Origin of the sequence: Paenibacillus sp. FSL P2-0173 (assembly GCF_038008045.1) — a bacterium.
Taxonomy (GTDB): domain Bacteria; phylum Bacillota; class Bacilli; order Paenibacillales; family Paenibacillaceae; genus Paenibacillus; species Paenibacillus polymyxa_B.
In genome coordinates, this window is sequence record NZ_JBBOYK010000006.1 from 1 (window position 1) to 57,671 (window position 57,671).

Below are 57,671 nucleotides of genomic sequence, written 5' to 3' on the forward strand. Positions count from 1 at the left end.
TTGGTTTATAAAAAGAGCGATAAGCTCATTTTGAAACTGACGAGATAAAATATCTCTTGTTTGCTTCCATTTTATACAGCCCGATGGCATGTACCAAAATTTCAGCGTTGGATTTTGTAAACAAAATCCGTACTCACTCGTTGTTCAGTTTTCAAAGATCAAATCAACAGCCGTTTAACTGGCTGGGTATATAATTTATCACGTGTATACCTATCAGGCAAGTTGTAATATTTCCCAGTTTGCTAATTTGTATTTCTACCCGTTGTAGTTTTTATTAAAACACTCCAACACACGGTAATTTACCTGGAGCAACCAATGCTCTCTTATCTCCTACTTAAACTGCAAAGTTGATCAGGTATAAACGTCATAAATCAGAAAAGCAGGTGCTCTTTATGTATTGGAGAGCCGCTGCTTTCGCTTTTTTAGATAAAATACTGAAATGTTCGCTTAGCTTAAAGCTGTAGCAAAATCCTGTATCAAAAGTTCAGCAGGCTCATGCCCTACAGCCAGGCGGATAAGCGATTCAGGCATGTGTTGTTTTTTTAGACTCTGCTTATTGAAGCCGTAGTTTGGTGAGATCACCTGGCTCTCCATAGACCCCCAAGATACACCGATCCGGATCAGTCGCAGTTTATTGATCACTCTACATATATCCTCATAAGTCGAATCCTTTAGTTCAAAACTGAATAATCCAGCATACCCTTTGAGCTGTCTACATGCCAGCTTATGTTGTGGATGAGAAGGAAGTCCGGGATGATTCACTTTGGAAATGGACGGATGATCTGATAGAAAACGAGCAACCAACAGAGCATTCCTTTGATGGGCTTCCATACGGAGCGGGAGTGTTCTTAGACCCCGAATGAGTAGCCAGGCTTCAAAAGGAGCTAACGAGCCGCCAATCAACTCATACTCTTCAGCATACATACGGTTTATTATCTCTTTAGAAGCGATCACTGCCCCTGCAATTAAATCATTATGACCACCCAAGTACTTGGATGCGGAGTGAACAACGATATCTACGCCCCATTCCAATGGTTTTTGGAAAAGGGGTGTAGCCCATGAATTATCTATGATTGTACGTATACCCTTTGCTTTGGAAAGCGAAGTTACCTCCTGAATATTTACCATATCGAATGTGAATGAGGTAGGAGACTCCATAAGAATAGCACGGGTCTGCGATTTGATGGCATCAGCAACTGCTTCCGTAGAAGTCGAATGTACTATTGTATAGTCTATATGGAACCTCTTTAAATATTGGGCTAGGCTGACGGAGGTTTCATATATGTGTCCGACCAGAATCAGATGGTCCCCTGCGGATAAGCTACACATTAGAGAGGCACTGATAGCAGCCATTCCGGAAGCAAAGCACTTGCAATCCGCCCCACCTTCCAGCGCAGCAATCATTTGCTCTGCAATCTGAACGGTAGGATTGGTTCCCCTCGAATAGACATAATGCTCCTTTTCATTATTAGCCGCTTCAGCATAATCTTCGTAAGTATCAAAGAAAAATGGAGCAGTCTCATAAATAGGAGGAGCAGCAGCCTTAGCAAAATACCCTAGTTCGTCCTCAAATCGGAGACAGATAAGCTGATCATCCGAGAAACTCAAACCTGATCACCACTTTCTAAAAAATTTCAAACCTATAAGAGGTAGTCTCCTCAATCCGGGACTCAAATATTCTATACGTCAAACTCTTCTAGACCCTATGCTGGTTGATTTGCGAAATTCGGATAATTATGAGGCTTCCAAATGTCTTTCACTAAATATCCAATTCATAAAAATAGCGTATATTTTTGGGGTGCAGGGCAAAGATATGCTTTATCAATAAAGAGGGGGTTCACTTGTGTTGACACGTTGGATTAGAAATGTTCTGAAACCTGGAAAAAGGTACACACAGGATATCGAAAAATCTAAACAGCAGGCCTCTTCAGAACCCATAAATCCATCATTAGCACATACTCTATCAATACTTAAATTAAAACTCGGACAAAGCTCTGATTTTATCATTCGTGATTTTTCCGAAAGTCCTGTCCATGCTGGACATCTCGCCGTTTGTTATATCGAGGGGCTGATTGACCAAAACTTGCTTTCCGATTTAATGGAGGGCTTAATTACAGAGCCGGTCTTCGCAGCTTCTTTTAAGCTTGAAGAAAATACCGCAGTTTCGCTAATAAAGAGAACAATCCCGTCAGGAAATATTCAAATGATACACTCGCAAAATGAAATTTATCAATCCATCCTCTCCGGTAATGCTGTCATTGCTATCGATGGAAGTACATATGCCCTGACAGTTTCCATCGCCGGCGGAGTAAGACGAGCTATTCAGGAACCCAGTACTCAAACCGTAGTTCGGGGTCCTAAAGAAGGATTTACGGAGGATGTCTCAACCAACATCACACTGATTAGAAGAAAATTGCGGACACCTGACCTTAAGTTTGAAAGTCATATTATTGGGCGATATACACAAACTAAAGTTATATTAGCTTACATTGAAGGTGTCGCTAATCCAGAAGTCGTGCATGAAATTACTAAACGGCTTCAATCCATTGATACAGACAGTATACTTGAAAGTGGCTACATAGAAGAATTCATACAGGATGAACCACTTAGTCTCTTTCCCACCATGCTGAACTCAGAGCGTCCGGATACAGTCGCAGGAAGCCTTTTAGACGGACAAGTAGCTGTTCTGATTGATGGGACGCCATTTGCTCTGATTGCACCTGTAACCTTCTTTAATTTCTTTCAGACGGCTGAAGACTACTACCAGAGATATGACATTTCATCTTTTTTAAGGGCTCTTCGTGTGGTATCTTTTTTAATCACTTTGTTGCTCCCTTCTCTATTTATAGCCCTGACGACTTTTCAACAGGAAATGATCCCTACCACGCTGTTAATTACACTGATGGCTCAACGGGAAGGAACTCCTTTTCCCGCATTATTGGAAGCATTAATGATGGAATTGATGTTTGAAGTAATTCGTGAAGCCGGTGTGCGAATGCCTAGGGTCATCGGGCCAGCCGTTTCCATCGTAGGAGCTCTAGTTATCGGGCAGGCAGCGGTGCAAGCCGGACTGGTCTCAGGTGCAATGGTAATCGTTGTTGCCTTCACAGCTATATCGAACTTTGTGATCCCATATGTCACCTTGGCTTCAGCAGTCCGATTGTTGCGGTTTGCTCTTATGCTAATAGCGGGGGCTCTGGGCTTATTCGGTATTCTGATAGCACTTATCCCCCTTTTAGTTCATCTTGTATCACTCAAATCATTTGGAGTTGATTATTTTATGCCCTACAGCCCCTCCTTTAAGTCCAATATGAAGGATCTTGTCATTAGAGTACCGTGGTGGGCTATGAAAACAAGACCAAATGGAAAATCAGCTTCCAACAAAACCAGACAGGCAACTCACCAATACCCTGCCATTTCAGATGAAATTAGAAATGATGACAAGTCTGATACCGAAAAATAGGAGAGATCAATGGTGAGCCAATTTAGAGTTAGTTACGTTCTGTGTATTGCAGGATTATTACTTACAGGGTGCGTGGATCGAACAGAATTGAATGAATTAGGCATCACAACAGCAACTGGAATTGATGGACATCAAGGCGACTGGATCAATACTTATCAAATCATCATTCCATCAGCTATGACGACTGGCTCAGGTGGTTCTTCCACGGGGGCATCGCAAAGCGCTGTACATACTTTTTCTACACATGGAAAAACACTAAGAGAGACCGTTACGAAGAGTAGTCTGGAATACCCACGTAAATTGTATTTTGCTCAAAATAATGTAATCGTTATTGGAAAAAAAGCAGCAGAACAAGGCATTGAAGAAATTATTGATATTTACCTCCGTAACCTTGATTCACGGGAAACTGTAAAAGTATTTATTGCCAACGGAGAGGCTCGTGATTATTTAAAAAAGCTTGTACCACCAGAGAAAATTCCCGGTCAAGCTTTAGAAAATATTATAGAAAAAAACAGAAGATATGGATCGATTTATCCATCCGTATCTATGTATGAATTTATTTCGAAAATTAGCTCCGATAGTGGTGCAGCCGGAGTTCCAGAAATATCTCTTGAGGGCTCCGAGCCGGAGAAACTAGATTCTGTTGATGTGTTCAAGGAAACATCCGCTAAAAGTAAACTTAAGTTGTCGGGCCTAAGCATTTTCCGGAAAGACAAAAGAGTCGGACACCTAAATGAAAAGGAAAGTATAGGGGTTTCATGGTTAAACAACCAGATTAAAAACACCACTATAAACTATGTGGATGGGAATGCTACGGCTGCTTTCCTCATCCGGAAGGCCAAGGTTAAGATTACGCCAATAAAGAACTTAAATCATTTTTACCTAAACGTTGACGTTAAAACTACCGGAGATCTTTTGTCAGCCTCTTCGCAAAGAGAAATGAAAAATATGCAAAGTATAGACCAATTGCAGAAGCAAGCAGCAGAAATTATCGAGTTGCAAATCCGGGAAGGCTGGAAAGCCTTACAGCAAAATAATATCGACCTTATTGGTATTGGGAATAAAATTCATCAGAAGAACCCAAAAGACTGGAAAAAAATAAAGGAAACGTGGCCTAAGGAGTTAGCAAACATGGATATAAAAATAAATGTAAAAATGAAACTTGCACGTCCAGGATTATTTGGAGAGTCTTTTAACGAGCTATTGAAATGAATGGAATAAACAGGCAGAGGTGAATTGAAGCAATGCGTCAAAATTCAATCCGAGTATCAGAGCTGATCATTTGTATGTCTTTGTTTGAAGTTGGAAGTACAACTTTGTTTTTAATGGGAGCTGAAGCAAAGCAAGATGCTTGGTTAGTCATGTTGATAGGCGCCTTAGCAGGACTACTTCTGTTAATGCTCCATCTTGCTATCCATCATCAAGACCCTGAATTAGATTTGTTCATGTTGTTTCGCCGTTACATAGGAAAATATGTGGGTACAACGATTAACCTGCTTTTTGTGATGTACTTCACATATGAAGCTTCTCGGAGCTTACGCGATTTAGGCGAGGTGACAGTCCTGGCTTTGCTACGCCAAACCCCCTTGTGGCTCATCATGTTGATCACAATCATGGTTGTATCCAATACGATTCGTTACGGATACAAAGTATTGTTCCTATTTTCCTTATTCCTTTTCCCTTTTTTTGTACTTGGATATACTATAATTACTATACTAATTCCGGCAACCGGTCTCTTTCACTTTGAAAATTCTCTTCCGATTCTAGAGGAAGGATGGAAACCCATTTTTAAAGCCGCTATTCCTGAGCTTATCTCCTTTCCATTCGGACAGATTGTATTATTTCTTGTATTTTATCCGCTTGTACATAAAGACCGGAATCTCACAAAAACTGTGATCTTTGCCTATAGTATTACCGCCCTTTCTCTGATATTTATCAATCAATTGAATATTTTTGTTCTCGGACCTAAGATCGCCGTAGATAGTACACTTCCTCTGTTGGAAGCCGTTCAGTTGATTGAATTGGCGGATGTGTTCGAACGAATGGATGCCCTTTTCACCTTGCTTCTTTTTCTTGGATTGATCATCAAAATGTCCTTATTTTTTAATGGCGCCGTGATAGGACTTGAAAAAATAACTGGAGTCGGATTTAAAAAGTGGATTTCCCCCCTTGCAGCACTTATTTATGGGCTTTCTTCTTTGTCCCCTAACTTTACTCATCACATGGTAATCGGTCGAAAAATTGTAATTAATACTTGGTTCCCTATTTTTCAGATTGTACTCCCTTTGTTTCTGTTTACAGTTATTATTATTAAAAGAAGAAAAAAGACAAATAAACAGTCCTCTTCATGAGAAGATGGTAGTTCAATACCCCAAAGTTCTGCCTCTATCTCAGTAGCTACACCATACACGGTAAGAAGCGCAGAACTGTAGTAGCCTATCATTCAAATTTTATGATGCTTTTTCTCTTTCATCGGCACGATGTGAAGTGTTCCATCCTCGCTAAACTCTGCGTAGGCGATTTCGTCGATACTATCATATCCCTGCTCGCGCACCTTTACTTTAATCTCTTCAATATCGATTGACTTCCCACGCATAGATTCGTTCAGGAGCTTTCCTTTATCAATGACTGTAACAGAAAAAAGGTCAGACTGTGCATCTATTCCCATATCCTGAGCGGCGGGTGGCTCGTATTCGGGTTTGCGCATGACTGACAATGAACCATTCGTTTCTAACGTGGCGTACCAGACCTCACGAAGAGAAAAAATATTTTGCTGGCGTAGCATGGAGAGCAGCTGGGTAAATTCTATATCATATTTTTCAAGCATCTCTTGATTGACCTGGCCCTTATCCACGAGTAGCACTGTTCGACCTTCTGCCATATATCCAAATTTCACAAAACGGGTCGTCGCCTTTTCAAAAAAGTAGGCCAGCGCGCACCATAGTGCCAAAGCAAATAAAAGCTGCCCAATGGTCACCTTATCGTCATATAACGTATTTCCCACAATTTCGCTTAACACCAATGATGTTAGGAAATCGAGTGGTGTTAACTGACTGAGTGTTTTTCGACCTGTAATAAAAGTAATGATCCACAAGCCAAAAAAGCTGATGATCAATTTGACACCAATCGTAACAAATACCTCCATAAATAGGCCTCCCGGAAGAAGTTGTTTTCCTTATGTGTTATTTACACCTGTCTACCTCAGCATAAACAGAGGGTTATTCCTAAAATGTCCGATTAAAAAAGCCCGCTACCAACTAGAGGCAGCGAACTTTAATTATGGCTAGTATATAATCTTAATCTTTCAGATGTTTATCAAAAAACTTCTTAACAACGTCCAATATATGTGGCTGGGTAAAGGCAATATGCCAGCCCCCATAATTTTGTACATAGTAACATCATTGCCCGCTAGCATGGACTCTGGAGACATGATTATCTACTTTTCACAAGAAGCTGAATCGCTTCTTTAACCAGCTTATCCGTGTCTCCTCCTGCCTCTTGCTCTTCCAATATACATCGTTGCAGATTCTCTGCTACAATTTGGGCAATCGCTTTATCTGATGCGTTACGTACGGCAGATAACTGGCTAACGACGTCTTTGCACGATTTACCTTCATCCATTAAACGAAGTACCCCACGTACCTGTCCCTCAATCCTCCTCAGGCGCGTTTTCAGTTCATCACTGTAATTGTAATCCATAAGTAATGCACTCCTTTTTTGACTTACCATATACACGTATAGGTATATTATAAACCAAAAAAATAAATAGGATACCCTAAATAAATAGATTCACCTTCCCCTGCGAAGCATCCCCCAAGTAGGCGGCTACTCCAGCATATTCCAAACCGTCGATTAGCTCTTCTTGCTGCAGTCCTAACAAATCCATGGTCATGGTACAGGCGACGAGCTTGATCCCCTGCTCTCGTGCCAACTCTATAAGCTGCGGCAAGGAAAGCGCATTGTGCTTTTTCATGACATGCTTGATCATCTGTGGACCGAGTCCGGCAAAATTCATTTTGGATAGTGCAAGCTTTTTGGGTCCACGAGGCATGATCCAGCCAAAGGCTTTTTCGAGCATTCCCTTATTGGTGCTCACGATTTCATCCTTGCGCAGCGTATTTAGCCCCCAAAAAGTAAAGAAAATAGTTACTTCATGATCATATGCTGCCGCTCCATTCGCAATAATGAATGCAGCAATCGCCTTATCCAGCTCCCCGCTGAATAATACAATCGTTGTTTTGGACTGAACATGTTCTTGATTATTTGTATAAATTCCTGCTGTCGTACTCATATGGATTCGCTTCCCTTAGTTTCTCCAGCCCATTCGGATATGCCTGAAAGCACAGATTTGACTTTTTTAGCGCCTTTGGAAACTAAGAACTGACAAGCCATTTCACTGCGTGCTCCAGCTTGGCAAATCACTGCGATCTCTTCTTCCAAGTTCAGCTCAGAAAGTCTGTTCTCCAGTTCGCCAAGAGGGATGTGCTTAGATCCAGGGATATGTTTAAGCGCAAATTCAGCGGGTTCACGAACATCAAGCAAAATGAAGTTCTCTTTTCCAGAACATTTTGCTTGTAGCTCTTCATGGCTTATCGTAGAAGAAAATATTTGCTCCTTCTTCACTTCAGCCGGATTTGCTTTGCGTAAATAATGTCGCATTACATCTCCTTCTTGGAGGGTGCCCAAATATTGATGTCCGGTGTTTTTAGCCCAGCTCTGAAAATCGGCTAATGAACCTTTGTCAGTCGCCTGAACCTCTATAATCTTTCCGGGAACGAGCTCATTCATAGCCTTTTTTGTTTTTACAATAGGCATAGGACAAGCTAGCCCTTTGCAATCAAGAATATGATCTGCTTGGATATTGTTAGTTGATGACATTCTATAACCTCCGTCTTTTTTTTGAGGGGACTTAGTTTAGTTAAACCTCTTTATACATATACCCCTATGGGTATTAGAATAACGAGACTCGCTTCTCTTGTCAACTTATTTGGCCGTTTTTTCTCAGAAGCAAATGAAATCATGTCTTGAACAAAATAAAATTAAAAGCAAAAAAAGCCGCGCAAAAACGCGACTCTAATGCATAAACCAAAATTAATCGTCTTTTTTCATCAGTTCTGGTAGATCCAGCGACATCGAAATATTACACAGCATACCTCTGGAGAGAAAAAGCATCGTTCTTTCCATTGCTTGTTCAATACCTGCCCGTCGGAAAGCATCATAAACCGTCGTATGAATTTCACGGAATCCTTGCTGCATCACGCTTACAACCTCATCCTCGCGGATCGTCTGCGCCTGCATTTGCAAAAGTGTTTCATTGCGGTATTCCATCATAATTTGCGAATAGGCTGCAATTAGCTCTTGCTCGAGCTGTTCAGATGAGGCCGAATGAATAACTCTGTGAAAAGAGTCTATGATACGTGCAAATGAAACCTTCAAGGCTTCAACAAGCAACGCTTCCTTGGTAGCGAAAAAACGAAAGACATAGGGCTGAGAAATATTGGCCCGTTCCGCAACTTTGGCTGTTGTAGCTCGGTAGTAGCCCATCTCTGCAAACACTTCAATGGCAGCAGATATGATTTCCTTTTGGCGATTTATAGATGTTGACGTAGCTTTAGCCATATTTTTTTCATCCTTTAATTTAGCACAGTTTTCTGATTAGTGATTAATCAATTACAAATCAGTATAAACGACATAACCTAAAAATGCAATGAGTTTGAACAAAGTCGCCTCCGCAATTCTGACGGAAACGACTCTGTTATATACATCCAATTATGGCGTCTTAGAGTTAAAATATAATCGGATATAATTGACCTTTTGCGTTTTGGTTTGATAGGAAAATACTAAATAATAACTAAGTCCTGATGTGTTATTGATCGTATAATTAGCTTCTGCTGTGTCAGGTATGTCTCTAGAGGTGTCAACGGTTTCCGTAGGTTGGCCCAATTCGTCAACAACTTGTTTGATAAGCAACTTCTTATAGTCTGGATCGGAAGATGTGATTTCTGTAACTTTATCGCTTCCATCCAGCACGATGTCTGTATGATACTTAGCGTAGCTTCTCATAGGACCTGTAGAACCTGACTCAGATTTCCCCCACAGCTCAAATAACAGATCGCTGCTAGTTCCCAAGCCAAGACCTTTAGGCAAATTCGGTAAGGTCCCCTGCTTGGCTGCGCTGAATAAAGCGGCTGCGGAGCTGTGTTTACTGTGAGATGAAGCTGTACTACTGGCAGGTTCTTGATGGGTAGAGGTTGTGCCTTGCCCATTAGTATTGGGATCCGTGTTTTGATCTGTAGAACTAGCAGGCGGTGTGACTGTTTCTGCTTTAGTAGGAGCAGTTGATTTTGCTTCCCCGCTATTGCTGCATCCTGTCATCACAGCAAAACCTATAGCCAAGAAAGCACTAGTGGTGATTAGCTTGCAAGCCAATTTTTTACGATCATAAGATTGATGTGTATGCTTCATTATAAGATCACTCTTTCCTTGTTCATGGGTACAAAGCAAGTGTAACCGAACCTCGTTTCCAGAATACCTCTACTTGTATCCAACTTGTAAACAAGGACATTGATGATTTTCTAACATACCCTATTTACGACCGTAAGCTCCCAGCTGTTGTTTAGAAAAGGAGTAAGGAGAGTCACTCTTCTTCAACCATATATTTCCTTTAATGATGAAGATGTATACAGCAAAAACAAAGTAGATCGTACCCGCAATCCAGTCTATTGCCGTTGGGATGTCTCGCTGTACTATTTCATGAATATACCAGATTCCGACTGGAACATGCAGGAGAAGTGCCGTAAACAAGCCAGGATTATATAAGGTTTTTGCTTTAATATTGACAACGATACCGTGCCAAACGACCTGAAAGAATCCCATAAAAATTGGTGCGAGTCCAAGCCAGACTACTTGCGGGAACCATACGGGGAGCAGATAAAACACGTAGGCAATTGCTACATTGATAATCATCGCTGATTGAGTGTTTAAGGGGTAATGATCCGGTGTATCACTTTTAAACATAACATTGTTAAATAAACCAGCAAAATATCCAGGCCAGCGGTACTCCTCAAATTGATGAAATAATATAGCTACAAAACTCAACCATAACATGCCTGTTATATCCGAAAGGATAGCTGGATTCATAAGTAAAACAATACATACAACCACACCGATTATAGCCCCTGCATCTTGCCAATATTTTCTTAAAAAATTCATATTAGTCACCCCTATGATTTATTTTGATCAAAATATCTTTCGAACAGCAGATTTAATTGTTCCTCTATTGAAGGTATTTCCACAACTGCCCCTGATTCAAGAATCGGACTCATCAGTGCAGGCAGAAAAATAGCTCCAAATATTTGCAGCATCATCGCTAACAAGCGCTCCGGCTGTTGCTCACCTGTCAGCTCCTTGATCGTGCTCTGAACCTTTGGAAATCCCATGATGTTTAAAAACCTTCCGTATTCCTGTTGAGATGTAAAGGGCGTGCTGCCCATGGCAATAATTCGCGAAAGAAGCTCTGGATATTGACGAATGACCTGTAGATAGTTAAGTAAAAATTGTTTCAGTCTATCTTGGGGGGGCATCGCTGTATTGTCCAAAATAGAAAAGGTGTGCTGAAAGCCATTTAATATCACTTCAATAGCTTCACTGAGCAGATTTTCCTTGGAGCCAAAATAATAATTAACTAAAGAAATATTAGTAGCAGATAGGTCGGCAATTTTTCTGATTGTAACCGCTTCAAAACCTTCCTTTTGAATAAATTCCAGCGTAGCGTCTAAGATTTTTTCTTTGGTTTGTTGTTTTTTGTCTGGGTGATTCATGTTTTTCCTCCTCCTGTTTCGTCCAATCATAACGGATGAATGAAATGGGACGATTTTATGTAAATGACTTTTCAAACAATAATTAAAACGTTGTTTAAATTACTGTTTGAACTCAGTTTAGCACTTTATATTTCACAAAACAAGGAGCAATTTGAGATTTAGGGAATAGAAAAACCCGCATAACGAATGAGATCGTTTGCGGGTCGATTGAATGGAGATTGAGAAAAGGCCTAAATGGCCCAATTTCCTTTGCGGAACACGGCTTCTTTACTTCCGTCTTGCAGTTCGCCGTCAATATCCAGCTCAGCTGAGCCGATCATGAAGTCAACATGAGTCAGGCTGACATTGGCACCGTTCTGGAGCAGCTCCTCCCGGTTCATTTGTGTCCCATTTTCCATATTAAATGGATACGCACTGCCTAGAGCCAAGTGGCAGGAGGCATTTTCGTCGATACCTGTATTGTAAAAAATGCGATTGAGATTGGAAATCGGTGAATCGTGCGGCACCAGTGCAACTTCTCCCAAATAGCTGGCCCCTTCATCCGTAGTGAGCAAATGAGTCAAATGCTGCTCGCCGGATTCTGCTGTATATTCAGTGACTTTACCGTCCTTAAAGGTAAACGTTATGCGATCCACCAGTTGTCCATTTAAATTGAGTGGCATGGTACTTGTGACATGACCATTTACACCTGTACGCTTAGGCATCGTGAACACTTCTTCTGTCGGCATATTCGCGACAAAATAATCTCCGTGCTCGTTCTCACCACCACCGCTGCGCCAAATATGACCGTCAGCCAGTTCAATTCTCAAATCTGTTCCTGGTGCACGATAATGGAGGCTTTTATACTTTTTATGATTCAGCTTGTCTTGTACCTGTTCAAGGTTTTTCAAATGTTTCTGCCAATTCTGAATAGGATCAGAGCCATCTACACGGTTCATTTGGAAGATTGTATCCCACATGACACGTATACGATCCTCTTCTGCTACATCTGCAAATACTTTATCGGCCCAAGCCTTCGTCGGCGCTTTAATCAAACACCAGCTAATTTTATGATTTCGGGTATATTTGGAAAAACCTTCTCTCGCCGTAGCTGCCGCCTTAGTCGCACGAGATACCTTTTGTGGATCAATGCCTTGATATAAATCCGGGTTCGGCACTTTAATCGTTAGTGTGGCTCCACCCTCTTCGGCAAATTTCTCCATCATTTCTGCCTTCCAAGTAGGGTAGTAATCAAAGCTGGCTTCGTCACCATGTTCAAAACGACTACGTGTAATGGAATCATCCTCGAACTCTACCTGTACATATTTAGCGCCTGCTTCATAGGCTTTGCTGACAATCAGGCGTGTAAACTCAACAGTTTCCAGTGGTGCAGTTACCAAAAACACCTGTCCGGGCTGAATGTTAACCCCTACTCTTACGACCAGTTCTGCGTATTGCTCCAACAATGATTCAAACGTACTCATTTTTCCACGCTCCTGTTCCGTTTTGATTATATTGAATGATTTCATCACTACAGTACGGATTGCTTCTCCAGTTCACGCAGCTCCACTCTTCGTATTTTGCCCGAGCTAGTTTTAGGAAGCTCTTGAATAAACTCTATTTTTCGTGGATATTTATAAGGCGCCGTCCATGTTTTCACATGATGTTGCAGTTCCTTCACTAACGCCGGTGATCCTTCTACCCCAGCTTTGAGTACGACAAAAGCCTTTACAACATGTCCACGGATTTCGTCAGGGCTGGCTACGGCAGCACATTCCTGCACGGAGTCATGCTTCATAAGCGCTTCCTCTACTTCAAAAGGACCAATGGTATAGCCAGAACTGATAATGATATCATCCCCACGTCCTTCGAACCAGAAATATCCATCCTCATCTTTGCGAGCCCGGTCTCCCGTAACAAAATAATCTCCGTGGACACTAGCTAATTTGCGTTCTGGATCATGGTAATACGTATGGAATAATGCCGGCAGATCAGCGCGTACCGCAATATCGCCCACTTGCCCCGGAGCCAGCGGAATGCCCTCCTCGTCTACGACCTCAACGAGTCCCGGTGCAATAGATTTGCCCATCGAGCCTGTGCGCAGAGGTGCATCCTTTAAATTACCAATAATTAATGTGCTCTCTGTTTGACCGTAGCCGTCACGAATCGTAATGTTGAACTGCTCCTGAAACTTATTAATGACCTCCTGATTGAGAGGCTCTCCCGCAGAAACTGCGCTGCGCAATTGGGATAGATCATATTGATCCAAACCATCCGTTTTCGCCATAATCCGGTATTCTGTCGGCGTACAGCACAACACTTGGATTCCGTACTGCTGCATGAACTGCAAATACCGACCTGGACGAAACGGACCATTATATACGAATCCGGTCGCTCCATTTCCTAGTACGGATAAAAACGGACTCCAAATCCACTTTTGCCATCCCGGTGCAGCTGTAGCCCATACTATATCTGAAGCTTGAATATCCAACCATGGTGATGTTATCCGCAGATGAGCATATCCCCAGCCATGGCTATGTACAACACCTTTAGGATTTCCTGTGGTGCCGGAAGTATAGGCCAGAATGGCCATGTCGTCACGGTGCGTCTTCACAGCTTCAAAAGTATCTTCCTGTCCATCCATCAGCTCATTCAGCACGAGCCAGCCAGATACATCTGCCGTGTCGTCCCCGGAGACCACGATGCGATAATCCAGAGCAGGCAAATCATCATTTATTTTGTCCACTTCGCTTGTTACTCCGGTCCAGGCAATGACTGCGCGCGCTTCTGAATGGCGAAGACGAAATGCAATATCCTTGGCACGTAGCATTTCTGAAGATGGAATGACAGCAAGCCCCAGCTTCAAGCAGGCCAGATAAATTACATACGCAATAATACGCCGTGGTACTACGACCAGAACTCTGTCACCTTTGTTAAATCCCAGATTTGCGAGTCCTCCAGCCAGTCGATTAGCCTTTTTCAACAGCTCTCCGTAGGTGATTTCTTCGTATTCTCCTGTCTCACTCAGCCACTTGAGTGCGGTTTTACCAGCATCATGGTGTTCCATTTCCGAAGTCATATTGTAATATTCAGGCGCAAGCCATTGTTGTTGATCTGTCAAATTATACCTTCCCCTTTATACATAAGATGAGATCCACTTTCTTACTGTAGTATAACACGTCTTAGTACCAGGTTCTAATACCAGAATCATTTTTTTGGAAAAAAATAAATTTGGTAAAGCGAACGACAAAAAGAAAGAGCCTAATTACAGGCTCTTTTTCTTCACTACTATCGTGATTTACAACTGGAGTTCTACCACTGTAGAAGTCGCTTCCTGACCGTTTACGAGCAGTGCAATCCGGTGCGCTCCCGCATAATGGCGACGAGTGGTCAGGTCTGCAAAACGGTGTGTCCGTGTACCTGTAAGATGGGTTCCTCCAGGGACCGTTTTGTCAGATAGCAAAAACAGTTTACGTGAGACTTGTCCTCTCGCCTTCACAAAGTCGATGCCGTACTCGATGCGGACTCGTACCGGGTCACCTTCACGAAGCTGAAGCGCGTAGCTCAACTCACAGCTATCACCGAGCCTTAGCAAGGCAGGGTCTGTGCTGAAAGAGGCTTCAGTGACTAACGGCGCCCCGTCTGTTTCATCCGCATAGCCGAACATTGCCATCACTTCGGGGATGGATTTGCGAATCAGGGTCCGACAGCCATGACGCACAATCCAGTCGGTGTCAGGATGTGTTCCTTTCCACCGTTGAGCCGTAGCAATGACCACATCAGGATGATCCTTGGCAATATCGTTCAGGTTGTTAGCTACACTTTTACGTACATACAGCGATGGATCGGCCTTCAGTAATTCCAATACGGCCAAAACTGGAACAGGATCGCGTTTAAACACAGGCAACGCCTGTCCCCAGGGTAGCCGTGGACGACAGCCTTCGCTGGCAAGTCGGCGGACGTGTTCACTTTGTTGTCCGGCCCAGGTCGTCATCTGCCGCATCATCCGTTCCGGTTCACGCAGAAGGAAGGGTCTCACGGCGAACTCCGCAGAGGACTTAGAGGTGAATCGCTCCAGTGCCTTCATGGACAGTTCCCAATGCTCTTCTCCCTGCCCATACACCTCCACAAAATCGGGGAAAAACAAGTATGGAAAACCACTGCAATGCTCGTCTATAGCAAAAAGAATATCCAGAGCTTCTTCATATTTACTGGGCAAAAATGCCCCTAATGTTAACGAAATACGTCGTATTCGTTCTTTTAGCTCCAGTTCATCCCATTTTTCATCCATCACTTGATGGATGAATCCGTTGGTATCGAACGGCCTGTACGCAGACTGTACTTTTTCACCGAATAGTTGAAGAAAATTCTCCGTGTACATATTTTTTAAGGGCTCGGCCATTATATATCTCCTTTTGTATGAGGTTGAGAGAATTGTAGCAAGGCATACTAAAAATGCCAAGTCCTATGGTTAGGACCTGACATTTTTACATTAATACAAGAAATCGATTTACTTATAATTCGTGTTGGGCAAACCAATTGGTAATACGTTGCAATCGTTCCACGCGAAGCTGCGGGTGCCCTTTTCGTGAAAGCTCGTGACTTGAAGCTGGGAAACGGACAAATTGTGTAGGTTTCCCCAAGCGACGTAATGCTGTAAACAGCTGCTCTCCCTGCTCTATAGGACATCGCAGATCCTGCTCCCCGTGCAATATGAGCAGCGGTGTATTGATTTGCTGCACATAAGCCAGCGGAGATTGCTTCCATAAGAGCTCGCAATCGTCCCACGGATTCCCGCCGACTTCATCTTCAGTAAACGAGTACCCTATGTCACTCACTCCATACATGGACAGCCAGTTAGATATGGAGCGCTGGGTCACAGCTGCGCGGAAACGATCGGTATGGCCGACAATCCAGTTTGTCATAAAGCCACCATAGCTGCCTCCTGTTACACCCAGCCTTTCCGGATGAATGAATGGAAATTGACGTATAGCCTCGTCCACTGCGCTCAGCAGATCGGTGTAATCGCGTCCGCCGTAATCTCCAAGGACGACATTGGTGAAAGACTGTCCATACCCTCGGCTTCCTCCCGGATTCGTGTAGATGACTGTATACCCCTGAGCGGCCAGCAACTGAAATTCATGAAAAAAAGAATTGGAATACATGGCATGAGGACCACCGTGAATCTCCAAAATAGCAGGATAGGATACCCCCTCCTTAAACCCAGCAGGCTTCATCACCCATCCCTGCACCCGTCGTCCATCCTCAACCTCAGTCCAGAAGCTCTCAGGCACACTGATCTCAATCTCATCAAACAGAGAGTCATTCACTCGTGTCAGCCGTTCCTCAGTTCCTGAATGGATCGCAACCCGGAACAAATCGCCTGGTAAAGAAACATCGGTGGAAGCCGCAATGATATGCCGCTCATCCGAAGTAAGCTCGAATTGGTAAATTTCCCGTTCTCCTTGCGTTAAAATTTTAAAAGTTCCATCAAGCGTAAACTGATATACGTGTACATTTCCTTCAAGGGTTACCAGCGTATACAGGGATTGACCGTCGGCACTGAAGCGTGGTGGTCCTATATGAAGATGTGAACGCATGTCGCTCATACCCGCATTACCGAGGTGAGCGTCAAGCGTCTCACTAACGCATACTGCCGTCCCCCCCCTGGAAGGAACCGTGTACAGTCGGGTCTGAGTAGCGCCTTTGGCATGTCGATCATGACCGTAAAAGGCAATCGTTGAACCGTCAGGAGAATAAGCAGCACTCTCGATGTGCAGTTCAGAATGGGTCAGCTTAAGCGGTGCTGCTGCATCACCATTTGAAGTTGCAGGAGCTATCGTAAACAAATCATTCTGCTTACGTAAATCCGTATCCTCTTTCGAATGCTCTGCTATTCTGGCGACGAATAAAATACGTTGACCATCCGGTGACCACACAGGCTCCGCCACATCATAAGCGCCGGAAGTCAGTTGAACTGTGTGCCCCGAAGTCACATCAGTTACATACAAGTGATCACGAGTATCATCCCACAGTCCATATCCGTCGGATTTAGCTTTCGTTCGATTAACGACTCGTCCCTTAAGTTGTGCCTCCTGAGTTCCTCCATCGGATGTAGGGCTTGACGGGTTCTCGGCCGTTTTAGCTACAAACGATATGCAAGTCCCATCAGGAGACCAGGCTAATGAACGAACATTGTTCTCTACGTGTGTAAGCTGTCGTGCCTCCCCTCCGCGTTCTGGAATAATCCACACCTGGCGCTTGCCGTCTGTTGTACGGAGAAAAGCTAGTTGTGATCCATCTGGTGACCAGACAGGCGTTTCATCTTTCGGTCCGTATGTAAAGGGTAATGCGCTAGCGCCTTCGGACGATAATAGCCAAATTCCTGAGTTATAATCTGTCCACTCTTTATTAATATACTGTTCTACGTAAGCGATTTCACCACTAATAGGATGAATAGCTGGATCGCTAACCCAGTGAAGTCGATATAAATCCTCGGCTGTTATACAGCGCTTGGTCGTACTAGATTGTGAGTCGCTCAAAAAAATTCCTCCTTTATATCATTAGATTCCACATCTTTAAATTTTAATTAATCCGATTAATTTTATGTGATTTAAATGAATATACAATTACGTTACTCTTTTTATTTATCTCTGTCAATTTGTCTAAAACTAAAAAGACCCTCTCTCAGTCGCTATCGACCCGAAAACACCGCTACTTCGGTTGCTTTCATGAGAGAGGGTAACGTTATTCATCAATCACAATTGGAAAATAGGAGAAATGGAGGGAGCCCCATTAGGAATAGCAGCCAGTGATCCATTTTCTTTGTGTAGGTTCGGCACCTGCTGCCAAATAGTGCTGGGAATCTCTCGCCGCAGCACAGGAATGATATCCTCGGCAAACCGATGCAGCTGTTCAAGCTGCTCCTGCTCTCCCAGCCCATCCACGCTTATGCTGAGTACCTGATGGCCGAACGCAGTATAATAGTTCCGTATTTTTTCAAGAACGCTGTCCGCAGAACCAATCAGAACTGGACCGTTGCGGATATTGTCCTCCAAATTTGTAAACGGGGATTGATTATGTTGAGCCGCCGTCGTCGAGTGGTAAGCATCATAATACGGGCGATAGCGTCTGATCGCTTCCTCGTCTGTATCCGCCAGATACAAGCTCCCGGCTCCGGCACCAATTACGGCTTGAGCAGGATCATGACCGTAATAAGCGAGCCGTTCACGGTAATGATCAATTAAGCCTTTATACTTGGCCTGAGGATGGAAAGAATTTGAGGAAAATAACGGCTCTCCATATTGTGCAGCCAGCTCCGTCGATAATGTACTGGAGGCACTTCCATGCCATATCGGAATTTGCTGTTGATATGGGCGTGGCTGTGTCGTGACCTGATACAGCGGGGGCCGATAGTTGCCCTTCCACGTAACCTCTTCCTCGCTCCATAGCCGTTTGAGCAGACGATAGCGTTCTGCTAACGATTCCCACTGCTCTTCCTCCGTAATTCCAAACAACGGATAATGGCGTGGATCATTGCCTTTTCCGATAATCAGTTCTAATCTTCCGCCCGATAAATGATCCAATGTCGCATAATCCTCAGCTACGCGTACCGGGTCAAGAATACTAAGCACCGTTACCATCGTCAGCAGACGAATCCGTTCAGTTCTCGCTGCTATAGCGGTCAGAACGAGTGGAGGTGAAGACGACAAAAAAGGCGTACCATGCCGTTCCCCCACACCATACGCATCAAAACCAAGCTCCTCTGCGAGCACAGCCTGCTTAATTACATTTTGGAATTTTTGCTGCGAACTCCAGGCTTCTCCGGTAATCGCATTAGGCAGATTAGCCATTAGGCTGAACAATACAAACTTCATTCGCTCCTGCCCCCTTTCTGCGAACGAATCGGCTTCTTCCGTTCCCTATGATCGCGTCTAATTTCGGTTAGCTGTCTCGGCTTCATTTTTTTCACGAATGTAGGTGGAGAATAATTCAGGATTCACCACTTTACGCAGTAAATGCATCGTCCCGTCCCCTGTTCCATGGTCAAAAGCATGGATACGTTCATACCCCCAACGCTCATACATGGATAGCAAATAGGGATGCTTTTCCGCAGTCGCCAGTGTCACAGCAGGAGCACCGACCTTGTCACGAATAATCGTTTGCTCTACCCAATTCAGCAGTTTTTTCCCATATCCTTTGCCCTGGGCAGCCGGGTCTACAGCAAACCACATCACAAACGGTAGATCGGTTATAAAATTAAGGGCTCTATTTTTGAGATGGCTAACGGTAGCCTGAATGACACCGTCTACTTCCAGCACATAGCAATCATTATTTTTAATGTTTTCTTGAATGAGAGCAACATCTGCCTGAGCGGCAGGCCATCGAAGCTCCAACTGCCGAATTGTTTCATACGCCTCATACGTCACATACTGCAATCTTTCTGCATCCTCTTGGAGTGCCAGACGATAGATTTCACTCATACTAACCCGCCTTCCTATAGTATTATTATAATGCTCGTGAATCACCAAAATAATTAATCCTATCTACTTAATCAGATATAAAAATTAACATAACTGTAGCATGCTCAACATCCAGCGACAAATTAATTTTTTCTATAACTCCATTTAAAATAACAATAGCCCCTAGAAAGATGGGAATTCGTTAATTAAAGTCAACGCAAAAAAGCCCGAAAATCGGGCTTTTTTACTTTCTAGACGAATAAAATGCTGGCCATATCTCCGGCATTCAAAACACACCATGTATGCTGTATTACTCCGCAGGGGCAGTAAAGCTGCGTTTGGCAAACTCGCTGTCCAGCATATAAAAGGCGTTGCTGTCTCTTTCAATGCGCTTAAGCTTCTGGATAACACTGTCGAACAGAGCTTCCTCTTCGACTTGCTCATCAATAAACCATTTCAGGAAATGGATCGTTGCATGCTCGCGTCCATCGAGGGCCAAGTCAGCCAGATGATAAAATTTTTGCGTGTTTTGCTGCTCATGCTTGTAGCCATGCTCAAATACGTCCAGCATGGAATCGTAGCTGTTTTTTGGCTCCGGCAATGCAGCCAATGTGGCGCGTCCTCTACGGTCATTAATGTATTTATACAGTTTCATGGCATGAAACCGTTCCTCCTCAGCTTGTACCAGGAAGAAGTTTGCAAACCCATCCAGACTTTCACTGGAGCAATAAGCAGCCATCGCCAGATATACGTGAGCGGAGTAAAATTCAAAGTTCATTTGCTCATTCAGAGCCTGTGCCAAATTGTCATTCATGTCTCAGGTCACCTCGGTCATGTATGTAATAATGTAACGATCATAGTGTACCACGAATCCGATCACAAAAAAACGGACGGAAGTGAATTAAATGATCTCACATTCCGCCCGTAATCTCTACAATTAGTTTACAATCAAGGCTCCAGACCCCAGACACGTTTGTCATTTATATACAATGGTGCTTTGCCCCAATCCGTATAAGATGTCTTGGTTGGATCATAGGAAAAATCATCACTTTCGTTATAGTTGCTCCAGTCCGTCTTGTTCATGCGAATCTGAATGTCCCCTGTGTTTTCCCCTGCTGCCAGACTTCCCGCACCAGCTCCAAAGGAGATTTCCAGATAATAATCTGCGCCTGTAACGGCCTTATCCAGTTTCACAAAACGTCCCTGAACGTTACTACTGCCCAACTGTGCATAGTCACAATGGAATTCCTGTGACTTGTCGCCATCTACGGTGTAGTAGTATCGCAGCTTGACATTTTTCAGATCAACTGCCTCTTTACCCTTGTTTACAACACGGAACAGTGGCCGAATCTGGTTATCTCCCGGGTTGGTGTCGCCCACGCGGTATTGGGCAATCACATCTCCCGTTGCTGGAATGGGTGCTGCCGTAGGCTTGGCACTGACCTCGGCAGAATCCGGGCTGGTTCCTAAAGAATTTGTTGCACTTGCCACATAATAATAAGTGGTTTCATTCACCACTCCTGTATCCTTGTAAGTGCTGTCTGTTACCGTTGCTACTGTGGTATAAGGGCCACCACTGGTTGTCGAGCGCTTGACTGTATAGCTATCGGCACCCGTCGCTTTGCTCCAGGTCAGTGTAACCTGAGCATCCCCCGCGTTTGCCTTCACATTTGCCGGAGCTTTGGGAGCTGTAGGCTCGGTTGGTCCACTACCGTTAATGAGACGGTCATACTCGGCATAAGCCGTTGCCATATCAACTTGGGACCAGAAACGGTGATACGTAAATTCTGGAGCGCCTTTATCCCATTTTTTGGTCTGCTTGTTCCAAGAAGTCGTGTATTTATCTTTAAGATAGGACCATTGCGGATCTTTGGTGATATTAGGGCGGATATCGCTGTAGCTGGAATACGTACCATTACCACCTTTAGACGGATCAGACGGTGTAGCGTCGGTGCCAGGGATCGTGTTGCCTTGCCCAGTCTTACCACTCCAGCCGCTCGGGATATACACTTCTTTGGTAAAATAACGATAATAATCCTCGCGCGCTTCCTTCGTTGTAATGCCTATACCATCGTTATAACCCCATGCAGCATCAAGCAAAGCTTTAGACAGATCCTTAGCTTCCTTGCCTAACTCGGAATAGTCTCCTTTTTCAGCTTTCGTTCCAGCAGCAAAGAAAGTAAGTGCTTTAACATAGCTGCCCAGCACTCCGGCATCCTGCCCCGGATTCTTTGTTACCACATGGAGATTGGTATTCCCTTTATGATTGGCAAATCCGCTCCAGGTTTCAGGCTTTCCGCTCCATTCCAGATTGCTCGGTAGCCAGAACTCACCTTTAGCCACTGTAGTAGCCACTTTCGGATTCTTGCCACTCAGAATACGCTTGCCTTGAGCGTCCAAATAGTATCCCTGTGCATCAGTCACAGGCCGTTCGTTGGCAAATACATAGCTCTTGGACCACGCTATCCAGTTTTCCGTCACTTGTTTAGCCATTTTAAACTGCTCGGACGAAGTATCCCCTTTCTTGGCTAAAATGTAGTACAGCTCGGCAACCCGCTCGACAGGCCAAGCCTGCATCCCGAACCAGTTGTTCGACGGTGGATCGTTATATACAGGAGCCCCTGTATAAGCCATGCCATAAAAGGTACTTGTGCCAGATGGATAAGCCTTGTAGGCACCATCCCAGCTATTCGTCGCTCCGCCTGCAATGGCCCCCTCATCGGATTGCAGCCAAGTATAAAACTCCAGTTGGCGCTTCAGCGAGGTCGCCCAGTCCTGTCCCGCCGTTGGTGAATTCGGTATTAATCCACCATCTTGATCGGACAACGCATACGCTGCGACGACATTTTGGTAGCCCTGATGTGCATGGCTGGCACCAATACGCCAAGCCCAGTTGCCGCTTTGGCCAAGTCCGCCGCCCCAGGCTGTATACCATGCCATCAGATAAAGACTGGCATCCTTGCCCGTACCAGCAATTGGACTTCCATTGGAAGCGCTTCCGGTTTTCTGGAAGTATTTATCGTACATGCCGTAACGCAAAAAGTCTCCCATCTTTTTGGCTTTATCCAAATATACGGAGTTGTCATATCCTAATTCCTTAGCCCAGTACATTGCTTGAACTGCCCGTGCATCTGCATCGGTGGCATTCGTGTAACGCCATTGCTGTGCAGGGGCATTATTTTCCTTGGTAAACAAGCTCATAAAGCCTTCATTAGGCTTGCCAAACTTTTGATTGTCTTGCGATGGGTGTGGTACAGCCTCCCAGACCGATTCCTGTTCCCCGCGCTGGAAGGTGTTTACATAGGCTGCTGTATGCGACGGATTCAGAAGATTTCCGAAGCCGTACCAATTATCCACGTCCAACAACCAGTGCATCAGATAAGTCTGGTTGTTGCCATAGGTTGCCTTCAGCTCAGAGTCCAGTGGATCCTTGCCACCACCATACTGTCCACTCAGACGGCTTGGGTATTGATCCGGCTGTGAGTATTCTGCGGCATAGGTGGCGGGGCTGTTCGGGTTGTAGTTACTCATTGTCGGCTGCTCTTCCTTACCGTCGCCTTCATTAACAGGAATGATATATTTCTCCATGTTGTCCCATGCGGATTCCAAATGCCCCCAATCCCCGGTATAATGACCATACAGCACTTCCAGCCACATCCAGTAGCTGTACGCTTCCGAAGTCGTTAAGTGTCCGTAATCTGGAGCCTCGCTCATAAGCGTTTCAACGGAATGATAAGGGATGCCTTCTTTTGAAAAGTATCCGCTAGCCGGATCCTTCAGCTGTTTATACAATTGTAAAAAGCGTGTCGATTCCGGTGTTGCGGCTGATGCACGGTCGGGTCCTGCCTGAAATAAGCCCAAGGTTAACGGAAGTACCAAAATGGCTGACATGACCATAGAGACAGATTTCCTGAACACTGATTTTCTGCTGATCACTTTTGCATTCATCCTCTCCATTATCAATTTTGGCTTTACACAAGATTTTATTCCGAAAAACGACAGCACAAAAAGACAGCATCATCACCTCACTTTCCCATAAAAAAGGTGGAGGACACGCTGTCTATTGCTCCAAATGCTTCGCATTGGCCCTGGAAAAAATATACCACACTAGGCGCCAAATGAGAGTCGAAAAATTCTATAAGTTTAGAGATTCACAAGGAAAATTGACGAAATCGATTGGAATCGGTACTATTTCACAGGGAGGCGTTAAAACATGAAAATTTTGCTATTGCTTGGTTGTATCGTGATGTTTTTAGCCGTAGCTCTGGGAGCGTTCGGCGCACACGCATTGAAAAAGAGACTTTCCGTAGACATGATGAGCATATTCCAGACAGGAATTCAATATCAAATCGCTCACGGACTGGGTTTGCTGCTGCTTGGAGTTCTTGCTGACAGCCTTGTCCATTCTTCTCTCATCGTTACCGCAGGCTGGGTTATGCTGGTGGGTATTCTCCTGTTCTCCGGCAGTCTGTATGCCCTTAGTATATCTGGTGTGAAAAAGCTTGGGGCAATCACCCCCATTGGCGGGTTGGCTTTTTTGGCAAGCTGGGTCATTGTGATCGTGGCGGTTGTGCAAGGTTAAACAAGGATAAAGGAACAGAGACTTGGAAAAGGAGGCGCTTCCAAGTCTCTCGAATTATTGACGTAGCATTCCTGAGTATATGAAAGAATACATTATTTCGTCTGCACTTGTTGCGCCTTCTGAGCGGCTATCCGATGACCTTCGATATAACGTCTGGATTCTGCCATCTCATGCTCCTGAGCAGCTTCCATAATAATATGAACCCCCGGCTTGTACTGCTCCAGCAGTTCCATGTAGAGGGCATAGTTCATGTCACCAAAACCTGGCGGTACCGTCTCAATTTCACCTGACGATGACAACCGCCGGTCTTTGGCATGTGCTGCGATAATCCGAGGGCCCAGCAGTTGGAAAGCTTCGCGGATGATCTCATCCTGCTGCGCCAGATTTTCCGTTTTCAGCAGATTACCAGGATCAATCACAACACCGATGTGTGAAGAAGGTACTTCCTCCAGAAAGGCAGCCAACTCTACGGCAGTTCCGACCAAGTGATCGTTTGCAGCTTCCAATCCTACGAATACGCCCCACTTCTCCGCTTCATCTGCTAATTCACGCACTACTTCCCTTACAACTCTCCAGTCACGTTCCGTATAGGCGGTACCATCCTCATTACGTCCGACTTCGGCTGCAACCATTGGTGCTCCTAACAGACCCGCATATCGGATCAGCTCTTTGAAGCGCTCTACATTTTCACGCAGCAATTCCTCATCCTGTATAAAAAAATGTAAATAGCACCCGAGCACCGATATGGATACACCATGCTTACGAAATTCTTCTGCGATAGACAGTGCCAATCCCGGATTGAACTTACCCGGTTTATTAAAATCCACATCACTGATCGCTCTCCACGGAGCCAGCTGAACATGAGTAAAGCCCGCTGCGCCTACCTTTGCAGCCAATTCACGATAAGGCAACTTGCCAAACAAATGTGCCAATACACCTACTGTCACTAAAAATCACCTCTTATTTTTATTGTTGTATGCTACTTGTTACCGTACTCTGCTCCAAGGTCTCATTGATGATGTGCGTAATCCGTTCCACTTCATCATGAATAAAAAAGTGTCCTCCCTCAAAGGTAAACATACGAAATTGCTGTTCCGTATGGTGTGCCCATGCCTCCGCATCTTGTAAGGTCACCGTGTTATCGGTCATTCCCGTCAAAGCGGTGATAGGACAATGTAAAGGTGCGGCTTTAGCCATGTACCTATACAACTCGACAGCTTTGAAATCCGCTCTTAACACCGGCATAAAATAGTCGTATAATTCCCGATTGTCAAAAATCGCTTCCGAAAGCTGACCGTACCGCTGCAAATGCGTCCTGAACTGATCTGCGGGCAGATCGTGTAACCACGGGGAATTTCTTGGGACATGCGGTGCCCGTCCACCCGAAACGAACAGATGAGCAGGCTTGCCATATCCACCGTCCACCAGCTTGTAGTACAGCTCGAATGAGATCATCGTCCCCATACTGTGGCCGTATATGGCATAAGGATCGCCAGGGGCTATCTCTTCGCTGATCTTGTGCAACAGATCCTCGCTCATCTCCTCAATGCTTTCCTTTAGCGGTTCCCCAGAACGAATACCTCTGCCCGCTAATTCCAGTGGAACAAGCTTAATCTGCGGAAGCAGCAACTTTTTCCATTTGAAGCTGACCGACGCCGATCCGCCTGCATACGGGATGAAAAATAATGTGATAGGTGCCATTCTTGCAACCTCCTGCCTTGCTAAGTTCTAACTTTTTCATTTTAGCATAAAAAGGTATATTTACCCATTTTAAATATTTTGCAAATTCCAGAAGAAAGGTTGAGAAAATCAAGCACATTTTATATAAGGCAGGAAGTGTCTTTCTAAAGAAAGAACGGCTCTATGTTTGAATATAATCATGTGTTGGGTCTTTTATTTTTTCAAATCGAAAGGAGTTCTGCGCCATGAAGTACGGTTTTTTCGATGATGTCAATCAAGAATATGTCATCCACACCCCTCAAACCCCTTATCCCTGGATTAATTATTTAGGTAATGAACGATTTTTTGGACTGATCTCCAATACAAGTGGCGGCTATGCATTTTACCGGGATGCTCGCTTACGTCGCTTAACACGTTACCGGTACAACAATATTCCTGTCGATAACGGTGGTCGTTATTTTTATATTTATGATGATGGGGATTATTGGACTCCAGGTTGGATGCCAGTCAAACGGGAGCTGGAGCAGTATGAATGCCGCCATGGACTTGGCTATACCTCAATTATGGGAGAACGCAGCGGTATTCGGGCCACCCAGCTGGCTTTTGTGCCCCTTTCCTTTGACGGCGAGGTCCATCAGGTAAAGCTTCAGAACACATCGTTACAAACCAAAAAGATCAAACTCTTTTCATTCGTGGAATTTTGTCTGTGGAACGCCTATGACGATATGACCAATTATCAGCGCAACTTGAACACCGGCGAGGTTGAAATACAAGACTCTGTCATTTATCACAAAACGGAATACCGTGAACGTCGCAATCACTATGCTTTTTTCTCTGCTAATCGTCCGTTAGCGGGTTATGATACAGACCGTGAAGCTTTTCTGGGGCTCTACAACGGATTAGATCAGCCTCAATCGGTCGCCGTTGGGCAAGCCTCGAACTCTATTGCCAGCGGATGGTCCCCTGTCGGATCACATTGCATTGAGGTAACGCTGGAGCCAGGCGAAGAAACAAGCTGTAACTTTATACTCGGTTATGTGGAAAATCCCGAGGAAGAAAAATGGGAGTCGCCCGGTGTTATTAATAAAAAACAAGCACATGCCATGATTAAGCAGTTTGCGGATGAAGCTGATGTAGAACGAGCGTTGAGTGAGCTGCGGACCTATTGGAATAATCTGCTGTCCAAGTATACCCTTCAAAGCCACGACGACAAGCTGAACCGAATGGTAAACATATGGAACCCTTATCAGTGTATGGTTACGTTCAATATGTCGCGTTCCGCCTCGTATTTTGAATCTGGTATCGGGCGTGGAATGGGCTTCCGGGATTCGAATCAGGACTTGCTCGGCTTCGTCCACCAAATACCGGAGCGGGCAAGAGAACGGATTATCGACATCGCCTCTACTCAATTTGAAAACGGCGGAGCTTATCATCAGTACCAACCGTTAACCAAAAAAGGAAATCACGAGGTTGGCGGTGGCTTTAACGACGATCCGTTGTGGCTTATTGTCGGTACCGCAGCGTACATCAAAGAAACGGGAGACTTTGGCATACTGGATGAACAAGTGCCCTTTGACGGAAATGTAGAGCGTACGGCTACGCTGTTTGAACATTTGAAGCGTTCTTTTTACCACGTTGTGGGTAATCTGGGCCCGCATGGTCTTCCACTCATTGGCCGGGCTGACTGGAACGACTGTCTGAATCTCAACTGTTTTTCTGCTACACCAGATGAGTCCTATCAGACAACTCAGAATCTGGAGGGTCGAATAGCCGAATCCGTGTTCATCGCCGGACTATTTGTATATACGGGACCGGATTTTATTGAGCTTTGCAAGCGCAGAGGACTGGATGAAGAAGCAGCAACCGCTCAGGCATATGTGGATCGTATGCGAACAGCCACATTGGAGCATGGTTTTGACGGAGAATGGTTCTTACGTGCTTATGACCATTATGGAGACAAAATAGGAAGCAAGGATTGTGAGGAAGGCCAAATTTTCATTGAACCTCAAGGTTTCTGTGTCATGGCAGGAATTGGCGTTGAAGAAGGTCTAGCTCAAAAAGCTCTCGATTCTACACGTGATCGGTTAGAAACTCCCTACGGCATTGTGCTGCAAAATCCACCGTATTCTCGCTACTACATCAATCTGGGCGAAATCTCATCTTACCCTCCCGGGTATAAGGAAAATGCCGGTATTTTCTGTCACAATAACCCTTGGATTATGATGGCGGAAGCCGTAATAGGACGTGGGGATCGCGCTTTCGAGCTATATAGCAAAATTGCCCCCGCCTATCTAGAGGACATTAGCGACATTCACCGCACCGAGCCGTATGTGTACGCTCAAATGATTGCGGGCAAGGATGCTGTTCGTGCAGGCGAAGCCAAAAATTCCTGGCTGACGGGTACAGCGGCATGGAACTTTATAGCTATTACTCAATCCATTCTCGGTATTCAGCCCGAATGGGATGGTCTGCGTATTGATCCGTGCATTCCTACAGCCTGGGACGAATTCACAGTCACCCGTGTCTTCCGCGGTGATACCTACGTGATTCATATCACGAATCCACAGCATGTCTCCAAGGGTGTAGTCACAGTTACCTTAGATGGCACCGTCCTTACGAATAATATTCTGCCGGTTGCAGGGGACGGGGCTATCCATCAAGTAAAAGTGTTGCTAGGCTAACAAGTTCATGGCCTTCAAAAAAATTAGCTTCAACTTCATCACATAGTATCTTATAATACGAGAATGGCTAAAGATACATTAAGTGTGGTGACATCATGAACAAGACAAAACGGCTTACTCAAACCATGGATTACAAAACAAAGCAAGCCCGCTGGGTACGCAAAATGTTATTACTGTATTGGATGATTATAGCTGTACATTTTATCGTCCAGCTGGGCAGCTACTTATTTCTTGATTACTCCGCTTCGCCTTATGAATTTTACGTCGGAACCCTTATTGTTCCCACGCTAATCATGAGTGGTTCCAACTTACTGGCAGAGTTGGCTCATTTTAAATTTAACAGGTATTCTTTTGTGATCCTGTTTATGGCAAGTACCGTCATTTGCTGGATGATTATTCGCCTAAACTATGATATCCGGATTATTACAGCGTTGTGCTTGTTGCCTATTTTCTCTTCTATCCTGTTCTTCAATCGCCGCTTAATATGGCTTTCCTTTGTATTACAAGTAGTCGTCTTTTTTCTGTTGCTGGCAGTGGATGCATCATTTCGTACCTATTTGTCAGACTTTGATATCGTGGCGATTCCAACCTTTTTGATTATGTCCACCTTTATTGCTCTCATTATTCAGGCCAGCGGCCGCGATTTGTTAGTGGATTTGTATAAAACAAAGCGCGCGCAACAGGAATTAATGATCAGTAACGCGATTATCAGCAAAATGTCAATGACTGATGGTTTGACAAAGCTGTACAATCATTTGTCCTTTCAAAACTTTTATGAAAAAGCACTCGAATATGCCGAACAAGGCGCGATCATCCATCTGGCGTTAGTGGATATTGATAATTTCAAAAAGATCAATGATACTTACGGACACCAGTTCGGAGATAAAATTTTGGAAGGCATCTCGCAAATCATTACAGAACAGATTACCGCAAATGACATTCCGGCTCGCTATGGCGGTGAGGAATTTGCTATTTTGATGTTCGAGCATACTTTCGAAGAAGCTTATCAGATCGTCGAAAACATCCGTCGTGAAGTGGAGAAAATGACCTTTCAGGAGAAATTGCAACTCGTTTCTGTAACCGTAAGCATTGGACTGAAAAGCTATACAGAGGAAATGAACAAAGATAAAGATGTATTTTTTCAGCAAGCAGATGACTATCTGTATCAAGCTAAGCGCTCCGGGAAAAACAAAATTGTTGCTCTTAATCATATCGCTTAATGTAAAAACACTTCATTTGATGAGACTCCGGCATGAGCTTGCCGGAGTCTTTTGAATATAGAGCTTAAAATTTAATAGAGTTGACAATCCCATAAGTTGAAACTAAAATAGTTACATATGTATTGGTTATTTACTAACAATAAATAAGTTCGAAGGAGATGGTTTTTTAAATGTCAACCCTCGTTATTGTCGTTCACCCTGATCTTGCGGAATCTCGCATTAACAAAAGATGGGTGCAAGAACTCAAGAAACAATCCGGCGTGACCGTTCACAACCTGTATGAAGTATATCCTGATGAGCAAATCAATGTCGCCCAGGAGCAGGAACTGCTAGAGCAGCATGACCGTATCGTTCTGCAATTCCCTTTTTACTGGTACAGCACTCCTTCCCTACTGAAAAAATGGCTGGATAAGGTTCTAACCTACGGCTGGGCTTATGGAAGCGAAGGTGGCAAGCTACAGGGCAAAGAGTTGTTGATCGCCTTGTCTGCTGCCAGCGTTGAGGAAAATTACCAACATGACGGACGGAACAGGTATACGATCGAAGAGCTGTTGAGACCTCTGGAAGCTACAGGCCATATGATTGGTGTCAAATTGCTCCCTTATTTCGTACAATATGGTGCTGCAGTTTTGACCGATGAGCAACTAGAGCAATCCGCACAAAAATACGCACAAACGGTTATTTCTTAATTTTTTACTAGAAAGCCCCTTGGACGGCGCCTGCCACACCTGCTTTACAGCAGACGGCAGCTCCAGCCAAGGGGCTTTACTGATCGATTTACATCGTAACCAACGTGCTGGTTACCTGTGCCATACTTTCTTTAATAATGTCGCAGCCCTTACGCAAGTTTTCCAAGCTTATCGTTAACGCTGGCATGATTTTAATTACCGTATCGTTACGCCCAGCACGTTCAATAATGAGTCCCCTACTAAAGCAGAGAGTCGCTACCTCCTTGGCGAACGCTTCTCCCAGATGGGATACATCAATTCCCCAGATTAGTCCCATGCCGCGAATTTCAATTAGAGGATCTATCGATTGGATATGTTCACGCAAGAACTGCTGAACAAAAGCCTCTTTTTCCTTCACTTGTGCTTCCAGCTCTACCGTATCTCTGAACTCCAGCGCAGCCTTTGCCCCGACAAAAGCAAGCTGATTTCCACGGAAGGTGCCGTTATGCTCACCTGGACTCCATATATCCAATTCTGGCTTGAGTAGCAACAGAGACATTGGCAAACCGTATCCACTGATCGATTTGGACAAAACAACCATATCAGGAACAATTCCCGCCCGCTCGAATGAGAAGAACGAACCAACTCGACCGCAACCGACTTGAATATCGTCAACAATGAGCAAAATATCATGGTCATCGCACAGCTGTCGCAAATCACGCAGCCATTCGGTATCTGCAATATGAATACCGCCTTCAGCCTGTACCGTTTCCAAAATGATCGCGGCAGGCTTTTCCACACCCGAGTGAGTGTCTGTTAAAAGCTGCTCCATATACAAAATGGTATCCATTCCGTTAAATGTGCTGTTATAAGGTATGAAGGTAACATTGTTCAGGGGGACCCCTGCGCTCTCTCGCATGGAGTTGTTGCTGGTAATAGATAAACTACCCAGCGACATTCCGTGGAACGCGCCCATAAAAGCGAAAATACCATTTCTGTTTTTCACCTTGCGTGCAAGTTTCAGTGCTGCTTCCACCGCATTGGTTCCGGTCGGTCCGCAAAATTGCAGCTTATAATTCAAGCCCTTGGGCTGGAGAATACGCTCTGAAAAAGACTCAATAAACTCTTGCTTAGCTGTCGTGTACATATCCAGACCATGCATAATCCGATCGGAACTTAAATAATCCAATATCCGGTTTTTCATAAAATCATTATTATGCCCATAGTTCAAAGCCCCTGCCCCAGCAAAAAAGTCAATATAACCCTTGCCTGCCTCCGTGTACAGTACATCGTTTTTAGCTTTGTTGAAAACAACTGGAAAACTTCTGCAATAGGATCTTACATTGGACTCCAGCGCTTCGAATGTGTTCATGATCTCTCGTCCTCCCGCTGACCTGATTTTAAAAAATACAAGCATGGAAAGCAAAAAAATGTAAATATGTAATCTAAATGAGTAGACAGTCTGAATTCACACTGGGATATCCACACCAAAGAATCATAAGTATGATCACAAGAACAATTAAAGTACGAAAATTAAATACAGAGATAGCACATGAGAGTATGTTAGTAGAAGATTAAATAGTGGGTTTTTCTAAGAGGCCTATCAGAGGATGTCAACTCCTATGTAATAAAATACCATAATTTTCATTTAAGTCAATGCATGTTTCTGATGTGTTTTGTTAAATTTTTGTAATTTATCATCAATGGCTTGTAGTATATTGTTAAAAGAAAACGAAAAATGTCGTATTATAGTAATAAATCTCAAAAATAGTACATTTCCATATCAAATAGATATACATCTGGACTAATTGTCCACAGGATTGTCACAACAAACCTGATCTTTTGACAGACTGTCCAAAGGAGTTTACTCTATCAACAGGACCTGCCAAAAACTTGTTGTAAACATTGCAGTTATCCTAACTATTGGGCTCGAATTTGATAGAAAGATAAGGAAATATGATCATGTCTAATGTTTTAATTATTGAAGATGACAATATGTTGGGAGAGACCCTTTCCTTGTATTTAACAGGAGAAGACTACAACGTTACTCGAGTGGAACAAGCGTCTGAGGGTATTGCCCGGCTTGAGATCGTACAGCCCGATATTATTTTGCTGGATCTGCTGCTTCCAGATTTGGATGGGGTAAATCCCTGCCCACTCATACGCAAGCATACGGACGTGCCCATCATCGTGATTTCTACAGAAAACAACATATCAGAGCGTATTCGTACACTTACGTTGGGAGCAGATGATTATATTTGCAAGCCTTTTAGTATGCAAGAGCTAAAAGCACGGATTGAGGCTCTTTTCCGTCGTATTGAAATCACGCGCTTGCAAGGAAGAGGCAGAGCACCTGAACCTGAAACCGGCATTACTTTGGATCTAGCGAGAAGAATGATTACCGTTAACGGACAGAATGTGGAGACAACATATTCAGAATTTGAGCTCATGAAGCTTTTTTATTTGAACCGGGGAATTGTATTCAGCAGGTATGCTTTGATTCAGGCTCTCCGTGGCACAGACTCCTTTATTAATGAAAGGGCTGTGGACGTACATATTAACCATTTACGCAGAAAAATCGAAAAAGACCCTAAGAAACCGCAATTAATCAAGACCATCTGGGGAATCGGCTACAAATTTATGCAATAACACGGTCAGCTCCAGGGAAGTGATGACTTGATTTGGTTAATATCCTTCTGAACCGTGCTCAGATGCTTTTTCCAGTCTGGATACAGTGCTCCTGTTGAGGTTTCATTGCTGCGCTTCAATGCCTTTTCCAGCTCTATTACCTTTACCAGCAACTCAGGCGCGCACAGGTTCCCCGTTCCTCCCTTAAGTGAGTGGATTAATCGAAGAGCAGAAGATAACTGCCCATTGTCCATTTTTCTCACAACTCTTTTATCGAGATACTGGTATTCCTGTATCCATTTATAAAGGGCAAATTGAAAAATATACACCTTGCCATCCATGCCTGCTATCGACTGCTCAGCGTGAATACCATGTAAATCTTGCAGCCACGCTAAATTAATCCAGCTAGTTAATACTCTAGCAGCGGTCAGTTCATGGACAGGCTTGAACAACACGGCATTAATACCAGCACGAAGACAAACTTCCTGTTCATGCTGCACAGCATCAGCGGTAAAAGCGATAATGGGAAGCCTGTTAAAAGCTTTGTTTCTCCGAATATGCCTCGCCGTCTCAAAACCATCCATCTCTGGCATATGCAAATCAAGCAGCACCATATCCCAGTAACGCAGTTCCAGTAACGCTATTAGTTCTCTTCCGTTCGTGACCATCGTTACCTCAAAGTTACGCTCTGCTAAAAACTCGGTAATCACCACCTGGTTAATTTCGTTATCCTCTGCTATGAGAATTTGATACTTCTGTGTTGTATCCCCTATCTCATTGTGGCAACTCATCGTCGCATGAGTCTCCAGAGTATTACCATCTGCTGGAACTGACTGTTCCTTCTTCCAGCAGAGAACCTCCAGCAGAGCGTTTCGGGTAACGGGCTTGGACAAAAAGGCATCCACACTATGATTCATGTCCCCTGCAGCTATTGTTTCCATCTGAAACACGGTTGTAAGTCCAATAATCTGAGTTATCTGCCTATCCAGCATTTGAAGCCACTGCCTCCGGGAGTCCAGTTCTCTCAAACCTTCCATCCCCATATCGATGATAACATAATCAAAATGCTCACCCTTTTGAAAAGCGTCCACACTTTCTTGGAAGGATGAATTAGTGAATGTTTTTAATCCCAAGTCTTGCAGTAGTTCGTTCAAGCTGTATCTCACCAGTTCATGCTGCGCAACAATTAAGGCTTTGCCTTTGATTTGTTTTTCTATTCGTGTGCTTCCTGCATTCAATTCCCCAGTTTCCAGCTCGACATTAAAGTAAAATTGACTGTACTCTCCTAATCGACTTTTCACCTCTACTTTCCCGCCCATAGCTTCAGCCAAATGCTTGCTAATGGCCAAACCCAGCCCAGAGCCCCCATATCTGCGGCTGGTTGATGTACTCGCCTGGATAAAAGGGACGAATAGCTTGTCTATACACGTCTCGGAAATTCCTATGCCCGTATCTTCTACCATAAAAGAAACGCCTACTCGCCCTTCCTGCTGACTTAGCATTTTTACCTGTAACAATACATGTCCCTGATTCGTAAACTTGATGGCGTTGGTCAGAAGATTTGAAAGCACCTGCTCCATTCGAAGCGGGTCTCCCTTAAAGCTTTTCGGTAACGCCGGGTCCGTTATAAATACGACCTCTATTTCCTTATCTTCAAGTAAAGTTCCAACGGTATCTGCGAGATGCCGAAGCATTTTTTCCGGCTCGAATTCTACCTTTTCCAGTTCCAGACTGCCGGCTTCCATTTTGGAAAAGTCCAATACGTTACTGAGCATGGATGAAAGGGTACGAGAGGAAGCGAGAAGCTTGTGGAGGTAATCTCTTTGAACGGCAGTCAGTTCAGTCTTATTTAACAGCTTTGACAGACCGATGATTCCATTCAGCGGGGTGCGAATTTCGTGACTCATATGAGCCAAAAAAGTGCTTTTCGCACGGTTAGCCTCGTCCATCTCCTTTCGCTTCTGCTCAGAGGCTTTATACTCTGTAATATCCAACACGTGACCGATAACATGCCTGGTATTCCCGTCCTCCCTAACCGGATGTAAGGTAATGAGAGCCGAATATTCCCAAAACTCCAATTCAAATACGGTCCGATCACCGAACCAGGCCTGTTTGTAGTATTGACTTAGCTGCTCCATCGTTTCAGAGGAAAGCTCCAAAATGTCCCCGAGACGCTTCACATGCTCCCTTTTATTGTAGTTGACTTGTAGATTCAGACCCACGCGCTCCAGCAATTCACCTTCAAGCAGCCTATAATAAAATTCATCACCACTTTTCTCCAGCCTAAAGGTAAAGCCAGGTTGAACCCGAAGTAAATTCAGCAGATCACGATCTTTGTCTAACAAACGTTGTCCATATGAATACTTAGTGGTGGTTAAAGCGTGCACAAACAGCGTCATGAACATTAGACCCATCCCCAGCTCCAGTACGCAGGTCAGCAGTGTTTTATCACTTATGCCAAAATATAAGAACAGAATTCCTGCCACTCCATAAAAAACACCTGTAATCGCCTGACGAACAAGCTGCCGCTGAAAAATCAAAACTAACAATAATATCAAGATAGCATATAGCACTAAATCTCGAACCAAGTGTTCGCCCCCTTATAATCTTCCATGTTTTGTGAGATATCGAAAATATAAAAAAACTCAGGACAGATTCCTTATGCCATAAGGCTTAAAGAACTGTCCCGAGCATTCATTGTACTATACATTCCATAGGGTTCAAGTTCATTTTAATATTTGAAACGACTGATCATTACCTTCAAATCAGCAGCCATCGTTGAAAGCAACTGTGCAGAAGCTGATATTTCCTCCATGGAAGCCAGTTGCTCTTGTGAGGAGGCAGCAACTTCCTCAGATGTGGCGGCATTACCAGTTGCAATCGTCGCCAGCTCGTTGGCTGTCGCTGCAATTTCTTGTACACTGGCTGATATTTGCTGTGCAATCGCAGCGACCTCCTCTACCTGAGGCGTTGTCTCTCGAATGCCTTCCATCGCATGACCCAGCTTGACAATGGTTGCTTTGGAAATCTGCAGTCCATCCTGCACCTCAGTCGTGACCCTGTCCATCGTCTTCACTGTTGTTTCGGTTTCATGCTGAATTTCGGCAATCAAGGTGGCAATCTGTGTGGCGGATGTCTGAGACTGCTCTGCCAGCTTACGCACCTCATCAGCAACGACGGCAAAGCCTTTTCCATGATCACCCGCTCTGGCTGCCTCAATAGCTGCATTCAATGCCAGCAGGTTTGTCTGATTGGAGATATCACCGATAACTTTCGTAATTTCACCGATTTCATGAGAGCGGGCTTGCAAGGTTTGAATCATCTGGTTGGAACGCTCTACTGATTGATGAATGGAATTCATTTGCTCGCCTGTCTGCTCAACAGACTTTCGTCCTTCCTCGGCTTGCAAGGCAGATCGTTTGGCCAAATCAGCTACCAAAATCGATCGTTCAGCAATTTGGGTGATCCCTTGTGCAATTTCATCCAGGGCCACCGAATTATTTTCCAGCCCTGTAGTCTGCTTCTCTGCACCACTGGCAATTTCTTGCACAGCCTGGGACACCTGCTCACTTGCAGCACTGGTTTGTTCCGCGCTTATTGTGAGTTCATTCGAAGAAATTGCGACATGATCTGCACTGTTCCCTACGTTCTGAATGACAGATCGCAGGTTATTCTGCATATTTTGAAAAGCCACTCCTAATTCTCCGATCTCGTCCTCGCTCTTTACTTGAATGTCCTGTGTTAGATCTCCGGCGCTCACATTTACCGCTTGTTCTTTTAACTTTAAAATCGGTTTGATGATGGAACGAATCAGGAAATAAACAATGATAATACCAATCACAAGACAACCGACGATGGTTAGTAAAGTGCTGATCAAAATCGGGCCTGCTGCTTCATCGACTTCAGACAAATACAGCGTTCCGCCTATCTTCCAGCCAGTCAGCTTGTTAGTTGCATAGTTCATATATTTGGACTGGCCTTCATACTTATACTCGTATTCACCAGTATCGCTCTGAAACATGCGTGATTCAATATCTGTAATTTTGGTGCCTGCTTCCTTCGTCGGATGTACAATGTAGGTATGGTTGCTGTCCAGCAATATGGCATAACCTTCATGACCTACTTTAATATTGTTCAACGTCTCTTTAATACCACTAATTTTCAGGTCAATGCCAATAACACCCGATCCATCTGACGTTGCCCGGGACACCGTAACCGTCATTTGCTTCGAGCTTGCCGAAAGATAGGGAGAACTAATCGCTGTCTTTGCTTGCTCTTTTATCGCTTCATCGTACCAAGGTCTGACCCGTGGATCATAATTGTCCGGTAATTGCTTCTGTGGATAGGTTATAAATTTACCATCCTTCGTACCATAAGAGATGGATTCTGCTTCAGGATGAAGTGCAGCATATTGCTTAAAAAACTCTTCCAGTTTGGCCGCTTGTTCCTCCGTCTCTACCCGATTGCCTTTTAGTCTTTCTGCAAAATATTCTGCGTCATGTACCTTGGGTTCGATAGTACTATCAATAATAAAATTAGTGCGGATGATAGCCTGCTCGGCACTTTCTTCAATCTGGTTTCGAATCTGCTGACTGGCGCTCACAAACGACAAAGCCCCCACGATCATGGACGGTAAAATCAGAAAGGCAATAAAGGCGACCATTAGCTTCGTTTTAAAATTTTTGCTGAGCATCCTTGCGACTAGCCACTTTTTTCCTGATAACTTCTTCATTAATAAACATCTCCATTTCATTACCTAGATTTCCTAACCTATGGTGAACCTCTTCGTCTTGCCGATGATGACAATCACCCGACAGACTCTCTTTCACATTTTTCACATCTGCTGCTAAAACGCTTGGACATAAAAGATATAAACACGCTAGTCAAATAGGTATATGTACTTATTTTCGAAAACAGCAAGGCTGGTCGGAACCGGTTCTTTGATATAATATACCTAAAAAATATTAAAAAAAATGCGTAGCACATGTTAAGAAAATATTAGTTTCATTTCACTATACCTACCTCTTAACATGAAAATAATCCCCTTGAAGGTAGCAAACATAGGGTCATTTTCGATAATCACCATATGCTTACTACCCCCAAGGGGATTAGGTTTGATCGCTTTATTCAGTTCAATCCAACAACACCTTCAGATCTTCAAGCCTGGTAACAGGTGCCTGACAGGTAAAATGCTCACACACATATACGGCTGGTTTGCCTTCCACAAGATCGTAATCACGGATATAAGAAACCGTCTCTGCAATCTCCGACTGTCCTTCATCCTTCAAAATAACGACCGTATTCGGCCTGAACCCAGCTCGAACTGCCTGAATGAACTGTACGGTCTGCAGATCGTCCCTATGACCTACAATCACAATCTCCTTCGTCGTTCCCGTCGCATACAACAACGCGCTGAGTAACGCGGAGTGGCCTGACGGGTAATGAGCAACCATACCGCCAAAAGCCTTAAACTGCTTGGCTGCATAGTTCTCTAATTGAGATTCACCCGTTAGCCGCGCAAGCCTCACAAAATTATAGGCCGCGATGCTGTTACCCGACGGAATCGCACCGTCATAGATTTCTTTAGGCTTGGCAATTAGCTGCTCACTATCTGACCCATAAAAGAATAATCCGTCCCGTTCCTCATCCCAGAACAAATCGATCATATTTTGATTGAGCGTCAACGCCCGTTGCAGATACTCTATATCGAAGGTCGCCTGGTATAACTCGATCAAGCCCCACACATAAAAAGCATAATCATCTACATAACCGGGATAAGCTGCTTCTCCGTCCCGATAACGTGCCAACAGCCGTCCGTTCTCCTGTCTCAAATGGTTCCACAAAAACGTCTCAGCCTTCCGAGCTTGCTCTGTATATCTCGTGTCTCCAAAAGCTTGTCCCGCCTTCGCCAGAGCAGCAATCATCAACCCGTTCCACGAGGTCAAAATCTTGTCATCCTTGTGAGGATGAACACGTTGCTCTCTGGCAGCAAACAGCTTGGCGCGTAGCTCACTAACCCGCTGCTCCAGTTCCTGCTCAGTCAAGTCATGCTTGATCCCATAGGCTTCCAGATTGATATCAATCAGGTTTGGAATGTTGTGGCCTTCAAAATTTCCGTAAGGTGTAATTCCATACAAATCGTTGAAAAAGGCGGCATCCTCATCGCCTAGTACAGCCCTTACCTCAGAGTCGTCCCAGACGTAGAATCTCCCCTCTTCTCCTTCGGAATCCGCATCCTCCGCCGAATAAAAGGCACCATCTGCATCCGTCATGTCTCTTGCGATATATGTAAAGATTTGTTCTGTAATCCGTCGGTACAGTTCCTTGCCTGTCACCTGCCAAGCCTCTGTATACGCGATGGCCAACAGAGCATTGTCATACAGCATTTTTTCAAAATGCGGCACCAACCATTTCTCGTCCACGGAGTATCGTGAGAACCCCATGCCTATATGGTCGTAGATTCCGCCCCGGGACATCGCATCCAGCGTCTTCTCTGCCATTTCCAGTGCCTGTTGATTTCCCGTATGCTGTGCATATCGCAGCAAAAAAGACAGGTTATGCGGAGAAGGAAACTTAGGAGCTTCCCCGAAGCCGCCATATTCCTTATCGAAGGTGTGGCTGAATTCATGGAAAGCTTTATTCAAACTCTGTTCATCCAGTTCACCGCGATAACCTGCAAGCAAGTCCTGCCGCTCATGCTCGGTAAGCACCTGCTCACTCAGCTCCACCAGCTCTTCGGGCTGTTCTTTCCACCGGGTACCCACCTTGTCCAGCAGCTCCAACAGTCCGACACGGCCAAATTTCTGCTCCTTGGGCAAATACGTCCCCGCAAAAAAAGGCTTCTGATCCGGCGTCATCAATATCGTCAGTGGCCAGCCTCCATGCCCCGTCATCGTCTGGCAGATGGACATATAGATATGATCCACATCTGGACGTTCTTCACGATCCACCTTAATGGATACGTAATCCCTGTTTAATACCTCAGCTACTTCTTCATCCTCGAAAGATTCTCTCCCCATTACATGGCACCAATGGCAAGTTGACTTAAGCCCCACTAGGAATAGCCTACTGACAAAAATACAGGTTTACCCTCCCGAGAGGCTTTTTGAAAGGCTTCGGGGCCCCAAGCCATCCAATCCACTGGGTTATATGCATGCTGCAGTAGATAGGGAGACTTTTCATTTATTAAGCGGTTAGCCTTCCGTTCCTTGCCTTCAATAAACTCTCTCATCGTTAAACCTCCCAAAGACTTATATTCTTTCTTACACTTTCAATATAACCATTTCATAAGAAAACTAAAAGACCTCAAACGAGGTCTTTTGGATTGAATTTATAGAATAACTCATTGTATACCTTGTTGGCTGCTTTAATCGCTTCTTCCGAAGGATGGTTTAGAACAGTGGCTGTTATGTTATACCCCTGACTCCGGTACTTCACAACCTTTTGTCCTTCTTTATTATAACTTATTTCAGGAGTGGAGTTGTCCTCGTCCTCTTGATGTGCTATTTCTCTAGCTCCCACTTGCCCCTCCTCCTTCAACAATTATCTTTAAATCAAGTGCAAGCTTGTAAAATGCTCTCCACCTAATTTTGCTGTATGTCGGTTCGCTGATCGGCGGTTGAAATACGAAGCTGTACACCCGCTGATCTGTAATGTAATCATGCTCCGTGGTCATGTAACGCTCCTCGATAAGAAAACGTTCCAAGCGAGGCATACGCTTTACAGCTCGTTCTACCCGCTCACAATATTCCTTGCGAAATGCAGCCGAATCTACATTATGAATAGCAATGTTAGCTGTCTGATCGCTAGTAACATTCGTCGGGCTGCTGCGCGGCATGTCGCTATATGCCGCTGTCGTGCTTGCCTCACGTTCTTCAACACTGAGGTACTTATATATCCTGTATTTCTCAAGAGCCGCCTCCACAGCAGCCTGTGTTCGCTTCCGGTCGATCTCCGGTAAAAAACTCTGTTGACCCACCTTGTAATCACCTCATGCTCTGTATTAAATCAAATCCCCCGACCGAAGCCGGGGAGTGTATAAGTGCGGTCTACTTAGAAAGGCAAATCGTCGTCGGGGTTATCTCCACCTGCAGCACTTGCGGCAATCTCGGCAGCCGCTGCGGCCTCTTCATCATCCAGCTGCAATTCAGCTTGGTTTGGATCGTCTTCCCGACTAACGTCCACTGTACCATCCTTGGCGATGGTCCCTTTAACACCCTCCCGATATTCCGCCTGCTGCTCACGGAATTCGTCTATATCCATTTGGGACTCAGTAATGGTTAGTTCCACATCGGAGCCAGCCAGTTTGTAAAATTCAAATGTCTGAGCGGCAGAAGAGTCGCCTTTCACCTCAAAATCCAGAATGGTCTTTTTAGAGTCCTTGGAGGACTTCTTGAATTCGGCTGTTAGCTCCACATCTTCCAAACCTTTAATGCTCAAGACAACTACTTCCCGGGTGAGTTGATTCAGCTCTGGACGATGCTCGTCGTCACCTTTTACATAGAACTGCACAAGTTCCTTTTTAGAGTCTTTTGTCTGTTTATTGAAATGAGCTTTAATAGTTACGTTCATGGGTGGTTACCCCTCTCAGTTGTTTTATTTATAGAAAACGAACAGTATCGACAACGCCAATATAGATGCAACACAGATACAGGCCATGTTACGGGCGAGCTCTTTATTACGGTCCCCTTCCGCTACTGTTCCGAGGAAAGAGATTACTAGAATTGAGCCCAGCAGGATCTTAAACCACATATTTGACGGTCACCCTTTCGGCTTGCTCTTGTGAGCATATTTATTATTAGGGTCCGGCTTTACCACGCCCATCATAGCCAGTTCATGGACTACTCGCAGCTTTGACAATCCCGTAAGCTTGGCGATGCGCGAACGAGGTACACCAGCACGGTCCAATCTGCGAATCTCCTTGACTGTCTCTTTTGGTAAAGGTGCCTGTAAGCTATTTAATAGTAGATCCGGCCCAATTGAAGGTGCATCGTAACCATATGGACCAGGAACTTTAGGACCGCGCTGCTCTTTGATCTGACCTCCTGAGCGGTGCTTACGTTTGATCATTGTAATCAATCCCCTCAGAATATTAGATTTGGCTGTACCGTAGCCGTCCGGTGCTTCGCAATCTCCACATATTGCTGTCCCATTTCGATAATGGTTGCCTCCCGGTTGTTTTCGAGAGCTACCTTTAATGTCGTCCCGGATCCTCCGAATGGATCAAGTACGTTTCCGCCCACCGGAGCACCTGCGAGTATGCAGGGGTCAATCAACTTTTCTGGAAACACTGCAAAGTGTGCTTCTTCAAATTGAGCTGTGGCCACCGTCCAAACTGATCGTTTGTTTCGGGATCCGTAATATTCCTTATCCTCCCTGTCCTCCCTGTGCTGTTTGGACTGACCAGGAACATTGCCTTCATTGACCTTCCGTTTGAAACTGTACGACTTGCCCACTGCCTTCATGTGGCCATTTGTCTTAGCCCCGCCGTTTGCCCGATCACTGCCGCGCTGCCCCTCGAGATCCTGAGACAGTCGAGCGAGACTTGATTCCGCCATATGCTCTTTAATTGCTTCGTGGTCATAGTAGTAACGTTCTGACTTTGACAGCAGGAACATGTATTCATGGGCTTTTGTAGGTCGATCCGTGACGCTCTCCGGCATTGGATTCGGCTTGCTCCAAATATTGTCCATACGCAGATACCAGCCATCCGCTTGGAGCGCAAAAGCCACACGCCAAGGAATCCCTATCAGGTCCTTTGGTTTTAAGCCGTTTGGCATTGACCTACCTGGCCTCACACGGTCAATGTCCCCCTGCTTATCGGATAGGTAATGTTTGCCGTGGTATCGGGCATTAAAACCCTCATCTCTCCTTGGTCCGGCACCAGCGTAGCTATCTCCATAATTGAGCCATAGCGTACCGTCATCTCGTAGCAACCGCCAAACCTCTCGAAACACCGCCACACTATGAGCAACAAACATTTCTGGCGTGGGCTCCAGACCAAGGCATCCAGTCCATGCTGGCACGGTTACAGGAGGTAAGCCCGGCATAGGTGTATATGTCACCTCGGGCCAGTCGCTGGCAGGCAGACCATAATCCCTCAATCCCCAATACGGGGGACTGGTTACGCATGTATGGAAGTATCCGGCTGGCAGCGTGGGCATTACCTCAATGTTATTTCCTTTGATGATCATGTCTTGCCTCACTCCTCCGTGATATGTGGTGTATTCGGCCTCATCAAACATGGTCCGACATAGTGACTCTTATAAATGGAATCTATCTATCTACCATATAGGGAATCTCAAAATGAAAGGAGAGAAACCCGTATGGTAAATCAAGTGTTAAAGTATCAAGTTGCTGTGTATTCATTCCTCAATCGACACCGTTTTTTCAAGATGATTTGGGACAATCAGGTCGCAATCACATCTGCACTCCCAGCAATTATTTCAAAATTCACGATGTAAGCCCGTTTGGGCTTATTACATAAATATGGAGCTTGTATCTTGGACTACATTGAGAAAGTAAGCTGTCCAGGCTCCTGCTCCGCGTACCGTTCCAGCACCAAATTATTACCGGACCCCGTGCAAAGCTCCGGCAGATTCGCCCGTACAAGTGCCTCGGCAAATGGAGGCGGTACAGCATTACCGCAGCGTGCTACCTGAGCAGATTTGGAGTATCGTTTACCGTCTGCATCCGTGTCGATGATGTAGGTACTTGGGAAGCCCTGAGCTGCAAATAATTCATGTGGCTCAAGCATCCGCATGCCTATATCGACAATTTGGTAATCCACCCCGTGGATCGTCACCAGTCCGAACCTATCTTTGGTGGTGATGGTGTGCAATGGTCCATCCATTGTCTGCCCGTTGTCAGCCGACCCATAATACTTAAGAAGGAATGCCCGCACCTCACCGAAGTGATTCCCGCCGGCTGTTATAGTCTGAATCGGTTCCTCTACCGGCTGCCCGATGTTCGTTCCCTTCATCTTTACAAGGTGGCTAGTCACAAGAGCGCTCTTACCCCCGCCTCCGGCTGTAACGGTACCGATAGCCTCATGCATTGAGCTGCCAACCGATTCGCCAAAATGTCGGGCGATATGCGCAGTTACCAAGGCATTATGATCCACGGTGGTTACTGTAGAGAGTGGGTCTTCCACTCCGTTCCCCGCTCCGGTGTATCCGCCTCCGTAATGCTTAATGAGGCATGCAGCAGCAACAGCAAATTTATTTCCCCCAGCCGTAACCGTACCAACTGGCTTTTCCAAGTCCAGCACACGCCGTCCTTCTGGATCTCCATAACCCATCTGTATAAGAGTTGGACTCACCAACATATGGTGACCGCCTGTTGTGACCGTACGTAGGGGTTCCGTAGGCGCATTACCGGGGTGGCCCGTCGTATTCACGCCAAGTACAGGTGTTACGAGTAAGTGCTCCGCCTTTGTCGTAACCGTTGTGAGCGGATCAGTTACCTGGTATTGCAGCCGGTCAGCCCCAAATCCGGTTTGTCCGATCCGGGCAATATACGGGGTGACTACTCCCCAACCGTTTTTAGCAGTGATGGTTTTAAGTGGATCATCTATGGAATCGCAATAATGGTGGTTGCTTCCGGCAAAATTGACGCGCATCACAAACGGCTGTGGATTGTTCAGAACAAACCGCTGAATACCTCGGGCTATTCGACGCAATGTGTTTTCCGCTAATGGCTTTTTCCGCTCGAATATTGAAGGACAAGGCCGGGACCAGTCTATAATCTCCGCAGCCGTTCGCCATGGCTTCCGTATGCCCGCCTTGACCTCGGGACTGTCTGGCGCCCCATGTGTTGGCTCGGGCCAGACAATCGGACGACCATCTCGCCGCGCTATAAGAAACAACCGCTTGCGAATCGTTGGCGCTCCGTAGTCACACGCCCGCAGTTCCTTCCACTCGACGCGGTATCCCTGCCGTTTGAGGGCATTAACGAAACTATTGAATGTGCGGCCCTTCCGGTCAGGGTCTGGATATCCGTCCTTTAGCAGCGGCCCCCATGTCTTAAATTCCTCCACATTTTCTAACATGATCACCCGGGGCTTTACAGTAGCAGCCCAGCGGACAGCTACCCAAGCCAGTCCACGTATACCCTTTTCTACTGGCTTACCGCCCTTAGCCTTGCTGAAATGCTTACAATCCGGTGACAGCCACGCCAGCCCAACCGGGCGCCCCGCTGCAACCTCTCTCGGGTCCACATCCCAAACTGATTCGCAAAAATGCTCAGTATCAGGATGATTGGCCCGATGCATGGCGATAGCTGCAGGGTCGTGGTTGATGGCTATGTCCACGCTTCGTCCGGTCGCCAACTCTATTCCTGTGGAGGCACCCCCACCACCCGCAAAATTGTCTACTATAATCTCCTGCATTCCGTGTCCTTTCTGGCTCTAATGAGCACATGCGTTCCGTATTTTAGGCGCAGCTACCCGCCGCAGGACCCAATAGCCCCGGGTGTTATGCCTTATTTAAGATGGATTCTATGACTTCGATTTGGTATGGTTCGTTGTCCAGCAGCGGCATGTATTCGCGCATTCTATAGAGGTTGAGAGCGATTCGAGCTATGATATATGCATCCACCACGTTGTCGCTTTTGTGGGTGTAGCCGAAATGCAATTTTGCTGCATCTGCCATTGCTTTTTTCTTCGCCTTCCCCTGCAGACGCTTCTTACTTCCTGCTTCCCCCTCCCAGCCAGTTACAGCTACATACTTTTTAACGGAATTCGGCATTACCAGATTGAAACTCAAGCCTTTCCGATGAATAATGGTCCGTAAATTTCCATGTATCATCCCGGTTGTAAGCCCTCTTTGGGTGCCAGGAACGGCATCCTCTTTGACAATTTCGTCCCTAGGCTGGAGCAGTTGGTAAAGCTGATTTTGTAGAGAGACAAGCTGAGGAACAGTTATTCCACCCTTTATTTTAGGACCTTTTCCTTGAATGTCCGTCTGTACCAGCACATTCCCGTCAATGTCCAAAGCAACAAGCCCCGTTGTCGTCGCTGGATCAATTCCAACGAATCTCATAGCCGGATCTATCTCCAAAAGAGTCATCGCTTCGCCGCCTCCCAGTTTCGCTGCCGCCCATACTCTGTAATCTTATATAGGTGGTCCTGGTTGGCCCGGGCAATCACATTTTGCAGGACCTTGGTAGCTTCTCCAGGCGGTAGAGTCTCACGCGCCTGTTGTCGGATCAACCCTATCGTCACCTGCAGCACATCGAACAGTTCTGAAAGAGTCCGGCGTTGGTCGTACTCCTTGGACTCCACTTCCTCGATCAGCTCATTAACTTCCTCTTGAAGCTTGACTCGCATGTCTCCAGGCTGGTAGCCCTGAATCGGATAGTCCAGCACTGGAATTACGATGGCTATAAATTGTTCACTCATGGCTGGTCACCTCGTTCTCGAATACGTCTCGTTCAGTGATATCCATAGCCATCGTGTATTCACCTTGTTTAATAATTTGTGGATCTGCTAAGTCCACCAGAAAATAAGTCCCGTTAAGACTGATTTGTTGACTCTCGGGAAAAATATCAATTTCTTTAACTATCATCAACGCTTGGTCAACCTGAGATTCGAACATAAACCGTTGTTCCTCTGTCAGCTTGATTGTTACGGGTTGCATGTGTATCCTCTCCCTATTTAATTAGTCCAACCATCCTGATAGATTCGGCATAGCTTTTGGCGGCTCTGGTGGCGTTTCTGGAGCCTGTTCCGGTTCGGTAGGTGTGTTGGTCGGTTCCACTTCTTTCACAGTGTTGGAGGCTTGCTGCCCAGTCTGTGAAGGCATTTCCTGATACGTCCATCCGAGTATCTTGTATTGCTCTTTCAGGCCAGGAAACTTGGCTACCAACTCCCCACGCCGATACTCTTTGACCTTTGCAGATACAAGATCATATTGCTTTCTCAAATTCGTTTTAGTAGATTCATCAATCAAAGGGTCATCCAGCATCGGAGCCTTTGAAACGAGCCATTCCAGCGACTTCTGATAGCCTGCTTCATCTACGATTTGCCCCATGTTCTCTCACCTTCTTTTCAAGCTCATATTTATCGTCCTTCGTGAGATTCATGAAGCGGCTTGTTTTCCGATTGAACATCATTTGTATTGTTCCGGTACCGATCTTCCGGCCTTTGGCTACAATCAGCTCCATGACCCCTTTCAGAACCGTGTCCGGGTAATAGTAGTCGTCCCGGTAAAGGAAGATAATCACGTCCGCGTCAAACTCAATGTTTCCGCTATCCCGTAGGTCTGACATCATCGGACGTTTGTCCTGCCGATCCTCACATTTCCGTCCGACAGAAGAGATTACTACCACTGGGATACCCAGTACCCGAGCCATCTTTTTGAACTGTGACGAAACATAGGATACACGCTCAGACGTACTCGAGAATTTCCGTTCTGACTCAATTAATTGAAGATAGTCAACATAAATGATTAGGCGCGGATTCCGCTTTTTGAGTGCCTTCGCTTGGCGCCAAATGTATTCGATTGTCATGCCCGGTGTGTCGTCGATGTAGATTGGTAACGACTCTAAAATCTCAAGCGCCTTACTGTAGCTGTCCCAATCGTTTTCCGTTAGGCGACCCGTTCGTATCTTTTTGCTGTCGATGCCACCTAGAGCGCATATGTGGCGTTCTGACACATCTTTGGAGGGCATTTCAGCCGAGAATATAGCAGCAGTAGTTCCACCCTCAGCAGCCGCTATAGAGTCATTAACAATGTAGGCTGTTTTTCCGATACTGGGCCGTGCCGCTACGATGGTCACATCTCCAGGCTGGTGACCGCTCCCCATCTCATTCAAGTCGTCGGATGCTGTTTTGGTTCCCGTAATCCCCGCCCTCGAACCACGGTCCAGAATTTCTAGGTGGTGACCGTCCAGCACTTCCGCCATTCGAAGCATGTTGTTCTCGGCCTGTCCCTTTTGGAGTTGGTTAAGCTCATCCATTCGTTCCTGTACAGACGTTACGTCAATTACTCCCGCAGCCGATGCTTCTTCGAAAGCCCTAGCGGCTTCCCGTTGTACATACGCCTCTCGAACAATGGACTGATAGGCTTGGTAGTTATGAACCGCAGGAACTGCATCACGAAGCTGCATGAGGTAGCTCACTCAGCCGATCTTCGCAATATTCCCGCCCCAGTGTTGGACCATCAACAGCGGGTCAAATGGGTCAGGATTTCCGGTGAACTGTTCATAAGCAAATCGAAGCGTTGTAAGGATCAGCCCGTGTCTTTCATCAGCCCCAAAATCTTCGGGAGTCAGGTAACAATCATCTAGCAGTTCGGGTTTGTTCAGGATTGACCCGAGGACTGCGCGTTCAGCGTCAAGACTCATGGTTCAGCCTCATTCGAGCGTTCAAGCGCTCCAGTCGTTCCCGAATGTGGTCAGGCATAGGCACGGCTTGTTGGTTATATTCTTCAAGGGCCAAGGCTTCCGCCTGTTCTTCTGCCCGTTGTAGCTCGTAGAAAGAGGGCTGCGTATCCTCTTCAGTACAAATGTCAGAAATGGTAGGAGCAAACTTGCTTGTGCGTATATGCTTGCCCAGACGCTCCTTTGCAACCTCATAGGGAATATCCGCAAGCATTTGATGCCATAGCTTGGTCACAGGAACCGTTATTTCAAAGTAGGGATACGCCGTCTTGATTACCGCTAGGAAGCTGGCTGTTTCCGTTTGCTTCACGCGCTGCTCCCTCCTCGTAGAACTGGTTTAAAATAGACATTTCCTCTTGGTTGCGTTGCTGTTTGGTTTTAACAGGAGCTTTCGCCTGGTCCTTCTTTATCCAAACACGCAGAGTTTTGTTATGGTCCTTTTTGTGTTGGCTCTTCTTTTTGTTACTTTGCCATTCGTCCAAGGCTTCGATGGTGTCATCTACCTTTTGCTTACCGAACTCAGAGCAGAGTTTTTCATATTGTTCTTGAGTGAGAAAAACTGTGTCGTGAAATTGAATCTTTTCAGGAGTAGGTGACATATCTTCTATCTCTTCTTTCTTTATATTTTTCTTTCTTTCTTTATTGGGGGGTGAATCGTCCCCCTCTCTTGGTGTATGATTAGACCCCTCAGAGGGGGAGGATTGTACCCCGAGAGATTGTTTTTTCCTAGGGGGCGTTTTGTCCCCCACAAGCCACTGGTCATAGTTTTTGTTGAATCGGATTTTACGAGATTTGGACCCGTAAGCTTCCTCTGTTACAACCAGCACCTTACGTTCTATAAGATAAGATAATTCCTTTTTTACGCCTCGCAGGTCGCCTTCGAGATATTCAGCGATGAAACTCACGGCTAATTCATGGTCCTTTCGCCCGTACCCGTAAGTGTATCGCCAGACCGCCAGGACAATCGCATATTGAGTTCCGTTAAATTTGTGGTACCTCTTCACGATGTTATCGAATATCTCGTTGGCGATCCTCGCGTACCCATTTTCGAGTTGGGGGTTTGCCATTCCGTTTCACCTGCTTAAACTGCTGTTTTATCCAAACCACGCATGAATTCATAGATCACTTTGTTTAGATCCTGCCGAGTAGATTCGATATCGCCGCCAGACTTCACAACGTTGTGGAACCAGACGCTTGTAAGGCTGTCGATTTCGTCTGCCAACTCGTCGGTCTTAGGCGCAATAGTGTAGCCGTTGATAAGAGCAAGCATGAGTTTGTCACCATTGCTCATTTCATTTTCTGGTGTGTTTACTTCTGACAAGTAACTTCTGATTACCGTTATCCAATCCTGTACGTCATCTGCATATTCGTCACATGCAATAATTCCGTAATTACTAAAATCAAATCCTCGCAGTCCTTCGATTGCCTTTGCTACATCCCGAGGCAACTCAACGGGGTTGCGTTTATCTCGTATCACAACGCTTACGGATTTAATGGATTTAATCATTTCATCGCGCTTGTTGGCGATTGTCTCCAGTTCCCGGATACGCTGCAGAAGCATTTCACTGTTAAGCTGCTCGTCCACTTTTCGTTCAATCGTCTGTAGCAGAGCCTTCTTTGATCGCTCCAAATCTTCGTTCATCGCCCGTAGAAGCTCTACATGCTCCTGTTCTTTCCGAAGGTCGTCTTCTGCGATTTCAAGCTTGTCCAGCAGTTCGCCATTCTGCTTAGCTAGTTCGTCAAATTGCTGTTGTGTAGGCCGGGGCTCATGCGGTAAAACCAATGCTAGTTTGAAAGGTATTTCCTCTCCAGCAAACGGGCCAGAAATGATTTGGAATGGAGCGTTAAAATCCAGTAACTTTGTTGTAACTCTTCGAGCTTCGAGTACTTCCCCCTGAGCAATCCACTGTTTAGCGCTGGTCTGGATTTTCTTAATCACCTTAATTTTCATTCCGAAACTACCTCCAATGTGTAATGTTCTCCTGCTATAAATCCCCGCCGCTTTAGTGCTGCCTTTACGGTCATTTCCGCCAGCGTGGGCATGTTACAAGTGCCTGAAAGGTGAGTCAGGTAGATATGCTCACCACACCCCTCTATGAGCTGTTGAAGCGCTGCTGCGGTCTGGTCATTACTTAGATGACCCAAGTCCGATAGATTACGAGCAATGACGCTTTCGGGTCGATCGGAGCTTACCTGCATGTCCACATCGTGATTAGCCTCAATGATGTAGATATCTGACCCTTTCATGCCGTTGATCATCTCGGCATCTACCTTGCCAGTGTCCAAGCATATAGATACCTTGGTGTCCTCAGCAGCCGTGTTCCCATAGAACGTAACTGCGTAACCAAAAGAGTCAAAAGTGTTATGAAAAGTGTGGAAAGCGTGTGTTTCATAACCACAACCGTAAAAAGGTTCATGCACTCCGATGACGCGGCGTAAATCTTCGTCCACTATCTCAATTCGCTGCCACTCGGCCTCAGGAGCAAAAACCTTTATCCGGTACTTGTTGGCGAAGGGCAGGCCAGCGATGTGATCCCCGTGACCGTGAGTGACAAATATCGACCTAACTTCATCCGGTCTAATACCCACCTCAAGCAGCCGCTTTTCGATTTTGGTCTTAGGTATACCAGCATCTATAAGGATGGTTTGATCTCCCGATGTGAGCGCGATGCAATTGCCTTTGCTGCCGGATGCCAGGATATCAACTTTCATCCGGTAAACCTCCGTACCAATATCCAGCATTCAATACCGTTGTTCTTGAGGAAGGAGCGTTATTCCCGTCTTCCCTTTGTACTTCGTACACGGTTTCCCCGTACGAGTCCCGTTCCCTAATTTCATATTCATCAGGAAGGATTTTTTCTAGGGCTTCAACCGTGATGTGAGCGGCGAAACCGTTGATTCCAACGTCAACCATCTTGCGGTCAATCAGTGGGCCTACAACTCCTGCCCTACTTGACCACATACCACCATGCCCCGGTCTTTTTTTAGGATCATCTCTCCAAAGACCGAAGTTAATGATTCCGTGTTCGTTCATCCCCCAGTGAATGGTTCCGCCCTCTTCAACGGGAATTGTATGTTCAAATTTTGGGATTAAATCATCACCAACCGCGTCAATGTACACGTTTTGGCATCCGTTAAAATATTCAAACCTTATTCCTGAAATGTTCATATTGCCCTCTCCCTCTTAATCCGATCTTGCCACTCTTTAAGGTGTGGACATCCCTTTGCTGGTTCTTCATAATGCCTGCGGCCCAAGACAAAGGACACAAACATATCCGTGCTGCGCTCGTAGTACATTCCGTTCAACACTGGGCCTGCAGGCGGGGAAGTTTCAGCAGGAAAGTCGAACAGGTCCATTTGCTCCATGTCCTCGGGCAACTCTGCCGCCTCCCCTCAGCTCTCCGTAGCACCGGGGGCACACTCGCAAATCGCGAATGTACTCTTCCCGGCCAGGATTTATCTCATTGCCGCAAACGTGACAGTCATCACAGCGGACGTATATTTCAACTTGGTTATCAAAGTGGAAGCTCGTCATTTGCCTGCTCCTGGGCGGCTTTCTCCGCAAGGTGCAAGTCCATGATTTTCAGCAGACCCTTGAGTTCCGCCAGCGTAGGCTTGTCATCCTTCGGTTTAGCATGCTTCTGGATATAGGCGGCCTGATCTTCCCTTTCAATAATGCCAAGCTGTTTAAATTTAAATTTCATGTCTGCTAAGGCTTGTTCAACAGGTGTTAGTGGCGGTTCTTCGCTAGGTAGTTGCTTGTCACCTTGCTTGGCTGCCGCCGCTGCTGCGTCCGACTCGGCAGTAATGTCACGTCGTCCCTGTGGCTCATATGAAGGTACTGCTGATCCAGCGTTGAGAGACTCCATACTATCCTCGACCACAGCAGCAATATCGTATTGAGCTTTGATAGCTCGCGTACCTGCATGCTTTTTGAACATATCTGGATCTATCGAGCCGTCATCTAGTTTCCAAAAATTCGGGTTCTTTTTAACCCACTTCTGAACCTCAGATACATCCATCAGCACAATAGCGTTCTTTCGTCCCTCTCTTTTTGCGATGGAGTAGGCCCCCATAACCTTGCCTCGTGGGAAGCGTATTTTATGCTTGATGCTTACAATAACGCCTTCTTCATCAGTCTCCGCTTCAAAATCTTCAACCTCATTTTCGCAAATGACCTGATTGTATACACCTTGATATCCTTCGGATTCCTGAGCCTTCGCGTGGTATCCCTCGTAAGCAATCCTAATATCTATGGTGTCGCCGTAAGGAATAGGAAAAGCGTGTTTCAAAGATGGGTCCAGCTTCATGCGGTTCATTTGGTACATAAACAGGTTGAATTGAGGGATTGTGAGCTTCTTGCCGAGCGTTTCCTTCATAGTCATAAGCTCCGGCAGACCAAATTCGCCAATCGCTTGAATTTCGTTGAGATTTATTTCAGTGCTGAGTTGTTTTGTATTTGCCATGTTGGTGTGGCCTCCTATGATTGGATGATTTGGGTCTTGCCAGAAGTGCGGTGTACGATATGCAAGGTAGTGGGTTCGACTTTGAACACTAGCCAGTTATCAGGGTTTAAGTTTGCTTCTGTAATTGCGGCCTGTTGGCGGCGGGTAGGCTTCTTTCCGTTTTTCAAGACTGCCCACCTCCTAAGCGAGCTGTAATGCCCTGTGTGGAAACAATGTGCATTGCTTGAGCTTCGCTGAATCCAGCGGCAATCAATTCGTCATAATATGCCTTTGTTGCCTTGGCTACTGCCCCATACATACCCAGCATGGCGGGCAGGACCTTGAGCATGTTTTCCATTGCCATTTCATATTCCAGTTGTTCATGTGGCTTCATTCTGACTCGCCTCCGATTTGTTTGATTTCTAAAGGTGCATCCTCGATGGCTTTTACCAGAATGAGCTGACCGGAAGATTTTTTAATCTTGAAAGTGCTCTCAGTGTTGTCCACCGCTACAGGTGATATCACCCCACTCTGTTCGCTGAGGACTTCCCTCAGTTCCAAACCAGCACGGACGCACTCAGAAAGCGACAAGATCGGATACGGCTTATTGTCCTTTTCAATCACAAAGTCCGGCTTACGCTCGCCATTCTTCTGTTCTTTAAATAAAGAGATTGATAGAGTTGTGAACAGGCTTTGTACCTTGGTGGCCTGCAATTCAGCTTCCTTCGCTTCGAACGCCTTGATAGCGTCCAGAACAAAGATAGAGTCGTTCCGGCTGGCAAGTGTATCAGCCTCGTCAGAGCGGGCCTTGTCGATGTCGGCCTGCATGCCATGACGTGAATTATGAGCAGCAATAATGTCCGCTGTACGATCCCGCTGCTGTTCCAATTCTCGAATTCGTGCATTCTGCTCTGAAACATCTACAGGCTCGATTGCGGCAAGCTCGGTTTCGAGTTCCTTGCGCTCGCTGATAAGCTTTTGATGATCGGTCCGCAGTTCTTCCTTCCGGCGTTCCTTATTCTCTGTGACAGCTTCCACAGACTCCGTATCAAGCGGACGTTTGCAGGCAGGGCAATGCTCTTCAATAGGCTCATTATAGACACGCATATAGTTGTCCTTGGCTTGGGCAATCTGGCGTTGTAGGGACTGTATGGTGCTTTCCAGAACGGTACGCTTGCGGTTTGTTTCTCCGGCAAGATCCGTTTGAGCTTCGAGCGTCTTTATTTGCTCAAGTAGCGCGGCATCTTCGACTTTCACCGCTTCGATATCATCCGGTGCAAGTGGTAGCTTCTGGAGTTGATCGACAAGCGCCTCTGTTCGGCCTTGAGCCCGCTTATAGGCTGTATCCTTGTCGTTCTTGTTCTTCTTATGGATTTCTCCCAACTGCTGCAGCGTGTGTTTCTTGACCAGCTCCGACAGCTTGGCAGCTTGTGGGTTCAGTTTTATGTCCTTGGACTTCTGTTCCGGGCTTGTCCGGCTCATTTCGGTAAATACCTCTTTGTTGGAAACAGGGGCTACATACCGCAGCAATAGATCCCGCTGAGTGCTCCAGTGAAGCGTGAAAAAATAAGAGGGGTTATAGAGCGATAGGAACAGGTCTTTGTCGAATAGAGATTTAACAATCTCGTCGAAGTCTCCGGCCTTGCTCGGGACCTCGTTAATGTAATAAGTGGTTTTTCCCTTCTCGATTCCACGACCTAGAAGCACCTGTTTTCCGTCAATGTCTAGCAGGGTTTCAGACAGCACAGCATCGTATTCATAATTGGTGGGCGATGGATCAAGCTTGCTTCCCATCGTGTCTGTGCCGTACAATGTCCACGTAGGGATTTCCAAAATACTGGATTTACCTTGCGCATTGTCGCCCGTGATCTGTGTTATCCGTCCAAAGTTAACTGACAGGTCACGGTGCGCTTTAAAGTTGTGCGCCTTAGCGCTGGGTATTTTTATTTCCATGCGTTACCTCCAAATTGTATTTGCGCTCCAGCATGTTCATTTCTATCTGCAACGTTCCCCGAGCTTTCGGGTCCTTCTCGTCCAGGTACCAATCGTACAAGAATAGATAATGCTTAATGTCCCGCTGCACTTCCGGGGCAAGAGAGTTATAGAATTGAAGGAATAACTGCTGTTCGTGATTCTGCAATGTGTTCACCTCTCTCCAAGGGATAATCTGCCGTCATTTCAGATATACACGGCCTACATACGTCCTGCTCGTTCCAGCGGCGCAAGAACCGTAGTTCCATGCTGTTACCGCAAACCGCACAGCAAGGCTTGTCCTTGACGCTCTGTCCGCTTCCTAGTTCCGCTTTAAGCTCGCCAATTGCTTCATCAAAGAATTCAGCAGTACCAGCAACAGCTCGCTTTTGCATTCCCTCCAATAGATTCAGGCGCTTCCAAGCTGCCCGACGTTGTTCCAATCGTTCAACTGTGAGTGTCATGTGTGTGCATGCTCCCTTCCAAGATTTTTCCTTCTCATTTAAAATAGATTTTGGTCATAATTTTGCTGAAAGCAGGTGTTTTAAGTGAAACGAATTTACGCTAACCTCATAGGAACATGGACCGATATAACCGACAGCGGTCTAATCGAAAACACTGATCCTGTAACTTACTACAATGAAGAGTGGCACCGATTTTTTGAACTCAACCATGTGAATATCAGATTTGGCGATAAAAACTATCGAATTCACCCATCACAGTTGCAGATTGTTATGGATTGAACTTTTAATGAATTTCGTTTGTTCGGGAGTCGTTAATATTCGACATCCTTTCTTTCTGTTTCCTCATTCTGGTAAACTATCTCCAGAGGGGAGGTGATAGAGTTGAATCCGTATTTATTTGTGATAAATGTTATTCCAATGCCAGAGAATAAAGATTGTGCAGATATCGCCAGTGCAATTGCCCATGTTTGGGTCATTTCAGAAGATCGGGAATCTGCCAAAAATCGCGCACTGGATTACGTTACAAGCTATCTTTGGGAGGTAATAGACCTCGAACGCGAGTTTGAGATTCAGCCGCAACAGATTCCGGTGTTGCATGAAGATGAAGCTCTGTTGTACAAGAAAGCTCTTCAATTTGGGATAGCTGCTGATTACATTGCTCACCCGAAGATTCCTGGGAAGATTGATAACCCTGTAATAAAGAAAAGGCTTCGTCGTCCATAATCCCATCTTCTTGCTGCCATTCTTTTTTATTGACTGCTATGATTTCAATGTATCTAGCAATCTCGCGCAGTTCGCTTAAACTGCGATTCTCAATTAAGCGGTACAACTCAGCAGCAATCTGAAAGTTGTCCAGTCCATTTAATGATTCCTTTGATACCACCGTTGCCGCGGTGGTTTCTTTTTGTGGTTCGTTCATAGCTACCACCCTTTCGTTAATGAATGTGCTTGTCGTAGATCGTTTGAGATACCGCTATGTCCAGCCCAAACCGTTCTTTGGTGCCCATTAGATCGACAGTATCCTCAAGAATCTCCTGCCTGCTAACCAGCATGTCCGGTGTCATTTGGTCTTTCTTGATCATCTTGGGATGACCGTATTTACTTGAAACAGCTTTGTTCGCTATCGTGTTGGCTTTGATAAAATCGACTCGCACAGGTTGTTTTAAGCTGGATCGTAGTTTCTGCATGGCCTCCTTCTGGTGGTCCTTGTCCAGCATGCGGAAGATTTGAAAGCCTTCGAGTCCGGTCGATCGGCGAAGCTGCTTGAGCAAGCCCTTGACCCATTTCTTGAATTCCTTCGCTTCTGGACGCTTGCTATTAAAAGTAGCTTCGTAAATACCAGTCTCAGAAATAACTGCAACGTTCGGATTACCTCGAAGTGTATTTCTGTCCACTAAACGGACAGTATCTTTTTCATCTTCATCCACCATACGAGTCATATGGGGCGTATGCTTATATGCCAGCGCCTTCGCCACATCTGCCGCTACCGCCCACCATTCACCCGGCATCTTCTCGACAAAGCGGATTTCATGACTGAGCCATCTTTCAGTTCGTATGTTCACCCTGTTCACCAGCCTTTAGTTTGCTGTACTTTAGCATTGTGGAGACAACAGCATCGACAATTTCTCTGGCTGCCTGTGCTTGGTCTGTCGTCAGTCCTTGTACATTACTGACACCCAATGAGTTACGAACGATTGTTGATAGTGCATTGACGACTTGATACCGATTGTATGTTACCAAGTGTCTGAGACGGTGCAATGCTTCGTCTCTTATAGGGGGCCATATACTGAGGCTTACCGAAGCTGATTGTTTTCGGCTTTCTCCCTTTACTTGAGATTTGATTTTTGGCTCAAGTTCGCGAATAAGACTTTCCTTCAAATCAGCAAACTGTTCAGGTGTCATCACGATTGCATTAGGGTTCATTTGTGGTCTTTCCTCTCTTAGGAATAAAAATCAATCTATTGGGTTACACTGTTTTTATCTTGTATTTCCGACATCAGAAGCGTGTTTAAATCTATTTCCAGACACGAAGCTATCTTAACTAAGGTTCCTACACTCGGCATATATCTTCCATTTTCGATATCAGAAATATAATTCCGGGATAGTCCAGTTTCTACAGCCACTTCATTTTGGCGCTTTTTCATTTCCTTGCGTTTTTCCTTTATGGCCGCAGCTATAAGTCGTTTGTCCATTAATTGTTCACCTCCGATGAGCAAATTGTATTGTA

Annotated in this window: 58 protein-coding genes and 1 pseudogene; 8 read left to right on the top strand and 51 right to left on the bottom strand. The window is 45.4% G+C overall.

Annotated elements, in window-relative coordinates; all coding sequences use genetic code 11:
• Positions 1 to 447 precede the first annotated feature (447 nt).
• Positions 448 to 1,608, bottom strand: a complete 1,161-nt coding sequence (locus tag MKX30_RS24165; RefSeq protein ID WP_341063671.1) for a trans-sulfuration enzyme family protein — start codon at positions 1,606 to 1,608, stop codon at positions 448 to 450.
• A gap of 235 nt (positions 1,609 to 1,843) precedes the next feature.
• Between MKX30_RS24165 and MKX30_RS24170 the strand changes: the two genes are divergently transcribed.
• The 3 genes from MKX30_RS24170 to MKX30_RS24180 are packed head-to-tail and all read left to right on the top strand — an operon-like array spanning position 1,844 to position 5,814.
• A complete protein-coding gene (locus tag MKX30_RS24170; RefSeq protein ID WP_023988556.1) occupies positions 1,844 to 3,463 on the top strand; it encodes a spore germination protein in 1,620 nt (539 codons plus the stop codon).
• Between the two features lie 9 nt (positions 3,464 to 3,472).
• Complete coding sequence (locus MKX30_RS24175) at positions 3,473 to 4,675, top strand: Ger(x)C family spore germination protein (RefSeq protein ID WP_023988555.1); 1,203 nt, start codon at positions 3,473 to 3,475, stop codon at positions 4,673 to 4,675.
• Positions 4,676 to 4,707: 32 nt separating this feature from the next.
• On the top strand, positions 4,708 to 5,814 hold the full coding sequence (locus MKX30_RS24180; protein WP_254349153.1) for a GerAB/ArcD/ProY family transporter: 1,107 nt from the start codon (positions 4,708 to 4,710) through the stop codon (positions 5,812 to 5,814).
• Positions 5,815 to 5,906: 92 nt separating this feature from the next.
• Here MKX30_RS24180 and MKX30_RS24185 read toward each other — a convergent pair whose 3' ends face one another.
• The 16 genes from MKX30_RS24185 to MKX30_RS24260 form a co-directional block, all read right to left on the bottom strand.
• A complete protein-coding gene (locus MKX30_RS24185; RefSeq protein ID WP_341063672.1) occupies positions 5,907 to 6,608 on the bottom strand; it encodes a DUF421 domain-containing protein in 702 nt (233 codons plus the stop codon).
• A 287-nt stretch (positions 6,609 to 6,895) separates the two neighbouring features.
• Positions 6,896 to 7,162: a metal-sensitive transcriptional regulator gene (locus MKX30_RS24190; RefSeq protein WP_013310304.1), complete on the bottom strand. Its 267-nt coding sequence runs from the start codon at positions 7,160 to 7,162 to the stop codon at positions 6,896 to 6,898.
• A 76-nt stretch (positions 7,163 to 7,238) separates the two neighbouring features.
• Positions 7,239 to 7,754 carry a DsrE/DsrF/DrsH-like family protein gene (locus MKX30_RS24195; protein ID WP_049828400.1) on the bottom strand — a complete coding sequence of 172 codons (516 nt, stop codon included), beginning with the start codon at positions 7,752 to 7,754 and terminating at the stop codon, positions 7,239 to 7,241.
• Positions 7,751 to 8,341: a sulfurtransferase TusA family protein gene (locus MKX30_RS24200; RefSeq protein ID WP_023988551.1), complete on the bottom strand. Its 591-nt coding sequence runs from the start codon at positions 8,339 to 8,341 to the stop codon at positions 7,751 to 7,753. Before MKX30_RS24200 ends, MKX30_RS24195 begins: the two co-directional genes overlap by 4 nt.
• Before the next feature lie 213 nt (positions 8,342 to 8,554).
• Positions 8,555 to 9,082 carry a TetR/AcrR family transcriptional regulator gene (locus MKX30_RS24205; RefSeq protein WP_076161218.1) on the bottom strand — a complete coding sequence of 176 codons (528 nt, stop codon included), beginning with the start codon at positions 9,080 to 9,082 and terminating at the stop codon, positions 8,555 to 8,557.
• A 150-nt stretch (positions 9,083 to 9,232) separates the two neighbouring features.
• Complete coding sequence (locus MKX30_RS24210; RefSeq protein ID WP_341058467.1) at positions 9,233 to 9,928, bottom strand: DUF4309 domain-containing protein; 696 nt, start codon at positions 9,926 to 9,928, stop codon at positions 9,233 to 9,235.
• Positions 9,929 to 10,048: 120 nt separating this feature from the next.
• Positions 10,049 to 10,675, bottom strand: a complete 627-nt coding sequence (locus tag MKX30_RS24215; RefSeq protein ID WP_023988548.1) for an HXXEE domain-containing protein — start codon at positions 10,673 to 10,675, stop codon at positions 10,049 to 10,051.
• 11 nt (positions 10,676 to 10,686) lie between these two features.
• The gene (locus tag MKX30_RS24220; RefSeq protein ID WP_341058466.1) at positions 10,687 to 11,283 is read right to left on the bottom strand and encodes a TetR/AcrR family transcriptional regulator; all 597 of its coding nucleotides are present in this window, start codon (positions 11,281 to 11,283) and stop codon (positions 10,687 to 10,689) included.
• Positions 11,284 to 11,513: 230 nt separating this feature from the next.
• Entirely contained in the window at positions 11,514 to 12,746 is a 1,233-nt protein-coding gene (locus MKX30_RS24225) for an aminopeptidase (RefSeq protein ID WP_068939472.1), read from the bottom strand.
• A 47-nt stretch (positions 12,747 to 12,793) separates the two neighbouring features.
• Entirely contained in the window at positions 12,794 to 14,383 is a 1,590-nt protein-coding gene (locus MKX30_RS24230) for an acyl-CoA synthetase (protein WP_068939443.1), read from the bottom strand.
• Positions 14,384 to 14,560: 177 nt separating this feature from the next.
• A complete protein-coding gene (locus tag MKX30_RS24235; protein WP_341063675.1) occupies positions 14,561 to 15,664 on the bottom strand; it encodes a hypothetical protein in 1,104 nt (367 codons plus the stop codon).
• Positions 15,665 to 15,776: 112 nt separating this feature from the next.
• Complete coding sequence (locus MKX30_RS24240) at positions 15,777 to 17,804, bottom strand: S9 family peptidase (protein WP_341063676.1); 2,028 nt, start codon at positions 17,802 to 17,804, stop codon at positions 15,777 to 15,779.
• Positions 17,805 to 18,020: 216 nt separating this feature from the next.
• On the bottom strand, positions 18,021 to 19,139 hold the full coding sequence (locus MKX30_RS24245) for an LLM class flavin-dependent oxidoreductase (protein ID WP_341063677.1): 1,119 nt from the start codon (positions 19,137 to 19,139) through the stop codon (positions 18,021 to 18,023).
• 57 nt (positions 19,140 to 19,196) lie between these two features.
• Positions 19,197 to 19,745: a GNAT family N-acetyltransferase gene (locus MKX30_RS24250; RefSeq protein ID WP_023988541.1), complete on the bottom strand. Its 549-nt coding sequence runs from the start codon at positions 19,743 to 19,745 to the stop codon at positions 19,197 to 19,199.
• A 289-nt stretch (positions 19,746 to 20,034) separates the two neighbouring features.
• Entirely contained in the window at positions 20,035 to 20,538 is a 504-nt protein-coding gene (locus MKX30_RS24255; protein WP_013310291.1) for a ferritin, read from the bottom strand.
• A 134-nt stretch (positions 20,539 to 20,672) separates the two neighbouring features.
• Positions 20,673 to 23,621, bottom strand: coding sequence for a glycoside hydrolase family 48 protein (locus MKX30_RS24260; RefSeq protein ID WP_341063795.1), 2,949 nt, complete (start codon positions 23,619 to 23,621; stop codon positions 20,673 to 20,675).
• 316 nt (positions 23,622 to 23,937) lie between these two features.
• Between MKX30_RS24260 and MKX30_RS24265 the strand changes: the two genes are divergently transcribed.
• Complete coding sequence (locus MKX30_RS24265; protein WP_013310289.1) at positions 23,938 to 24,306, top strand: DUF423 domain-containing protein; 369 nt, start codon at positions 23,938 to 23,940, stop codon at positions 24,304 to 24,306.
• A gap of 92 nt (positions 24,307 to 24,398) precedes the next feature.
• Here the strand turns inward: MKX30_RS24265 and MKX30_RS24270 are convergent, their stop codons facing one another.
• Positions 24,399 to 25,253, bottom strand: a complete 855-nt coding sequence (locus MKX30_RS24270; RefSeq protein ID WP_068939447.1) for a sugar phosphate isomerase/epimerase family protein — start codon at positions 25,251 to 25,253, stop codon at positions 24,399 to 24,401.
• 19 nt (positions 25,254 to 25,272) lie between these two features.
• Complete coding sequence (locus MKX30_RS24275) at positions 25,273 to 26,007, bottom strand: thioesterase II family protein (RefSeq protein ID WP_023988539.1); 735 nt, start codon at positions 26,005 to 26,007, stop codon at positions 25,273 to 25,275.
• A 224-nt stretch (positions 26,008 to 26,231) separates the two neighbouring features.
• On the opposite strand from MKX30_RS24275, the gene MKX30_RS24280 reads away from it, so the two are divergent.
• The 3 genes from MKX30_RS24280 to MKX30_RS24290 all read left to right on the top strand — a co-directional run bounded on the left by MKX30_RS24280 (position 26,232) and on the right by MKX30_RS24290 (position 30,576).
• Positions 26,232 to 28,667 (top strand): GH36-type glycosyl hydrolase domain-containing protein, encoded by a 2,436-nt coding sequence (locus MKX30_RS24280; RefSeq protein ID WP_023988538.1) that lies wholly within the window; start codon positions 26,232 to 26,234, stop codon positions 28,665 to 28,667.
• A gap of 95 nt (positions 28,668 to 28,762) precedes the next feature.
• On the top strand, positions 28,763 to 29,887 hold the full coding sequence (locus tag MKX30_RS24285) for a GGDEF domain-containing protein (RefSeq protein WP_023988537.1): 1,125 nt from the start codon (positions 28,763 to 28,765) through the stop codon (positions 29,885 to 29,887).
• A gap of 170 nt (positions 29,888 to 30,057) precedes the next feature.
• The gene (locus tag MKX30_RS24290) at positions 30,058 to 30,576 is read left to right on the top strand and encodes an NAD(P)H-dependent oxidoreductase (protein WP_028541334.1); all 519 of its coding nucleotides are present in this window, start codon (positions 30,058 to 30,060) and stop codon (positions 30,574 to 30,576) included.
• Between the two features lie 88 nt (positions 30,577 to 30,664).
• Here the strand turns inward: MKX30_RS24290 and ectB are convergent, their stop codons facing one another.
• Positions 30,665 to 31,927, bottom strand: a complete 1,263-nt coding sequence (gene ectB / locus MKX30_RS24295) for a diaminobutyrate--2-oxoglutarate transaminase (protein ID WP_023988535.1) — start codon at positions 31,925 to 31,927, stop codon at positions 30,665 to 30,667.
• A 590-nt stretch (positions 31,928 to 32,517) separates the two neighbouring features.
• Between ectB and MKX30_RS24300 the strand changes: the two genes are divergently transcribed.
• Positions 32,518 to 33,204 (top strand): response regulator transcription factor, encoded by a 687-nt coding sequence (locus MKX30_RS24300; RefSeq protein ID WP_341063679.1) that lies wholly within the window; start codon positions 32,518 to 32,520, stop codon positions 33,202 to 33,204.
• Between the two features lie 5 nt (positions 33,205 to 33,209).
• Here the strand turns inward: MKX30_RS24300 and MKX30_RS24305 are convergent, their stop codons facing one another.
• The 31 genes and pseudogenes from MKX30_RS24305 to MKX30_RS24455 form a co-directional block, all read right to left on the bottom strand.
• Positions 33,210 to 35,771, bottom strand: a complete 2,562-nt coding sequence (locus tag MKX30_RS24305) for a hybrid sensor histidine kinase/response regulator (RefSeq protein ID WP_341063680.1) — start codon at positions 35,769 to 35,771, stop codon at positions 33,210 to 33,212.
• A gap of 143 nt (positions 35,772 to 35,914) precedes the next feature.
• Positions 35,915 to 37,915 (bottom strand): methyl-accepting chemotaxis protein, encoded by a 2,001-nt coding sequence (locus MKX30_RS24310; RefSeq protein ID WP_053325403.1) that lies wholly within the window; start codon positions 37,913 to 37,915, stop codon positions 35,915 to 35,917.
• Between the two features lie 400 nt (positions 37,916 to 38,315).
• Positions 38,316 to 40,414, bottom strand: a pseudogene (locus tag MKX30_RS24315) (thioredoxin domain-containing protein).
• 74 nt (positions 40,415 to 40,488) lie between these two features.
• Positions 40,489 to 40,704, bottom strand: coding sequence for a hypothetical protein (locus MKX30_RS24320; RefSeq protein ID WP_341063682.1), 216 nt, complete (start codon positions 40,702 to 40,704; stop codon positions 40,489 to 40,491).
• A complete protein-coding gene (locus MKX30_RS24325) occupies positions 40,694 to 41,161 on the bottom strand; it encodes an ArpU family phage packaging/lysis transcriptional regulator (RefSeq protein ID WP_322174926.1) in 468 nt (155 codons plus the stop codon). The genes MKX30_RS24320 and MKX30_RS24325 overlap by 11 nt, the downstream gene beginning before the upstream one ends.
• A gap of 74 nt (positions 41,162 to 41,235) precedes the next feature.
• On the bottom strand, positions 41,236 to 41,754 hold the full coding sequence (locus tag MKX30_RS24330) for a hypothetical protein (protein WP_341063684.1): 519 nt from the start codon (positions 41,752 to 41,754) through the stop codon (positions 41,236 to 41,238).
• A gap of 189 nt (positions 41,755 to 41,943) precedes the next feature.
• Positions 41,944 to 42,252, bottom strand: coding sequence for a hypothetical protein (locus tag MKX30_RS24335; protein WP_341063686.1), 309 nt, complete (start codon positions 42,250 to 42,252; stop codon positions 41,944 to 41,946).
• A gap of 14 nt (positions 42,253 to 42,266) precedes the next feature.
• The gene (locus tag MKX30_RS24340) at positions 42,267 to 43,376 is read right to left on the bottom strand and encodes a DNA-methyltransferase (protein WP_341063688.1); all 1,110 of its coding nucleotides are present in this window, start codon (positions 43,374 to 43,376) and stop codon (positions 42,267 to 42,269) included.
• A 314-nt stretch (positions 43,377 to 43,690) separates the two neighbouring features.
• Complete coding sequence (locus MKX30_RS24345) at positions 43,691 to 45,571, bottom strand: DNA cytosine methyltransferase (RefSeq protein ID WP_341063689.1); 1,881 nt, start codon at positions 45,569 to 45,571, stop codon at positions 43,691 to 43,693.
• A gap of 85 nt (positions 45,572 to 45,656) precedes the next feature.
• Positions 45,657 to 46,250 carry a hypothetical protein gene (locus tag MKX30_RS24350; protein ID WP_341063690.1) on the bottom strand — a complete coding sequence of 198 codons (594 nt, stop codon included), beginning with the start codon at positions 46,248 to 46,250 and terminating at the stop codon, positions 45,657 to 45,659.
• The gene (locus MKX30_RS24355; RefSeq protein ID WP_341063691.1) at positions 46,247 to 46,582 is read right to left on the bottom strand and encodes a hypothetical protein; all 336 of its coding nucleotides are present in this window, start codon (positions 46,580 to 46,582) and stop codon (positions 46,247 to 46,249) included. Before MKX30_RS24355 ends, MKX30_RS24350 begins: the two co-directional genes overlap by 4 nt.
• Positions 46,575 to 46,820 carry a hypothetical protein gene (locus MKX30_RS24360; protein ID WP_341063692.1) on the bottom strand — a complete coding sequence of 82 codons (246 nt, stop codon included), beginning with the start codon at positions 46,818 to 46,820 and terminating at the stop codon, positions 46,575 to 46,577. Before MKX30_RS24360 ends, MKX30_RS24355 begins: the two co-directional genes overlap by 8 nt.
• A gap of 21 nt (positions 46,821 to 46,841) precedes the next feature.
• A complete protein-coding gene (locus tag MKX30_RS24365) occupies positions 46,842 to 47,213 on the bottom strand; it encodes a hypothetical protein (RefSeq protein ID WP_341063693.1) in 372 nt (123 codons plus the stop codon).
• A complete protein-coding gene (locus MKX30_RS24370) occupies positions 47,194 to 48,303 on the bottom strand; it encodes a replicative DNA helicase (protein ID WP_341063694.1) in 1,110 nt (369 codons plus the stop codon). Before MKX30_RS24370 ends, MKX30_RS24365 begins: the two co-directional genes overlap by 20 nt.
• On the bottom strand, positions 48,304 to 48,528 hold the full coding sequence (locus MKX30_RS24375; RefSeq protein WP_341063695.1) for a DnaB-like helicase N-terminal domain-containing protein: 225 nt from the start codon (positions 48,526 to 48,528) through the stop codon (positions 48,304 to 48,306).
• Positions 48,518 to 48,874: a replicative helicase loader/inhibitor gene (locus MKX30_RS24380; protein WP_341063696.1), complete on the bottom strand. Its 357-nt coding sequence runs from the start codon at positions 48,872 to 48,874 to the stop codon at positions 48,518 to 48,520. The genes MKX30_RS24375 and MKX30_RS24380 overlap by 11 nt, the downstream gene beginning before the upstream one ends.
• The gene (locus MKX30_RS24385) at positions 48,813 to 49,631 is read right to left on the bottom strand and encodes a replication protein (RefSeq protein WP_341063697.1); all 819 of its coding nucleotides are present in this window, start codon (positions 49,629 to 49,631) and stop codon (positions 48,813 to 48,815) included. The genes MKX30_RS24380 and MKX30_RS24385 overlap by 62 nt, the downstream gene beginning before the upstream one ends.
• A gap of 14 nt (positions 49,632 to 49,645) precedes the next feature.
• Positions 49,646 to 50,515, bottom strand: coding sequence for a hypothetical protein (locus MKX30_RS24390; RefSeq protein ID WP_341063698.1), 870 nt, complete (start codon positions 50,513 to 50,515; stop codon positions 49,646 to 49,648).
• Positions 50,512 to 51,276, bottom strand: a complete 765-nt coding sequence (locus MKX30_RS24395) for an MBL fold metallo-hydrolase (protein ID WP_341063699.1) — start codon at positions 51,274 to 51,276, stop codon at positions 50,512 to 50,514. The genes MKX30_RS24390 and MKX30_RS24395 overlap by 4 nt, the downstream gene beginning before the upstream one ends.
• Positions 51,266 to 51,733 carry a hypothetical protein gene (locus tag MKX30_RS24400; protein WP_341063700.1) on the bottom strand — a complete coding sequence of 156 codons (468 nt, stop codon included), beginning with the start codon at positions 51,731 to 51,733 and terminating at the stop codon, positions 51,266 to 51,268. The genes MKX30_RS24395 and MKX30_RS24400 overlap by 11 nt, the downstream gene beginning before the upstream one ends.
• Positions 51,730 to 51,942 (bottom strand): hypothetical protein, encoded by a 213-nt coding sequence (locus MKX30_RS24405; RefSeq protein ID WP_341063702.1) that lies wholly within the window; start codon positions 51,940 to 51,942, stop codon positions 51,730 to 51,732. The genes MKX30_RS24400 and MKX30_RS24405 overlap by 4 nt, the downstream gene beginning before the upstream one ends.
• A 137-nt stretch (positions 51,943 to 52,079) precedes the next feature.
• Positions 52,080 to 53,030: a recombinase RecT gene (locus tag MKX30_RS24410; protein ID WP_341063704.1), complete on the bottom strand. Its 951-nt coding sequence runs from the start codon at positions 53,028 to 53,030 to the stop codon at positions 52,080 to 52,082.
• A 14-nt stretch (positions 53,031 to 53,044) separates the two neighbouring features.
• Positions 53,045 to 53,197 carry a DUF6906 family protein gene (locus MKX30_RS24415; RefSeq protein ID WP_341063706.1) on the bottom strand — a complete coding sequence of 51 codons (153 nt, stop codon included), beginning with the start codon at positions 53,195 to 53,197 and terminating at the stop codon, positions 53,045 to 53,047.
• Positions 53,194 to 53,403, bottom strand: coding sequence for a hypothetical protein (locus tag MKX30_RS24420; RefSeq protein ID WP_341063708.1), 210 nt, complete (start codon positions 53,401 to 53,403; stop codon positions 53,194 to 53,196). The genes MKX30_RS24415 and MKX30_RS24420 overlap by 4 nt, the downstream gene beginning before the upstream one ends.
• Positions 53,400 to 54,962: an AAA family ATPase gene (locus tag MKX30_RS24425; protein ID WP_341063709.1), complete on the bottom strand. Its 1,563-nt coding sequence runs from the start codon at positions 54,960 to 54,962 to the stop codon at positions 53,400 to 53,402. Before MKX30_RS24425 ends, MKX30_RS24420 begins: the two co-directional genes overlap by 4 nt.
• Positions 54,937 to 55,149 (bottom strand): hypothetical protein, encoded by a 213-nt coding sequence (locus MKX30_RS24430; protein ID WP_341063711.1) that lies wholly within the window; start codon positions 55,147 to 55,149, stop codon positions 54,937 to 54,939. The genes MKX30_RS24425 and MKX30_RS24430 overlap by 26 nt, the downstream gene beginning before the upstream one ends.
• On the bottom strand, positions 55,109 to 55,444 hold the full coding sequence (locus MKX30_RS24435) for a hypothetical protein (protein ID WP_341063712.1): 336 nt from the start codon (positions 55,442 to 55,444) through the stop codon (positions 55,109 to 55,111). The genes MKX30_RS24430 and MKX30_RS24435 overlap by 41 nt, the downstream gene beginning before the upstream one ends.
• 520 nt (positions 55,445 to 55,964) lie before the next feature.
• Complete coding sequence (locus tag MKX30_RS24440) at positions 55,965 to 56,363, bottom strand: hypothetical protein (RefSeq protein ID WP_339200400.1); 399 nt, start codon at positions 56,361 to 56,363, stop codon at positions 55,965 to 55,967.
• Positions 56,364 to 56,379: 16 nt separating this feature from the next.
• Complete coding sequence (locus tag MKX30_RS24445) at positions 56,380 to 57,006, bottom strand: BRO-N domain-containing protein (protein WP_341063714.1); 627 nt, start codon at positions 57,004 to 57,006, stop codon at positions 56,380 to 56,382.
• Positions 56,990 to 57,367: a hypothetical protein gene (locus MKX30_RS24450; RefSeq protein ID WP_341063715.1), complete on the bottom strand. Its 378-nt coding sequence runs from the start codon at positions 57,365 to 57,367 to the stop codon at positions 56,990 to 56,992. Before MKX30_RS24450 ends, MKX30_RS24445 begins: the two co-directional genes overlap by 17 nt.
• Before the next feature lie 35 nt (positions 57,368 to 57,402).
• Complete coding sequence (locus MKX30_RS24455; protein ID WP_341063716.1) at positions 57,403 to 57,636, bottom strand: helix-turn-helix domain-containing protein; 234 nt, start codon at positions 57,634 to 57,636, stop codon at positions 57,403 to 57,405.
• Positions 57,637 to 57,671 lie beyond the last annotated feature (35 nt).

Bases quoted from the DNA above. Each gene is read 5' to 3' on its own strand.
- MKX30_RS24420 (WP_341063708.1), bottom strand. From the start codon at position 53,403: ATGAAGCCACATGAACAACTGGAATATGAAATGGCAATGGAAAACATG.
- MKX30_RS24195 (WP_049828400.1), bottom strand. From the start codon at position 7,754: ATGAGTACGACAGCAGGAATTTATACAAATAATCAAGAACATGTTCAG.
- MKX30_RS24220 (WP_341058466.1), bottom strand. From the start codon at position 11,283: ATGAATCACCCAGACAAAAAACAACAAACCAAAGAAAAAATCTTAGAC.
- MKX30_RS24180 (WP_254349153.1), top strand. From the start codon at position 4,708: ATGCGTCAAAATTCAATCCGAGTATCAGAGCTGATCATTTGTATGTCT.
- MKX30_RS24275 (WP_023988539.1), bottom strand. From the start codon at position 26,007: ATGGCACCTATCACATTATTTTTCATCCCGTATGCAGGCGGATCGGCG.
- MKX30_RS24400 (WP_341063700.1), bottom strand. From the start codon at position 51,733: ATGAACATTTCAGGAATAAGGTTTGAATATTTTAACGGATGCCAAAAC.
- ectB (WP_023988535.1), bottom strand. From the start codon at position 31,927: ATGAACACATTCGAAGCGCTGGAGTCCAATGTAAGATCCTATTGCAGA.
- MKX30_RS24450 (WP_341063715.1), bottom strand. From the start codon at position 57,367: ATGAACCCTAATGCAATCGTGATGACACCTGAACAGTTTGCTGATTTG.
- MKX30_RS24215 (WP_023988548.1), bottom strand. From the start codon at position 10,675: ATGAATTTTTTAAGAAAATATTGGCAAGATGCAGGGGCTATAATCGGT.
- MKX30_RS24425 (WP_341063709.1), bottom strand. From the start codon at position 54,962: ATGGAAATAAAAATACCCAGCGCTAAGGCGCACAACTTTAAAGCGCAC.
- MKX30_RS24350 (WP_341063690.1), bottom strand. From the start codon at position 46,250: ATGACTCTTTTGGAGATAGATCCGGCTATGAGATTCGTTGGAATTGAT.
- MKX30_RS24340 (WP_341063688.1), bottom strand. From the start codon at position 43,376: ATGATCATCAAAGGAAATAACATTGAGGTAATGCCCACGCTGCCAGCC.
- MKX30_RS24395 (WP_341063699.1), bottom strand. From the start codon at position 51,276: ATGAAAGTTGATATCCTGGCATCCGGCAGCAAAGGCAATTGCATCGCG.
- MKX30_RS24375 (WP_341063695.1), bottom strand. From the start codon at position 48,528: ATGAGTCTTGACGCTGAACGCGCAGTCCTCGGGTCAATCCTGAACAAA.
- MKX30_RS24300 (WP_341063679.1), top strand. From the start codon at position 32,518: ATGTCTAATGTTTTAATTATTGAAGATGACAATATGTTGGGAGAGACC.
- MKX30_RS24330 (WP_341063684.1), bottom strand. From the start codon at position 41,754: ATGAACGTAACTATTAAAGCTCATTTCAATAAACAGACAAAAGACTCT.
- MKX30_RS24355 (WP_341063691.1), bottom strand. From the start codon at position 46,582: ATGAGTGAACAATTTATAGCCATCGTAATTCCAGTGCTGGACTATCCG.
- MKX30_RS24335 (WP_341063686.1), bottom strand. From the start codon at position 42,252: ATGATCAAACGTAAGCACCGCTCAGGAGGTCAGATCAAAGAGCAGCGC.
- MKX30_RS24435 (WP_341063712.1), bottom strand. From the start codon at position 55,444: ATGACACTCACAGTTGAACGATTGGAACAACGTCGGGCAGCTTGGAAG.
- MKX30_RS24185 (WP_341063672.1), bottom strand. From the start codon at position 6,608: ATGGAGGTATTTGTTACGATTGGTGTCAAATTGATCATCAGCTTTTTT.
- MKX30_RS24410 (WP_341063704.1), bottom strand. From the start codon at position 53,030: ATGGCAAATACAAAACAACTCAGCACTGAAATAAATCTCAACGAAATT.
- MKX30_RS24260 (WP_341063795.1), bottom strand. From the start codon at position 23,621: ATGGTCATGTCAGCCATTTTGGTACTTCCGTTAACCTTGGGCTTATTT.
- MKX30_RS24310 (WP_053325403.1), bottom strand. From the start codon at position 37,915: ATGAAGAAGTTATCAGGAAAAAAGTGGCTAGTCGCAAGGATGCTCAGC.
- MKX30_RS24440 (WP_339200400.1), bottom strand. From the start codon at position 56,363: ATGAACGAACCACAAAAAGAAACCACCGCGGCAACGGTGGTATCAAAG.
- MKX30_RS24190 (WP_013310304.1), bottom strand. From the start codon at position 7,162: ATGGATTACAATTACAGTGATGAACTGAAAACGCGCCTGAGGAGGATT.
- MKX30_RS24280 (WP_023988538.1), top strand. From the start codon at position 26,232: ATGAAGTACGGTTTTTTCGATGATGTCAATCAAGAATATGTCATCCAC.
- MKX30_RS24205 (WP_076161218.1), bottom strand. From the start codon at position 9,082: ATGGCTAAAGCTACGTCAACATCTATAAATCGCCAAAAGGAAATCATA.
- MKX30_RS24365 (WP_341063693.1), bottom strand. From the start codon at position 47,213: ATGGGGCAAATCGTAGATGAAGCAGGCTATCAGAAGTCGCTGGAATGG.
- MKX30_RS24225 (WP_068939472.1), bottom strand. From the start codon at position 12,746: ATGAGTACGTTTGAATCATTGTTGGAGCAATACGCAGAACTGGTCGTA.
- MKX30_RS24200 (WP_023988551.1), bottom strand. From the start codon at position 8,341: ATGTCATCAACTAACAATATCCAAGCAGATCATATTCTTGATTGCAAA.
- MKX30_RS24390 (WP_341063698.1), bottom strand. From the start codon at position 50,515: ATGAAAATTAAGGTGATTAAGAAAATCCAGACCAGCGCTAAACAGTGG.
- MKX30_RS24210 (WP_341058467.1), bottom strand. From the start codon at position 9,928: ATGAAGCATACACATCAATCTTATGATCGTAAAAAATTGGCTTGCAAG.
- MKX30_RS24345 (WP_341063689.1), bottom strand. From the start codon at position 45,571: ATGCAGGAGATTATAGTAGACAATTTTGCGGGTGGTGGGGGTGCCTCC.
- MKX30_RS24290 (WP_028541334.1), top strand. From the start codon at position 30,058: ATGTCAACCCTCGTTATTGTCGTTCACCCTGATCTTGCGGAATCTCGC.
- MKX30_RS24175 (WP_023988555.1), top strand. From the start codon at position 3,473: ATGGTGAGCCAATTTAGAGTTAGTTACGTTCTGTGTATTGCAGGATTA.
- MKX30_RS24285 (WP_023988537.1), top strand. From the start codon at position 28,763: ATGAACAAGACAAAACGGCTTACTCAAACCATGGATTACAAAACAAAG.
- MKX30_RS24255 (WP_013310291.1), bottom strand. From the start codon at position 20,538: ATGAATGACAATTTGGCACAGGCTCTGAATGAGCAAATGAACTTTGAA.
- MKX30_RS24455 (WP_341063716.1), bottom strand. From the start codon at position 57,636: ATGGACAAACGACTTATAGCTGCGGCCATAAAGGAAAAACGCAAGGAA.
- MKX30_RS24360 (WP_341063692.1), bottom strand. From the start codon at position 46,820: ATGCAACCCGTAACAATCAAGCTGACAGAGGAACAACGGTTTATGTTC.
- MKX30_RS24245 (WP_341063677.1), bottom strand. From the start codon at position 19,139: ATGAAGTTTGTATTGTTCAGCCTAATGGCTAATCTGCCTAATGCGATT.
- MKX30_RS24250 (WP_023988541.1), bottom strand. From the start codon at position 19,745: ATGAGTGAAATCTATCGTCTGGCACTCCAAGAGGATGCAGAAAGATTG.
- MKX30_RS24385 (WP_341063697.1), bottom strand. From the start codon at position 49,631: ATGGCAAACCCCCAACTCGAAAATGGGTACGCGAGGATCGCCAACGAG.
- MKX30_RS24235 (WP_341063675.1), bottom strand. From the start codon at position 15,664: ATGGCCGAGCCCTTAAAAAATATGTACACGGAGAATTTTCTTCAACTA.
- MKX30_RS24265 (WP_013310289.1), top strand. From the start codon at position 23,938: ATGAAAATTTTGCTATTGCTTGGTTGTATCGTGATGTTTTTAGCCGTA.